Annotated in this window: 52 protein-coding genes, 1 rRNA gene, 2 riboswitches and 1 other annotated feature; of the genes, 31 read left to right on the forward strand and 22 right to left on the reverse strand. The window is 37.9% G+C overall.

Going from position 1 to position 55,917, the window contains the following annotated elements; all coding sequences use genetic code 11:
• Positions 1–154 precede the first annotated feature (154 nt).
• The gene (locus QBK89_RS12735) at positions 155–670 is read right to left on the reverse strand and encodes a phosphatidylglycerophosphatase A family protein (RefSeq protein WP_284141443.1); all 516 of its coding nucleotides are present in this window, start codon (positions 668–670) and stop codon (positions 155–157) included.
• Positions 671–758: 88 nt separating this feature from the next.
• Here QBK89_RS12735 and QBK89_RS12740 point away from each other — a divergent pair, with 88 nt between their 5' ends.
• Both QBK89_RS12740 and QBK89_RS12745 read left to right on the forward strand, forming a co-directional pair.
• The gene (locus QBK89_RS12740; protein WP_284141444.1) at positions 759–1,730 is read left to right on the forward strand and encodes a protein kinase family protein; all 972 of its coding nucleotides are present in this window, start codon (positions 759–761) and stop codon (positions 1,728–1,730) included.
• 18 nt (positions 1,731–1,748) lie between these two features.
• Positions 1,749–2,711, forward strand: coding sequence for a 2-hydroxyacid dehydrogenase (locus QBK89_RS12745; protein WP_284141445.1), 963 nt, complete (start codon positions 1,749–1,751; stop codon positions 2,709–2,711).
• 107 nt (positions 2,712–2,818) lie between these two features.
• Here the strand turns inward: QBK89_RS12745 and QBK89_RS12750 are convergent, their stop codons facing one another.
• Positions 2,819–3,043 (reverse strand): NifU family protein, encoded by a 225-nt coding sequence (locus QBK89_RS12750; protein ID WP_284141446.1) that lies wholly within the window; start codon positions 3,041–3,043, stop codon positions 2,819–2,821.
• Between the two features lie 185 nt (positions 3,044–3,228).
• Here QBK89_RS12750 and QBK89_RS12755 point away from each other — a divergent pair, with 185 nt between their 5' ends.
• The 3 genes from QBK89_RS12755 (at position 3,229) to QBK89_RS12765 (ending at position 4,875) form a co-directional block, all read left to right on the forward strand.
• Entirely contained in the window at positions 3,229–3,561 is a 333-nt protein-coding gene (locus tag QBK89_RS12755) for a YuzD family protein (protein ID WP_284141447.1), read from the forward strand.
• Positions 3,562–3,576: 15 nt separating this feature from the next.
• Positions 3,577–4,437 (forward strand): diaminopimelate epimerase, encoded by an 861-nt coding sequence (gene dapF / locus QBK89_RS12760; protein WP_284141448.1) that lies wholly within the window; start codon positions 3,577–3,579, stop codon positions 4,435–4,437.
• A gap of 81 nt (positions 4,438–4,518) precedes the next feature.
• Entirely contained in the window at positions 4,519–4,875 is a 357-nt protein-coding gene (locus QBK89_RS12765) for a HesB/IscA family protein (RefSeq protein ID WP_284141449.1), read from the forward strand.
• A 61-nt stretch (positions 4,876–4,936) separates the two neighbouring features.
• Here the strand turns inward: QBK89_RS12765 and QBK89_RS12770 are convergent, their stop codons facing one another.
• Positions 4,937–5,938 carry an NAD(P)/FAD-dependent oxidoreductase gene (locus tag QBK89_RS12770; protein ID WP_443089797.1) on the reverse strand — a complete coding sequence of 334 codons (1,002 nt, stop codon included), beginning with the start codon at positions 5,936–5,938 and terminating at the stop codon, positions 4,937–4,939.
• Positions 5,939–6,253: 315 nt separating this feature from the next.
• On the opposite strand from QBK89_RS12770, the gene QBK89_RS12775 reads away from it, so the two are divergent.
• The 3 genes from QBK89_RS12775 to QBK89_RS12785 all read left to right on the forward strand — a co-directional run bounded on the left by QBK89_RS12775 (position 6,254) and on the right by QBK89_RS12785 (position 8,691).
• Positions 6,254–7,474, forward strand: coding sequence for an NAD(P)/FAD-dependent oxidoreductase (locus tag QBK89_RS12775; RefSeq protein WP_284141451.1), 1,221 nt, complete (start codon positions 6,254–6,256; stop codon positions 7,472–7,474).
• Positions 7,475–7,575: 101 nt separating this feature from the next.
• Complete coding sequence (locus tag QBK89_RS12780) at positions 7,576–7,896, forward strand: YuiB family protein (protein WP_284141491.1); 321 nt, start codon at positions 7,576–7,578, stop codon at positions 7,894–7,896.
• Positions 7,897–8,007: 111 nt separating this feature from the next.
• The gene (locus QBK89_RS12785) at positions 8,008–8,691 is read left to right on the forward strand and encodes a 3D domain-containing protein (protein WP_284141492.1); all 684 of its coding nucleotides are present in this window, start codon (positions 8,008–8,010) and stop codon (positions 8,689–8,691) included.
• 29 nt (positions 8,692–8,720) lie between these two features.
• On the opposite strand, the gene QBK89_RS12790 is transcribed toward QBK89_RS12785, so the two are convergent.
• The 3 genes from QBK89_RS12790 to deoD form a co-directional block, all read right to left on the reverse strand.
• Complete coding sequence (locus tag QBK89_RS12790; RefSeq protein ID WP_284141452.1) at positions 8,721–9,194, reverse strand: divergent PAP2 family protein; 474 nt, start codon at positions 9,192–9,194, stop codon at positions 8,721–8,723.
• Positions 9,195–9,318: 124 nt separating this feature from the next.
• Positions 9,319–9,912, reverse strand: a complete 594-nt coding sequence (locus tag QBK89_RS12795; RefSeq protein ID WP_284141453.1) for a biotin transporter BioY — start codon at positions 9,910–9,912, stop codon at positions 9,319–9,321.
• Between the two features lie 147 nt (positions 9,913–10,059).
• Entirely contained in the window at positions 10,060–10,767 is a 708-nt protein-coding gene (gene deoD, locus QBK89_RS12800; protein WP_284141454.1) for a purine-nucleoside phosphorylase, read from the reverse strand.
• Positions 10,768–11,091: 324 nt separating this feature from the next.
• Here deoD and QBK89_RS12805 point away from each other — a divergent pair, with 324 nt between their 5' ends.
• From QBK89_RS12805 to QBK89_RS12815, 3 genes are all read left to right on the forward strand, one after another.
• On the forward strand, positions 11,092–11,355 hold the full coding sequence (locus tag QBK89_RS12805) for a phosphocarrier protein HPr (RefSeq protein WP_284141455.1): 264 nt from the start codon (positions 11,092–11,094) through the stop codon (positions 11,353–11,355).
• Positions 11,356–11,434: 79 nt separating this feature from the next.
• Positions 11,435–11,923, forward strand: a complete 489-nt coding sequence (locus QBK89_RS12810) for a cation:proton antiporter regulatory subunit (protein WP_284141456.1) — start codon at positions 11,435–11,437, stop codon at positions 11,921–11,923.
• 6 nt (positions 11,924–11,929) lie between these two features.
• Positions 11,930–13,108, forward strand: coding sequence for a cation:proton antiporter (locus QBK89_RS12815; protein ID WP_284141457.1), 1,179 nt, complete (start codon positions 11,930–11,932; stop codon positions 13,106–13,108).
• Between the two features lie 49 nt (positions 13,109–13,157).
• Here QBK89_RS12815 and kapB read toward each other — a convergent pair whose 3' ends face one another.
• Positions 13,158–13,550, reverse strand: coding sequence for a kinase-associated lipoprotein KapB (gene kapB / locus QBK89_RS12820; RefSeq protein WP_284141458.1), 393 nt, complete (start codon positions 13,548–13,550; stop codon positions 13,158–13,160).
• Between the two features lie 124 nt (positions 13,551–13,674).
• On the opposite strand from kapB, the gene QBK89_RS12825 reads away from it, so the two are divergent.
• Positions 13,675–13,872: a hypothetical protein gene (locus QBK89_RS12825; protein ID WP_284141459.1), complete on the forward strand. Its 198-nt coding sequence runs from the start codon at positions 13,675–13,677 to the stop codon at positions 13,870–13,872.
• A gap of 130 nt (positions 13,873–14,002) precedes the next feature.
• Positions 14,003–14,578 (forward strand): superoxide dismutase family protein, encoded by a 576-nt coding sequence (locus QBK89_RS12830; RefSeq protein WP_284141460.1) that lies wholly within the window; start codon positions 14,003–14,005, stop codon positions 14,576–14,578.
• Positions 14,579–14,809: 231 nt separating this feature from the next.
• Here the strand turns inward: QBK89_RS12830 and QBK89_RS12835 are convergent, their stop codons facing one another.
• Complete coding sequence (locus tag QBK89_RS12835; protein ID WP_284141461.1) at positions 14,810–15,982, reverse strand: MalY/PatB family protein; 1,173 nt, start codon at positions 15,980–15,982, stop codon at positions 14,810–14,812.
• Between the two features lie 260 nt (positions 15,983–16,242).
• On the opposite strand from QBK89_RS12835, the gene QBK89_RS12840 reads away from it, so the two are divergent.
• The gene (locus tag QBK89_RS12840; RefSeq protein WP_284141462.1) at positions 16,243–16,794 is read left to right on the forward strand and encodes an RNA polymerase sigma factor; all 552 of its coding nucleotides are present in this window, start codon (positions 16,243–16,245) and stop codon (positions 16,792–16,794) included.
• Complete coding sequence (locus QBK89_RS12845) at positions 16,787–18,319, forward strand: hypothetical protein (protein WP_284141463.1); 1,533 nt, start codon at positions 16,787–16,789, stop codon at positions 18,317–18,319. Before QBK89_RS12840 ends, QBK89_RS12845 begins: the two co-directional genes overlap by 8 nt.
• 95 nt (positions 18,320–18,414) lie before the next feature.
• Here QBK89_RS12845 and QBK89_RS12850 read toward each other — a convergent pair whose 3' ends face one another.
• From QBK89_RS12850 to QBK89_RS12865, 4 genes are all read right to left on the reverse strand, one after another.
• Positions 18,415–19,764 (reverse strand): glucose-6-phosphate isomerase, encoded by a 1,350-nt coding sequence (locus QBK89_RS12850; protein WP_284141464.1) that lies wholly within the window; start codon positions 19,762–19,764, stop codon positions 18,415–18,417.
• Between the two features lie 166 nt (positions 19,765–19,930).
• Positions 19,931–20,320, reverse strand: a complete 390-nt coding sequence (yugI, locus tag QBK89_RS12855; RefSeq protein ID WP_284141465.1) for a S1 domain-containing post-transcriptional regulator GSP13 — start codon at positions 20,318–20,320, stop codon at positions 19,931–19,933.
• Positions 20,321–20,419: 99 nt separating this feature from the next.
• Entirely contained in the window at positions 20,420–21,430 is a 1,011-nt protein-coding gene (locus QBK89_RS12860; RefSeq protein WP_284141466.1) for a potassium channel family protein, read from the reverse strand.
• Positions 21,431–21,538: 108 nt separating this feature from the next.
• Positions 21,539–22,090, reverse strand: a complete 552-nt coding sequence (locus tag QBK89_RS12865) for a thioredoxin family protein (RefSeq protein ID WP_284141467.1) — start codon at positions 22,088–22,090, stop codon at positions 21,539–21,541.
• A 197-nt stretch (positions 22,091–22,287) separates the two neighbouring features.
• Here QBK89_RS12865 and QBK89_RS12870 point away from each other — a divergent pair, with 197 nt between their 5' ends.
• The 3 genes from QBK89_RS12870 to QBK89_RS12880 all read left to right on the forward strand — a co-directional run bounded on the left by QBK89_RS12870 (position 22,288) and on the right by QBK89_RS12880 (position 29,357).
• Positions 22,288–23,346 carry a M20/M25/M40 family metallo-hydrolase gene (locus tag QBK89_RS12870; protein WP_284141468.1) on the forward strand — a complete coding sequence of 353 codons (1,059 nt, stop codon included), beginning with the start codon at positions 22,288–22,290 and terminating at the stop codon, positions 23,344–23,346.
• Between the two features lie 603 nt (positions 23,347–23,949).
• Entirely contained in the window at positions 23,950–28,305 is a 4,356-nt protein-coding gene (locus tag QBK89_RS12875; protein WP_481937834.1) for a S8 family serine peptidase, read from the forward strand.
• Positions 28,306–28,448: 143 nt separating this feature from the next.
• A riboswitch (FMN riboswitch) is annotated at positions 28,449–28,596 on the forward strand.
• A gap of 167 nt (positions 28,597–28,763) precedes the next feature.
• Positions 28,764–29,357 carry an ECF transporter S component gene (locus QBK89_RS12880; protein WP_443089795.1) on the forward strand — a complete coding sequence of 198 codons (594 nt, stop codon included), beginning with the start codon at positions 28,764–28,766 and terminating at the stop codon, positions 29,355–29,357.
• A gap of 69 nt (positions 29,358–29,426) precedes the next feature.
• Here the strand turns inward: QBK89_RS12880 and QBK89_RS12885 are convergent, their stop codons facing one another.
• Positions 29,427–29,816 carry a hotdog fold thioesterase gene (locus QBK89_RS12885; RefSeq protein WP_284141470.1) on the reverse strand — a complete coding sequence of 130 codons (390 nt, stop codon included), beginning with the start codon at positions 29,814–29,816 and terminating at the stop codon, positions 29,427–29,429.
• Positions 29,817–29,852: 36 nt separating this feature from the next.
• Positions 29,853–30,791, reverse strand: coding sequence for a 1,4-dihydroxy-2-naphthoate polyprenyltransferase (locus QBK89_RS12890; RefSeq protein WP_284141471.1), 939 nt, complete (start codon positions 30,789–30,791; stop codon positions 29,853–29,855).
• 362 nt (positions 30,792–31,153) lie between these two features.
• Between QBK89_RS12890 and QBK89_RS12895 the strand changes: the two genes are divergently transcribed.
• The 8 genes from QBK89_RS12895 to ytkD all read left to right on the forward strand — a co-directional run bounded on the left by QBK89_RS12895 (position 31,154) and on the right by ytkD (position 39,329).
• Positions 31,154–32,548 (forward strand): isochorismate synthase, encoded by a 1,395-nt coding sequence (locus QBK89_RS12895; RefSeq protein ID WP_284141472.1) that lies wholly within the window; start codon positions 31,154–31,156, stop codon positions 32,546–32,548.
• Entirely contained in the window at positions 32,545–34,278 is a 1,734-nt protein-coding gene (menD, locus tag QBK89_RS12900) for a 2-succinyl-5-enolpyruvyl-6-hydroxy-3-cyclohexene-1-carboxylic-acid synthase (protein WP_284141473.1), read from the forward strand. The genes QBK89_RS12895 and menD overlap by 4 nt, the downstream gene beginning before the upstream one ends.
• Before the next feature lie 4 nt (positions 34,279–34,282).
• Positions 34,283–35,137 (forward strand): 2-succinyl-6-hydroxy-2,4-cyclohexadiene-1-carboxylate synthase, encoded by an 855-nt coding sequence (gene menH, locus QBK89_RS12905; protein ID WP_284141474.1) that lies wholly within the window; start codon positions 34,283–34,285, stop codon positions 35,135–35,137.
• Positions 35,112–35,930, forward strand: coding sequence for a 1,4-dihydroxy-2-naphthoyl-CoA synthase (menB, locus tag QBK89_RS12910; RefSeq protein ID WP_284141475.1), 819 nt, complete (start codon positions 35,112–35,114; stop codon positions 35,928–35,930). Before menH ends, menB begins: the two co-directional genes overlap by 26 nt.
• A gap of 273 nt (positions 35,931–36,203) precedes the next feature.
• Positions 36,204–37,682: an o-succinylbenzoate--CoA ligase gene (locus tag QBK89_RS12915; protein ID WP_284141476.1), complete on the forward strand. Its 1,479-nt coding sequence runs from the start codon at positions 36,204–36,206 to the stop codon at positions 37,680–37,682.
• A gap of 118 nt (positions 37,683–37,800) precedes the next feature.
• Entirely contained in the window at positions 37,801–38,121 is a 321-nt protein-coding gene (locus QBK89_RS12920) for a hydrolase (protein WP_284141477.1), read from the forward strand.
• A gap of 140 nt (positions 38,122–38,261) precedes the next feature.
• On the forward strand, positions 38,262–38,813 hold the full coding sequence (locus tag QBK89_RS12925) for a hypothetical protein (RefSeq protein ID WP_284141478.1): 552 nt from the start codon (positions 38,262–38,264) through the stop codon (positions 38,811–38,813).
• Between the two features lie 45 nt (positions 38,814–38,858).
• Positions 38,859–39,329, forward strand: a complete 471-nt coding sequence (gene ytkD, locus QBK89_RS12930) for an RNA deprotection pyrophosphohydrolase (protein ID WP_284141479.1) — start codon at positions 38,859–38,861, stop codon at positions 39,327–39,329.
• Between the two features lie 412 nt (positions 39,330–39,741).
• Here ytkD and QBK89_RS12935 read toward each other — a convergent pair whose 3' ends face one another.
• The 4 genes from QBK89_RS12935 to pckA form a co-directional block, all read right to left on the reverse strand.
• Complete coding sequence (locus QBK89_RS12935) at positions 39,742–40,557, reverse strand: ABC transporter permease (RefSeq protein WP_284141480.1); 816 nt, start codon at positions 40,555–40,557, stop codon at positions 39,742–39,744.
• A gap of 55 nt (positions 40,558–40,612) precedes the next feature.
• A complete protein-coding gene (locus tag QBK89_RS12940) occupies positions 40,613–41,395 on the reverse strand; it encodes an ABC transporter ATP-binding protein (RefSeq protein WP_284141481.1) in 783 nt (260 codons plus the stop codon).
• A 13-nt stretch (positions 41,396–41,408) separates the two neighbouring features.
• The gene (locus tag QBK89_RS12945; protein WP_284141482.1) at positions 41,409–42,407 is read right to left on the reverse strand and encodes an ABC transporter substrate-binding protein; all 999 of its coding nucleotides are present in this window, start codon (positions 42,405–42,407) and stop codon (positions 41,409–41,411) included.
• Between the two features lie 293 nt (positions 42,408–42,700).
• The gene (pckA, locus tag QBK89_RS12950) at positions 42,701–44,290 is read right to left on the reverse strand and encodes a phosphoenolpyruvate carboxykinase (ATP) (protein ID WP_284141483.1); all 1,590 of its coding nucleotides are present in this window, start codon (positions 44,288–44,290) and stop codon (positions 42,701–42,703) included.
• Between the two features lie 210 nt (positions 44,291–44,500).
• A riboswitch (SAM riboswitch) is annotated at positions 44,501–44,607 on the forward strand.
• Between the two features lie 115 nt (positions 44,608–44,722).
• On the opposite strand from pckA, the gene metK reads away from it, so the two are divergent.
• The gene (gene metK / locus QBK89_RS12955) at positions 44,723–45,916 is read left to right on the forward strand and encodes a methionine adenosyltransferase (RefSeq protein WP_284141484.1); all 1,194 of its coding nucleotides are present in this window, start codon (positions 44,723–44,725) and stop codon (positions 45,914–45,916) included.
• Positions 45,917–46,130: 214 nt separating this feature from the next.
• On the opposite strand, the gene QBK89_RS12960 is transcribed toward metK, so the two are convergent.
• Positions 46,131–46,667 (reverse strand): gamma carbonic anhydrase, encoded by a 537-nt coding sequence (locus tag QBK89_RS12960; RefSeq protein ID WP_284141485.1) that lies wholly within the window; start codon positions 46,665–46,667, stop codon positions 46,131–46,133.
• A gap of 118 nt (positions 46,668–46,785) precedes the next feature.
• Here QBK89_RS12960 and QBK89_RS12965 point away from each other — a divergent pair, with 118 nt between their 5' ends.
• Positions 46,786–47,853 carry a tetraprenyl-beta-curcumene synthase family protein gene (locus QBK89_RS12965; protein ID WP_481937835.1) on the forward strand — a complete coding sequence of 356 codons (1,068 nt, stop codon included), beginning with the start codon at positions 46,786–46,788 and terminating at the stop codon, positions 47,851–47,853.
• Between the two features lie 231 nt (positions 47,854–48,084).
• A complete protein-coding gene (gene asnB, locus QBK89_RS12970; protein ID WP_284141486.1) occupies positions 48,085–49,983 on the forward strand; it encodes an asparagine synthase (glutamine-hydrolyzing) in 1,899 nt (632 codons plus the stop codon).
• Positions 49,984–50,027: 44 nt separating this feature from the next.
• Here the strand turns inward: asnB and QBK89_RS12975 are convergent, their stop codons facing one another.
• Together QBK89_RS12975 and mnmM are read right to left on the reverse strand one after the other, a co-directional pair.
• On the reverse strand, positions 50,028–50,885 hold the full coding sequence (locus tag QBK89_RS12975; protein WP_284141487.1) for a C39 family peptidase: 858 nt from the start codon (positions 50,883–50,885) through the stop codon (positions 50,028–50,030).
• Positions 50,886–51,121: 236 nt separating this feature from the next.
• A complete protein-coding gene (mnmM, locus tag QBK89_RS12980; RefSeq protein ID WP_284141488.1) occupies positions 51,122–51,685 on the reverse strand; it encodes a tRNA 5-(aminomethyl)-2-thiouridylate-methyltransferase MnmM in 564 nt (187 codons plus the stop codon).
• Between the two features lie 128 nt (positions 51,686–51,813).
• Positions 51,814–52,026: a binding site (T-box leader), on the forward strand.
• Between the two features lie 46 nt (positions 52,027–52,072).
• Here mnmM and leuS point away from each other — a divergent pair.
• On the forward strand, positions 52,073–54,484 hold the full coding sequence (leuS, locus tag QBK89_RS12985) for a leucine--tRNA ligase (protein ID WP_284141489.1): 2,412 nt from the start codon (positions 52,073–52,075) through the stop codon (positions 54,482–54,484).
• 61 nt (positions 54,485–54,545) lie between these two features.
• Here the strand turns inward: leuS and QBK89_RS12990 are convergent, their stop codons facing one another.
• Complete coding sequence (locus QBK89_RS12990; protein WP_284141490.1) at positions 54,546–55,319, reverse strand: hypothetical protein; 774 nt, start codon at positions 55,317–55,319, stop codon at positions 54,546–54,548.
• Between the two features lie 474 nt (positions 55,320–55,793).
• On the opposite strand from QBK89_RS12990, the gene QBK89_RS12995 reads away from it, so the two are divergent.
• Positions 55,794–55,917: ribosomal RNA gene (locus tag QBK89_RS12995) — 16S ribosomal RNA — on the forward strand; the annotation flags it as partial.

A 55,917-nucleotide genomic window follows, 5' to 3' on the forward strand; every position in this document is an offset into this window, starting at 1 on the left:
AATAACCTCCTTCTCCTGCTAAATAAGCTTGTACCACCGCTAGCTTAAAAGCCAAGTCATACTTTGCCATACTAAAACACCCCTAGAGTTAGATTTTTTGGTCTAACTCTAGGGGTTCACATCACTTGTTTGCCTCATCCTCTTTTTTGCATCCTTAATCATCTAAAAAAAGATCATTGTCTCCTGTAGCATGTGCAAGTCTACTTGAAGCAGCAGCTGCAATTGCTCCAACGATATCATCTAAAAACGTATGACATTCTCCAGTTGATTTATCATTCAGTCTTTCAAGAATACCAGGTTTTTCTTTATCAATGTAGCCATAGTTTGTAAAGCCAATGGAGCCATAGACATTTACGATAGAAAAGGCGATTACCTCATCGATTCCGTATAAGCTTTCATCTGTATCAATGGTCTTTTGTAAAGGCTGTTCGAGCATTTTTTTCTCTGCAAGCTTATCAAGCTGAATGCCAGTTAAAATAGCATTCTGTACTTCTCGTTTTGTCAGTACACGATCAACATTGTACAAGCAATCTTCCATTTTTAAATCATCATGGTATTTGGATTGTAAAAAATAAACAAGCTCTGCAATATCATGAAGTGTAACACCACGTTCTGTTAACCATTCTCTTGCTTTAATCTCTAATTCACTTTGATTTGTATTCTTATCCATACTTTCACCTGCTTTTTATTATTAGTTGAGTCAAATTAGACGTCATGTATACATATAATCATAAGAGTAGTAATCAGGAGGGATCGTGATGAAATATGTGTTAGAAAATGATTACCATATTAACATTATAGAAAAGATTGAATTATATGGCTATGAAGGATGGCGTGATGAAGAATACTATTATTTTATCATTTCTTCCAATAACAGGGAAGCTATACATATGGAACAGGCCGCACTTGCTTACTTTCTCGTTGAAAACGGATTCTCGCAAACAACTTATCCAATTACGACAAATGAAGGAAAATGGTTTGTCATTCACGATGAAAAACCATACATGGTTGTTAGGTTAGAAAAAGTTCAGGATCGTCCAATCGATAGCATTGGCAAACGGCTTGCACAATTTCATCAACTAGGCTTTTCATATCAATATGAACCTAAGCTTATATCGAGCTATGGACTTTGGAAGGAGCTATGGATTCAAAAAGTAACAGTATTTGAGCAAAAGCTGGTAGAGGAGGCGAACACTACAAAGAATGCCTATCATCGCCTGGCAATGGATGTTCTACCCTATATTATTGGTGTGAGTGAAAATGCCATTCAATATTTGCAAGAAAGTGATTCCGAGATGAGGTTTCACGAAGGAGATCAAGGCACCATTTCTTTTAACCGCTTTCGAGCCAATTTGCAAGCACCGATGATTTGGATGAATGATCTTGTATATGATCATCCTACTCGTGATATAGCAGAATATCTGCGTTTTTCATTTTTTCAACATGAGCAAGCACCAGAAAATGCGGTTGCATTTTTGCGGGATTACCAAACAATACAACCGCTCTCGATGTTTTCCTGGCGGTTATTATATGCGAGATTAATTTTCCCTATTCACATCTATGACTTTCTTGAAGAGGGCTTTAGGAGAAAGAACTATGATGAGCGCTATCCACTTTTTGTTCACTTAGTTGATAAGCAGTCTAAATATGAAAAACGGCTTGCACAATTTTTTGAAGCACTTGGAATCGATGCTAAAGCAATGCGTATCCCTGTGTTAAACTGGTTATAAATGGACAGGGGGGTAAAGATGAATAAACCTACTATTTATATAACGAGAAAAATACCAGCTGCATTGCTAAAGCCTTATGAGCAGTCGTTTCATTTTCGAATGTGGTCAGAGGAAGAAGTACCGATCTCGACAGAGAGGTTACGACAGGAAATACAACAAGTCGATGGGGTGGTTTGCTTACTTACCGAGCAGATTACAGAGGAAGTGCTTACGCAAGCTAACCGCTTAAAAATAATCGCCAATATGGCAGTAGGATACGATAATATTGATGTGGAAAAAGCAAAAGAAAGGAATATTATCGTTACCAATACACCAGATGTGCTAACAGAAACAACAGCTGATCTGGCTTTCGGGCTCTTAATTTCGACTGCAAGGCAAATCGTAATGGCAACGAAAGCTATTCAGGAGAATCAATGGGGCAAATGGTCACCCTTCCAGTTTGCAGGAGTGGATGTTCATGGAAAAACACTTGGAATTGTTGGCATGGGAAGGATTGGGGCAGCCGTTGCAAGGCGAGCCGCAGGGTTTAATATGAATGTATTGTACTATAATCGTTCGCGTGCATATGAGTTAGAGGAAGAAGTGAATGCTTCTTATGTAACATTTGATGGATTGTTAGCGAAAGCAGATTATGTTTTATCCGCAGTACCACTAACAGAAGAAACGAAGGATTTGTTTGATAAAGCTGCTTTCGCAAAGATGAAAAACAGCGCCATCTTTATTAATATATCTCGTGGAGGGGTAGTGGATGAAGCTGCTTTATATGAAGCATTACAAAATGGTACGATTCAAGCAGCTGGGTTGGATGTATATCAGAATGAGCCGATACATGCTTCCCACCCTTTAGTAGCACTCGATAACACCGTTTGTCTTCCCCATATTGGTTCAGCAACAGTAGAAACACGTGAGGCGATGATCAAGCTTTGCTTAGATAATATTGCTGCTTACTTTACAACTGGCTATCCGATTAGTTCCGTATGAAAAATATACCCAGTAAATGAAGAAAAGCCTCCCAAAAGCTAGCTTTGGGGGGCTTCCATACGATTTATTTCGAGCATTGACATATGAAATTCACATGTGAATACACATTAAAATACTTGTTCGATTTCTGTTACACCTGGTACTTCTGCCATTAACGCACGTTCAATACCAGCCTTCAAGGTTATAGTTGAACTTGGGCAGTTACCACATGCACCCATAAGACGAAGAAGTACAATGCCATTTTCATCTACATCAACCAATTCTACATCGCCACCGTCTCTTAGTAGAAATGGACGTAATTTATTTAAAACATCCTGTACTTGTTCACGCATTATCCATCTTCTCCTTTCCTAATGTCATTATAAAATGGATTATGAAAAAAATCTATCGGAAATGATTAAACATCGTTTATTAATCAATTATATTTTATCTTTTAATCGGGATTTTGTAAAATGAAAGTAACTCGCTTAGCGATTTGACATTTAGTAGAAATGTAAAGGGTAGAGGGGGAAAAACGATGATAAGCGAAAAAGTACGCATATCTGTATATGGAGCAGATCAAATTTGTGCAAGCTGTGTTGGAGCACCCGGTTCAAAGGATACGTTTGAATGGTTACAAGCAGCAATTGGAAGGAAGTATATGACTGAAGGAATAACCTATGAATATATCGACATTGATGAAACTCCGGCAACAGACATTCAAAAGCAGTTTATTGATCAAATTGAAGCAGATGAACTGTTTTATCCGTTAGTTTTAATAAATGATGAAATTGTGGCAGAAGGAATTCCACGTCTAAAGGATATTTATCGTGTTCTTGATACGTATAGAATAAAACAACAGAATGTATAAATTTGAGGTGTTAGCATGGAAATCCCTTTTGTAAAAATGCATGGGCTTGGTAATAATTATATTTATCTTGACTTCTTTCAGTTCCAGTTGGAAGAAAAATGGCTTTCTAAGCTAGCCCAGGATGTATCGAATGTTCATACTGGAATTGGCTCAGATGGATTGATTTTAATCCATCCAAGTGATGCCGCAGATCTTGGTATGCGTATCTTTAATAAGGATGGCTCAGAAGGGCAAAGCTGTGGAAATGGACTTCGTTGTACAGCTAAATATGCGTATGAGACAGGAATCGTAGCTGCTTCTTCTTTTACCATTGAGACGAAAGCAGGAATTGTGCATGCAACGGTTCAGGTGGAGGATGGGCGTGTTACATTGATAACAATAGATATGGGGAAGCCTGTTCTGAATCGAGCGAGCATACCAATGCTTGGCAAGGATATTCCGACAGTAATCGCTGAACCCTTTCAAATAGCAGGTCGTGAGCTTTTTGTAACGCCATTATTTATGGGGAATCCGAATGCGGTATTTTTTGTTGAGCGTATTGAAGAGGCGCCACTTCATGAGCTGGGCCCATTGATTGAAAAAGATTCCCGCTTTCCTGAAGGCGTAAATGTGGAATTTATCGAAATTGTTTCTGAAACAGAAATGAATTTTCGTGTGTGGGAAAGAGGTTCTGGAGCAACGCAGGCATGTGGAACGGGGGCATGTGCTGCAGTAGTTGCCGCTATATTGAACAAACGTGCGAATCGAAACACTACAATCCATGTTCATCTTGAGGGTGGCGATTTGAATATAAAATGGGACGAGCATGGCCATGTTTGGATGACAGGCGGAGCAGAGATTGTCGCAACAGGGAAATATCACTTTTCTGTAAAATAATATAAAACACTTCGGTTGAAGGCATCGGGTATGCTTTGTATACTTAGAGTAGGACATAAATGAATAAAAGGAGGCTTGAAGATGGTTATAACAATTACAGATAATGCAAGCCGTCAAATAAAGGAAATGATGAAAGAAGAAGAGGAGAACGTTCGTCTTCGCTTTGGAATCAAGGGCGGAGGCTGTAGTGGATTATCCTATTCACTTGGATTTGAATATGAAGTAAATGAAGCACTTGACATGGTTGATGAAATCAACGATATTCCTGTGGTGATTTTTAAACAGGATATTCCAATAATAGAAGGAACAACAATTGATTATAAGCAAAACATGATGGGTGGCGGCTTTAGCATTGATAATCCAAATGCCATTGTTTCTTGTGGGTGTGGATCATCATTCCGTGCAGCAGATCGCGAAGGAACACCAGAGAATTGCTAAAATAGAAAGATGCGTAAACATATCATTTGTTTACGCATCTTTTTTTAAAACATCTATCCTATTAAAACATGCTTGTTGAATGCTTTGGTTGTACACGTGCTTTTGGATCAATATATTGCTTTGCATTATTTATAGCGGTTGGTCCTTCACCAAATCCAGTAGCAATCAGCTTCACTTTGCCTGGATACGTACAAATGTCTCCAGCAGCATAGATGCCTGGAATATTTGTTTCCATTTTTGAATTAACGACAATACTGTTCTTCTCGATTTCTAAGCCCCAATCTTTTATCGGGCCAAGCGTAGAAACGAAGCCATAGTTACAAATGACCGCATCTACATCCATCTCTATTTTTTTATCTCCCTTTACTTCCTCTAATATTAGCTTGTCTATTTTATCAGAAGCAACGATATCGGTTGCAACATATGGGGTTAACATTTCAACTGAGCTGTTTTGCAACTGTTCTACGGTAGACTCATGGGCGCGGAAGCTATCTCGTCGATGAATGAGCGTTACCTTTTCTGCAATGGGTTCTAGCATTAATGCCCAGTCTACAGCGGAATCTCCTCCACCTAGTAATGCAACTCGCTTTCCAGCAAAATGCTTCATGTCCTTTACATAATAATGTAGGTTAACATCTTCAAATTGATCACAGGAAGGGATATTTAACCTTCGTGGTTGAAATGCACCGTTTCCGGCTGTAATGATAATTGTTTTTGTATAATGAATTTCACCTGTATGCGAGGTGAGCTTAAATGACTGATCCTCTAGTCTTTCTATCTTTTCAATCGATTGCCCAAGTATGATCGTTGGATCAAACATACTTACTTGTTTTTCCAAATTATCGACGAGCTCTTGCGCACGAATTTTTGGAAAGCCTGCAATATCATAAATATATTTTTCTGGATAAAGCGCCGTAAGCTGCCCTCCAGTGTGTGGTAAGCTTTCAATAATCTTTACACTTGCTTGGCGCATCCCACCATAAAAGGCAGTAAATAATCCTGCTGGTCCAGCACCAATAATTGTTACGTCATATAGCTTTTCGGACAATGTATTTTCCTCCATTTCCTAATACACATTACATGCCATTTACATCGTAACATAAATACGAAAAGAGTGTGAAATTGAAAGAATGATACATTTAAATGCGAGGTAAAAATTTAAAAATTTAAAAAAATAGTTTAGTAGTTGAAAAAGTGATGCAAAAGGTCTAATATAAAGAAGGATTATATGACAATTTTATTACAGTTATCATTTTGTTTTATCTTTTTGGAGTAAAAACTCAAAAGATCGGGTTTTGTTACACTCTTACGTGAAAAATATCACAAGGTAAAAAATGTCATATTGATAAAATACTACAGAGATGGAAGGGATCAGGAAATGAATAATCCACATATTGTAATACTGGGTGCAGGTTATGGGGGAATCATGACTACAGTTAACTTACAAAAGTCACTCGGTGTGAATGAAGCAAGAGTTACGCTTGTTAACAAACATGATTATCATTACCAGGCAACCTGGCTCCATGAGACAGCAGCTGGAACCATTCACCATGATCAAACTCGCATTCCGATCAAAGATGTTGTCAATATGAGCAAAATTAATTTTGTTCAGGATACCGTCGTAGCGATAAAACCAGATGAGAAAAAAGTACAACTCGAAAATGGGGAACTTGAATATGATATTCTTGTTATTGGTTTAGGCTTTGAAGCAGCTACCTTTGGTATTCCAGGTCTTGAAGAAAATGCATTTATGATTGGAAGCATCAATAGTGCAAGAATGCTTCGTGAGCATTTGGATTACAACTTTGCAATGTATCATAACGAAACGGAAAAGAATCCAGCGAGATTGAATATTGTTGTTGGTGGTGGAGGCTTCACTGGTATTGAGTTTATTGGTGAATTGGCTAACCGCGTTCCACAGCTTTGTGAAGAATATGATATTGACAGAGATCAGGTGCGTATTATAAACATTGAAGCAGCGCCATCTGTGCTTCCGGGGTTCGATCCAGATCTTGTTGAATATGCGATGAATTCTTTGGAATCACGTGGTATTGAATTTGTTACAGGTGCAATGTTAAAAGAATGTAAGCCAGATGGAATTGTGTATGAAAAAGACGGAAAGCAAGTCGAGATTCCAACCTTAACAACCGTTTGGGCAGCAGGAGTACGTGCTAATTCCATTGTGGAAGCTTCTGGTTTTACTACAAATCGTGGAAAAATAGAAGTACGCGGAGATATGCGTGCACCTGAATATGATGATGTATTCGTAATTGGTGATTGTGCATTGATTATGAATCCAGAAACAGGTCGTCCATATCCACCAACTGCACAAATTGCAATTCAAGAATCAAAAGTGGTGGCACACAATGTGAAAGCTATGGCACAAGGAAATACAGAGCTAGAAGATTTCACACCAAATATTTTAGGGACAGTAGCATCACTTGGCCACAATGATGCAATTGGTGTTGTGATGAATAATCGCAAAATATTCGGTTGGAAAGCTACGGTTATGAAAAAAATTATCGATAATCGCTATCTATTGAAGCTAGGTGGACTTCGATTATTGTTTAAAAAAGGTAAATTTAAAATCTTTTATTAAGATATATTAAAAAAAGCGAGGACAGTTAGATGTCTTTGCTTTTTTATTTATTTGTAATACAATGGACTGTGGTTGAATTAGAAACGAAGGGGAATGGAGACGTGGCACAGTTAATACAAATATTTGTTTCGACTATACTATTCTTTGTTATTTTTTTTGGAATCGCTTTTATTTTGAATATGCTGCTTCGAAGAACGTGGCTTATGACATTTTTATATCCAATTATTGTACTTATCATTGTGGATGATATGTCGACAACAGCCTATTTTAAAGCGCCTGGAGAAGCTTTTTCGACTGCTTTTTCAGCGTTAATGCGTATTACGCCAGTTGACATTATAATTTTATCAGCAGGATTAATTGGTACAATAGTTTCAGGCATTGTTATTAAAATACTTCGGAAAAACGGCTATCAAATGTTTTAATTGCAGTTTACATAAAAAAGATACATGCTTCTCAATCTAATTTTAAAAAGAAATGCATAAAATGATGCATTTTTGGCAATGATGACATCCAGAGAGGTGTTATTATTGAAAATGATAAAATTATTAAGAAGAGGAAGCATGTTTCTTTTGTTTGTGGCAGCTTGTTTGACTACCTTAATAAGTATTTCAAACATATCGTTTGCCGACATGCATGAATTGTTAGAAGAAAGTACCAGTGGTTCAAAGCTAGCTTCGTATGAATTACACACAGATAGAAATATAGCTTTACAAGAGAAGTCTTTAAACATTGCAAAAGAGCGCAAACGATATATTTCAAGTGAGCAAATTGAAGGACCAAAAACATTAGAAGAAGCAGTTAATACACAACAATATCCCAGCGCCAAAGTAGTTGCAACGGGATATACTGCTGGAGTAGAATCCACTGGAAAGACTCCAGATCATCCTCAATATGGGGTGACCTATTCTGGAGTTAAAGTGAAAAGAGATTTATATTCTACAATAGCAGCTGATTTATCGGTTTATCCGATTGGAACAGTTATGTTTATCCCAGACTATGGATATGGTGTTGTTGCCGATAAAGGTGGCGCTATTAAAGGAAATAAAATTGACTTGTTTTTTAACACTGTCGAGGATGTATATGCACAGTGGGGAAAAAAAGAAGTAGAAGTATTTATTATCGAGATGGGAAATGGAAAGCTCACGGAAGAACAATTGATACAATGGAACGAAAATGAAGCCTTGCAGGTGTTCCGGGAGAAATTAAACAAAAGCTAAACGGACAGTTCTACTGTCCGTTTAGTTTTTTAATATAGTGGAAAAAGGAAAAGGGCAATACAAATTCCGGCTAATCCTCCAAAAAATACTTCAATTGGTTGGTGTCCGAGTAGTTCTTTTAATTCTCGGCGTTTTTCGTATTCTTCTTTTTTATTCCAATCCTTTGCACCTTCGACAAAGTATTGAAAGTCTTTTACAAGTTGGTTTAATAAAATTGCATGTTCTCCAGCCTGTCTCCGTACTCCAGATGCGTCAAACATAGTGATAACACTAAAGACGAAGGCTATCGCAAACATACTTGAATTAATTCCTTCTGTCAGTCCAATTCCTGTTGTTAAAGCTGCAACGGCGGCTGAATGACTACTTGGCATCCCGCCAGTACTAAATGCAAGGCTGGGTTTAAATTCCCTAGTTACAATAAAACGAATTGGGATTTTAATGACTTGCGCAATCAGAATTGATGCCAGTGCTACCGTAAGCGGAAAATTCGTAAATATACTCATTTATAAAGGAGCATCCTTTCACAGATTAATTTCTACGCTTCCATATTTCTGTTATTGTACCATAGTATGTTTTAATCTGCATCGTTGATTGGTTACTCCTCTATTATTCCAAGATTTACATGTGTTACCCATTCATTGTTGTCCATGAGAATTTTATCCGTTTTGCTAAATTGACCATGAATATGGCAGCAAGGCATGCGAGCGCACCATCTTTAATCATAAATGGGATCATGCTAGTCCAAGTGGTGAGATAGGATATTTCTAAACCTAGCCACGTGTTCATAGCCAAATACATATAAGAAACACCAATAATGTAATTGACGATTAGTCCGATTAATGCGGCAACTGTGTATACTGGAACAGAAGGCTTTTTAGTATATTCAGCAATCCATCCAACAAAAAATGCTACAAAAATAAATGAAATTATAAATCCACCAGTAGGAGAAATTAATGCCATTGGCCCAGCAGACATGCTAGCAAAGACAGGGACACCTGCTATTCCTACGAGAACATAAGCAATAATGGAAAATCCACCAAGCCTTTTACCTAGCATTAAACCTGCAAGAATGGCAAAAAATGTTTGCAGCGATAATGGAACTGATGCGCCCCCGATAGGAATGGAAAGCATTGGAAACCAAACTGTTATATTGGCACCGATGGCCATTAAGCAGACGAAGACTGCTCCATAGGTCAAATCAATTGGTCGTATATGTTTCATTAAAAATTCTCTCCTCTCTTTTAAAATAATAAATGGGGAGAATATATAATGTCAACTATTTTTTAAATCGGTTAACAATTAAAATGTAGGTATTCTCTTTTAAATTAAAAAAGCACGCGCATAATATTACGCACGTGCTCATTCCTCTTATTTAATTGCTGCTTCTAATGCGATTTCCATCATTTCATTAAAGGTCGTTTGTCTTTCTTCAGCAGTGGTTTCTTCACCAGTTAAGATATGATCGGAAACAGTTAGCACGGATAGTGCTTGGCGACCATACTTAGCTGCGAGTGTATAAAGTGCAGTCGTTTCCATTTCCACAGCAAGCACTTTATATTTCGCTAATAGTTCATTTACTTCATTTGCATTATCACGATAGAATGTATCACTTGTAAATACATTCCCAACCTGTACTTGAAGTCCCTTCGCAATACCAGCTTCATAAGCATTTTTCAAAAGAGTAAAGTCTGCTAATGGTGCATAATCAATCCCTTGAAAAATAAGCTTGTTCATTTGTGAATCTGTTGTAGATCCTTGTGCCAAAATGACGTCACGTACTTTAACATCTTTCTGAATGGCACCACATGTCCCTACACGGATTAGTTTTTTCACGTCATAGCTTTGGATAAGCTCATTGACGTATATGGAGATGGATGGAACACCCATGCCTGTCCCTTGAACAGAGACACGTTCTCCTTTATATGTACCAGTGAATCCAAGCATTCCACGTACTTCATTATATTGTTGGACATCCTCTAAAAAAGTTTCAGCAATAAATTTTGCGCGTAGAGGATCACCAGGTAATAAAATTTTATCAGCGATTTCACCAGATTTTGCTCCTATATGAACACTCATATCTAATTCCTCCTAAAAAGAGATTCAATTCAAATAAAACGTTATCATATCCGTCTTTTAAAAACAAATATAAGCTCATACGAGCGGAGAATTATCGGGAACTTGTCACATTTAAAAATGGAATCCTAATCGTTTTCTTTTCCTAAAATCTCATTTCATTAAAAAAAGAATGAAAATTTACGGTTAGATAGTAATAATATTTTATTAAAATAACGATTTAGTATATAATATAAATTGGTTCAATGAATTAAAAATGCAATTTTTTGTTGCACCATTTACAACAAAGTACATAGTAAAAAATAACATATTGAAGGGATGATAACAATGAAGGAACAATCATTCAAAATCACTGCAGAAACAGGTGTCCATGCTCGCCCAGCAACATTGCTAGTAAACAAAGCAGGACAATATGAATCAGAAGTAGAAATTGCATACAATGGTAAAAAGGTAAATCTAAAGTCAATTATGGGTGTTATGTCACTTGGAATTCCAACAGGTGCAGAAATTTCCGTAATTGCAGACGGTAGTGATGAGGAAGAAGCAATTAAAGGAATTGAAGAAGTTATTAAAGAGCATCTTGGAGAATAAATAGATAAGGCTGGAGCAATTGTCTCTGGCCTTTTCTTTTTCAATAAAACTAGAAAGATTTTTTAAATGAGGTGAGAAGATGAAGATTTCTGTATCACAGCTTCCTGGAATAGGACAAAAAATATCAATGAAAACGTCAGAAGACAATATGCTTGTTATTATTGTCCATCATACCGGAAAAAGGGAGCTATACTTTTTCGATGATGCGGACAGTGATGAAGCAGATTTTGCAATGGATTTAACTCCTGATGAAACGAGAGAATTAGCTGCACAGCTGCTAGGAGCAACCTACCAGCCAGCAGATATTGAAAAAATTAGGATGTTCAAAAAGCAGATTATCGTTGATTACATTGAATTAAAAGCAAAGTCATTCTTAGTCGACAAAACGATCGAAGAATCCGATATTCGAAACAAGACTGGAGCGACGATTATTGGAATTGTGCAAGGAGAAGATGTTATTGCTATTCCAGAGCCGGATACCGTTTTAAAGCCTGGCAACATTCTAATGTCTGTTGGTAAGGATGAGCAGATCGCAGCACTCACGAAAATCTGCAATGGTGAGGATTGATGCAGCATGTTTTCTGAATTTCCGATTTTACTTGATACAGGCCTTATCTTACTAGGCATTTTTGTATTAGGATATTTTTCGTTGAAGACAAAATTCCCGAATGTTATTTTATATATTCTTTTCGGAATCGTTCTATCTCGATTTTTAATGGACAATTCGATTTTGCACTTGTCTAGTGAAGTAGCTATTGTTTTATTATTCTTTTTACTTGGATTGGAATTCAATGTAAAGCGCTTAGGTGGAATTGCAAGAAAAATATGGACGTCTGGTTTACTCGATATTTTTCTTAGTATGGTCGTGTCAATCCTTATTGCCGTTGGATTCGGATTAGATTGGCTGACCGCATTTTTAATTGGTGGCATTACGTATGCGACGAGCTCTTCTATTACTGCCAAGCTACTTAATGATAAAGGACGAATGGCAAATACAGAAACAGAGTTTATTTTAGGTGTCCTTATCTTTGAGGATTTAATAGCGCCGATCATTGTTGCGGTTCTTATTGCAACTCATAGTGGGGAAGCTTTTACAAGTATGGACCTTATCATATTAATGGGGAAAATATTAGGGCTAGCATTTACAGCTGTTCTGTTAGGGAAAACTGTCTTCAAGAAATTTGAAGATTTTCTTATAAAAATTGATGATGAAGATATTAAAATCGGACTATTAGTAGGAATTTCTACGGTGTTCGGTGGGGTGGCCTTGTACCTTGGCTTATCTGAAGTGCTTGGAGCGTTTCTCGCTGGTGTTATGCTTGCAGAAATCGGAAAGGTAGAGCGAATACAAACAGCAGTTACGCCAATTCAGGATTTACTGCTACCTACATTTTTTATTTACTTCGGCTCAACAGTCAATATACAAGAAGGAATTCCAATGATAACACTTCTTGTTGTGTTAATTAGTTGGTCGATTGTTGCGAAGGTGCTGGTCGGTGTAATTGGTGGTCGGTGGTATGGGCTGTCAAATCGAGTCGCATTACGAGCAGGGCTTTCGATTGTGGCACGTGGAGAATTTTCCGTTGTCATTGCAAGTATTGCCGCAGCATCTATAAAAGTATTTGCGGGTGTTTATGTAGTAATCGTTGCGTTTATCGGTATGCTTTTATTCAATTATGCTCCAAAGCTGACGAACTTAGTATATGGCAAACCCGTAAAGAAAAAAAGAAACCTTACACCACCAACAGCTTAATGTTTAAATGAAAGGACAGTTCCCGTATTTGGAGAACTGCCCATTTTGTTTAGTTGAAATAAGCTTGGTATTCCTTTTCCTCTAAGCTCGTTAATTTTTGTAATGCGAGCTGATTAAATGCCGTGTCTTTAGCTTTTAATTTATCTTTTGCAACAGATACTGCCTGTTTCAAGGAATCTCCATAATTAGGCACTTCTCCTTCGAACCGATGGACAGCAGGCTTTTTAACATTCATTTTTTCTTTAAAGGCAAGTGCTTTCCGCTCATGAAAGAATACACCCTTTGTTTCGTTTGGATGATGAATATCACCTTGAAGCGGATGCTTGTGCACAGCGAGTACTTCAATGAGAAAGCGATCTCCACGATCTTCGACTATCTTTCCTATGTATGTTCCAGATCTATAGTGGGCGCGCACAAGATCTCCAGGTAGAAATGTTTTCATATCATTCAGCCTCCTTTATTCTATTTTGCCAAATATTAGCTAGAATAGCGACAATTAAGATTTAAGTCGTTTTCATTTACCCGTTCCTTTGATATACTTGGGACAAGAAAGGACGTGTATTATTATGATGGAATTTCTTTATTTTCCAGATGATAAATCTGAATACATCCCAGCAGTTATCACGCTCATTATTTTTATGATTGGAGCAGCTGTCATGATGTATATTTTATACAAAAAATCAAAGAAGGAAGAAAAGCTTATCAACCAACAATATAAGCAAATCATTGAAAAAGACGATTCACCTTCACTAAATAAAAAGTAAGACTTTCCGTAAAAGGAGAGTCTTACTTTTTATTTTATACATATTCGAAGATTTTTTATTGAAAGATGGTTTAGTTTCTCCTTAAATACAAATACTAGCATGTGAATAAATAAGAGAAGGAGAAAGCGAAATGCGTTTTTTACTCGTTGTAGTTGTCTTATTACTCGCTGCCTGTCAGGATGATTCTCCAAATACAAAATCGATTAATATGTATAACGGTTCTGGTGATATGGTTGGAACGGCAACATTAACAGAGCAGCCTGATGGAGTGAAAATAAAACTGAAGTTAGAGGGACTTACCCCTGGATTTCACGGAATTCATGTTCATGAATACCCGAAATGTGAAGGTCCAGATTTTAAAACAGCTGGAAACCACTTGAATCCTGAGGGAAAGGAGCATGGTCTGATGCATCCGAAGGGACCTCACCTAGGTGATTTACCAAATATTGAGGTGGAGAGTGATGGAACGGTTGATGCAGAATTAATGCTGCAAGGAGCGACGCTTCACGATGGGAAAAAATCAATTCTAAAGGAAGATGGCACATCCTTAATTGTCGACGCTGGACAGGATGATGGAGTAAGTCAGCCAAGCGGAAATTCAGGGGAGCGACTCATTTGTGGAGAAATCCGAGTCGATAAAAAAGGGAGTAATACAGAAACACCTACAGATCCTACTGAATTAAACGAGAAGCAGAAACAGGAATAATATGTTTTATAAAAAAGAACCACATAGACGATTTTAACGGAATCTTTTCCTTGAAGGTGAAAGTTTCACTTCATGTCATGTGGTCTTTTTCTATAACATATGTTAGAAGTTTTAAATGAAGAATAATAGGATGCCGATAAAAATGATACCATTACTGATGGTATGAATGATAAAAGAAGACACAATTAAAGAAAGCATTGTCTCTAATCATGTCTCAAAAAAGATGCAAACTTAGCTCTTGCGTTTCTTTACTGCTTCAATTATTCGAATTACTCCTTCTTCAATGGTAGCCCTTGGGCAGGCGATATTCATGCGCATAAATTGTGCGGCTTCTTCTCCATATGCCACACCAGCATTCAATCCTACCTTTGCCTCATTGATCATAAATGCTTTTAGTTCTTCACTAGTAAGTCCGAGGCGACTACAATCAATCCAAAGCAGATATGTGCCTTCAGCAGATATAACCTTTAATTCCTCGGTTTCTTCTTCTAGCCTTTTGGTTACATAATTTTTATGACTCTCGATCACACGAAGTAATTCATTTAGCCATTCCTCACCATGACGATAGGCAGCTTCGATCGCTGTGTTTCCCATCGTATTTAACCCAGAAATGCCTTGCTTTTGAAAGTATGCTTCTAGTTTAGTTTGTTTTTCTTTGTTTTCCGTTACGATGTAAGATGCTTGTAGTCCAGCTAGGTTAAACGTTTTTGATGGTGCCATACATGTGATCGTTGCAGCGGAAATCTCCTTTGACAGTGAAGCAATAGGGGTATGCTGAAAGTTAGAAAAAACAAGATCGGAATGTATTTCATCAGAAATAATCGTTACCTTATGTTTTAAACAAAGCGCTGCCATTTTTTCTAGCTCTTCCTTTGTCCAAACTCTTCCAACAGGATTATGAGGAGAGCAGAGAATAAACGCACGCACATGTTGCAGCTTTTCTTCCATTGCAGCAAAGTCGATGGTATATGTATTATCTTTTTGAATTAAAGGACATTTCACTATTTCTCTACCATGGCTTTCAATCACTTTATAAAAAGGCGTATAAACAGGGGTTTGGATTAAAACGCGGTCACCAGGGTCTGTAAACGCTTGGATCGCCATATGTAAGCTTGTAACTACACCCGGACTAAAGGATAGCCAATCTGATTCGATCTTCCAGTTATGTCGTTTCTGTAACCATTGTACGATTGCAGATTTAATATCATCATCAATGATGGTGTAACCATAAATCCCGTGTTTGGCTCGATTAATGAGCGCTTCATTAACGGCTTCTGGAGCTTTAAAATCCATATCCGCAACCCACATTGGCAATACATCCTTAGCCTGAAAAACTTCATTTAGCGCATCCCACTTAACGGAACGTGTATTTCGACGATTATGAACTTCTAAAAATGAATACATCCTATATACCTCCAAAAAATTTTAACTATTGGTATTATTATAACGTATATTCATTTCTTTTAAATAGAAAGCAACAAAAAAAGCAAAGCGCTTTACGCCTTGCTAACAGGGGGAATACGAGAAAGTCTTACATAGCACATTATTCCCTTCTTTCTATTATTTAAACATTGAAAATAAATTAATTGCTGATGGAACATTTTAATGGAAAGGTTTCGTTACATATACAGGAAATGTACAGGAAGGTTGGAAGGGGGATAAAAGTGGATGAAATCGAATTAATAGCTCGAATAAAAGCTAATGATGAACAAGCGTTTACTAAACTTGTCCATATATACAAGCCAATAATTGAACGATTCGCGTTTCAATTTGGAATTAAAGACGATCAAATTTCTGACATTGTTCAAGAAACATTTTTACGTATTTATAGAAAGATCGACTTATTCCATGAAGGTAAGCTTTCTACATGGATTTATCAAATCACCTTAAATATTACGAGAGATTATTACCGAAAACAAAAACGGCAACGCCGAATTTTGGACAAGGTACAAAGGAAGCATAAAGAGGAACGAACAAACGGGTATTATTTTGAAAAGCATGAACACATGCTCATTCACGAGAGTCTTTCACAATTAGAACTAAACTATCGAATACCTATTATTTTATTTTACTTTCATGATAAGACATATGAAGATATCGCTATTATATTAAATATTCATCTTACAACAGTAAAATCTCGTATTCATCGTGGAAAGAAAAAATTGAAAAACGCTTTTGAGCATTTGAATAGAGATGAGGTGTTGGTCAATGGATAAGAACTTTGATACGCTACTTCGTGAAATGAAAGATAGTTATAAAAATATACCTAGCACAATAGAAACAGAACAAGTTATTGAAACTGTATTTCAACCAAGGAGAAGAAAGAGGAATTGGATCCGTTCGAGCATGCTGGCATTCGGAACCATTTGCTTATTTGTGCTTATCACATGGGCGGTTACCAATCAGCAAATGCATTCAGGTGATACCGAAAAACTACAATTAGAGCAATTTTTTATTGAGAAAAAAAGAGAGTTTCGGGACTCAATTGGCATTGAAAATGTGGATCAGCTTCCGAATGTAGTAGAAGCAAAAAAATGGCTGGAACGATACGATGACACGATATCGTTCGATTCGGAAATCATTAGAGAAAAAGTGAATCAGCTTCTTCAAACTCCACTTATGCAAGTAAATAGACTGAATGAAAAGGATAGCAGTGAAGGATTAATCGATTTGGTGACAGTTATGGAAAATTTGAAAGTTCCGTTACAGACATATTTGTCACAGCTTATTCGCAAGCATGACATAGACGCGAATGAATTGCATAAGATTTTTAAATTACAATATGTGCCTCAAAAGTATGATGGTCCAGCAGACATAAAGGATTTTCTGATTATACTTCGTCACCAAGGCTACCGATTGAACAAAGTAGGATCAGATATATTATCACTTCAAGTCGATTTCGTGTGGATAAAGGATAATGTGAAAATAACGGATAAAAACGAAAAAATAATAGCCTATTATGAATTACTAGGAACAATTATTGATCGTAATCAACCTGGTGTCAATAATGCCTATAATATTCCTTGGAATGAGTTTGATACGATATTATTGGAAATAGAAACGTATTTGGACAAATATGACCAAGAAGATGTTCCTTCAGTTGTCTGGACGTATCTAAATGATTATTTGTTAGGGGGTAGAGAAGTCGGAGAGGAATTGGATCAACAGGTAAGAAACGAGCTTGAAGGTTTTATCCGTATCCACAGCGATTCAATGTTTGCCGGATTTGCAAAAAATGCGCTTCACTATTATGAAACGAATGGGTGGATAAGCAAGGGAGAAATGGTCAGCTTAGCTGAATTAGATGCAATTTCCTACGTAAATCATATGCTTCCGAACGGTACGTTTGATTATGTGCAGGAGAAGATTTCCAAGGAGCAAGAAGAAAAGCTTCAAACATTTTATGAACAATATAAATTAAAGCGAGACAGCGCATTACTTCGTGGTTTAGAGCCGGAAGATGTGCTACACTTATTCCTGTTTGCCCATAAAGCAGAAGATGAAAAGAGCGTATTATCTCTTTATGCAAAAGACAATACGAAACAGGTAGCAAATGAAATCCAAAACCAACAAGTCTATAGTCGCATGGTACACAGTAGTCCATTTTATTTTGTTAATAAAGAAGAAAATCGAACTGTTTTTACTTTTAAAGTGGAGATGAATACACTAGGGCAGATTATCATGGATAAGGATAATCAAGGGATCTGGAAAATTAAGGCAAGTACTATTCTTTCTCAATAATAATAGTGTACCTTATAAACAAACGACACCCTAGCTTAAAAACTAGGGTGTCGTTTGTAGTTTCGCTTCCAACAGATATAATATTTTTACAATCTTTATTTGAGTCTTTGTTCTAGCGCTTCTCTTTCTTCTTCAAATCCAGGCTTTCCTAACAGCGCAAACATATTTCGTTTATATGCCTCTACACCAGGCTGGTCAAATGGATTAACCCCAAGTAAATAGCCGCTAATGGCACACGCTTTTTCAAAAAAGTAGACGAGATAGCCGAATGTATACGCATTAAGTTCGGGAATTTCGATGACTAAGTTTGGAACATTGCCATCTGTATGAGCGAGTAAGGTTCCTTGGAATGCTTTTTCATTAATATCATGAATGTTTTTTCCAGCTAAATAATTTAATCCGTCTGCATCGGCTGCTTCTGCTTCTAACAATAGCTCGGTATTAGAGCGTTGCACGTGAAGTACGGTTTCGAATAAATCTCTTCTGCCCTCCTGAATATATTGACCAAGCGAATGAAGATCTGTTGAGAAATTAGCAGATGTGGGAAAAATTCCTTTTTGGTCTTTTCCTTCACTTTCTCCAAATAGCTGCTTCCACCACTCTGCAAAGTATTGTAGCTTTGGTTCATAATTAACAAGCATTTCAATGGTCTTTCCCTTTTTATAAAACATGTTACGAATGGCAGCATATTGATAGGCTGGATTTGTTTTGATTGAAGGATCAGATAGTTCTTCCATTGCTTGCTTCGCACCGGCCATTATATCATCGATAGAAATGCCGCTAGTAGCGATTGGAAGTAATCCAACTGCTGTTAACACAGAGAAGCGACCGCCTACATCATCTGGAATGACAAAGGTCTCATAGCCTGCTTGATCAGCAGCGGTTTTTAATGCGCCTTTCGCTTTATCTGTCGTTGCATAGATGCGTTCTTTTGCTTTCTCAACGCCATATTTGTCTTCTAAGTACTTTTTAAAAATACGAAAAGCGATAGCTGGCTCTGTTGTTGTGCCACTTTTCGAAATAACATTAATAGAGACGTCCTTGTTCTCTAGTAAATCAAATAAATCATTCATATAATCTGTGCTCATGTGGTGCCCAACAAAAATAATTTGTGGTGCTTTCCTTTTTTCTGAAGGAAGGGCATTGTGAAACGAATGATTAAGCATCTCTAAAGCTGCTCGCGCTCCTAGATAAGAACCCCCAATTCCAATGACAAGTAATATATCTGAGTCTTTTTGAATTTTTTCAGCACACTTCTGTATTCGAATAAATTCTGCTCGGTCATATGATTCAGGAAGCTGAAGCCAACCTAAGAAATCATTACCAGCACCGGTTTTCTGGTGCAGTGATTGATGTGCAGCTTGGATAAAAGGTTGTAAATAGTCCAGTTCCTGATCATTTAAAAAAGGAGCTGCATTGCTGTAGGAAAATTGAATATGTGTCATTATGATCCTCCTTGGAAAAATACTCTCTGTAATTAAATAATTCACATTAACTTTATCGAAGGAGTGTTTGAAAAGCAAGTAGGAGCTAAAGGCATCATCTGTTGCCATAAAAAAAGAGCTTTCTCTGAATCTGCTATTTTTAGCAAGAAAGGAGAAAGCTTTTTTCTTAGTTTTTATATGTTTTTTCGCGGCTTTCGGATTGATCAATCCATTCCTGTAATTTATCCTTTAATGTGTTAAAACCTTCTGTATTATCACTAGTTTGTTGTATTACTGGATTTTTACGTTCGGATTTTGCACGTGTTTTTGGTGCCTCAACAGTAGCTCGAATGGAAAGGGAAATTTTGTTGCTTGCTTCATCTATACTTAAAACTTTTACATTAACAGTATCTCCAATTGATAAGTGTTCATTGATATCCTTAACAAAACCATGTGTTACTTCAGATATATGAACTAAGCCTTGCACCTCATCATCTAGTGCTACAAATGCACCATATGGTTGGATTCCTGCTACTTTTCCTTCAATGATTTGACCGACCTCAAACTTGTTTGTCATGCTGAACAACTCCTATATTCATTTCAATTATTTATGCACATTTAATTATTTTAACATAGTTTTTTCTGGGCGGCAAAAAAGAATTTGAGAAAGATGCTTTCATTTATTTCTTTTCCACGGTTCTAATAGGATGAGGTTGTCCGTTTGCTTTAACAGTAAATCGGCAGGGGGATTTAATTTCATTTCTTTCTCTCTCCTAATCCCAACTACTATTTTATTATCCTTCATTAAAAGTTGTTGAGCATCCAACACCGATTTGTGTACAAGCTGTTTGGGAAGACGAACAATACAAATGTTTTGCGTCAATAAAAGTTGTAGTAGTGTATCAAAAGGTTTTCCAGCGTGGTCGCGAAATAAGGCATGAAATAACAGTGTCCCTAGAAAATCATTGGGGCGAATTATTGTAGTTGTTCCTGCACGTACAGCATTAGAAAATTGTTTCTTTGTTAATATCTCCGCGATTATTGGAATGTGGGCGTTATTTCCCCGAATGGCTACGGTTGTTAAAATGGTATAATTGTCTGCCTGACGTTCACCGGCTGCTACATTAGCAGTAATGATTACTTTACTTGCTTCAGCTACATTCGCTTTCATTAATGTATGGTCTTCAGCGGCATCGCCATGAATAAAATGAACTGGATAAGCTTGGTAGGCGAGATGGTTTAATGTACGGTCGATTAGAACGATGCGGAAATGCGGATCGACATGGAGTGCCATATCGATCATTTGTTTGGTACGCTCGTTCCACCCTATAAAAATAAGGTGATCTTTCCCCTTAAAGGCAAGCTTTCCTTTTGAACGGTTTTGTTCATATTTTACTGTAGAACTTGCAAATTGAGATATATAAAAGGTTAACAGGCCAGCACCGGTTAGCATTAATAAAATACCAATCATGCGACCAGCTGTGCTTAAAGGAGCGTAATCACCATAGCCGACTGTTGCTGCTGTGACAAATGCCCACCAAATTCCATCAAAAAAACTTGGAAATTCATTTGGTTCTACTAGATGAATCGTAATTCCAAATAATACCATAACTATAATCGTTGTTAATAAGAGGCGAATAAGAATTGGTAATTGGTAATAAGCTTGTTTAATCCTTTCAGCGTGCATTTTTCCACCTAATTTCTTTTACACATCAATAAATAGTATGAGCAATTCGTTTGTTATTTTATGCATAAAAAAACTGTCCAACTTTTAAACTGGACAGTCAGCTTAGATTTATAAACAATTATCGAGTCGATCAATGATACTCTGATGAACTGCATCCCAAAAATCTGTGTTTTCCTGATAGGATTTGTTCATGAACATATACATTTCCTTCGCTTTTTGTTCATAATCAGCTGTATCCTTTGGGGGGAGAGAGGAAAGTGATTCATCAACAAAATTTTGTATGCTTTCTGCACGTGGTCCCCATCTAGCAACTTCTCTTCCGGCTTCATCAATGAAAATAAAGATAGGGATAGAACGAGCTGTTCCGTTCGTTAAATAGTTATCCATCAGTTCTAAGTTTTCATCACGAAAAAGAAAGCGCACATCCATCGCTGTTTGTTCTGCAATTCGGAGTAAGATGGGGATATTTAACATTGCATCTCCACACCAATCTTCTGTTAAAACGATGACGCGTAGTTTTCGCTTTTTTAGTTGGTCGTAATTTCTATCGTGTGCTTGAAAGTGATCGTAAATATATAATAGGCTTTCTTTATTTTTTTCCATTGCTTCGATATAGTCATCTGGAAAAAGCCCCTTTTCAAACCATGCTTCTAATTCCACTTTACCCACTCCTTGTATTTAAATTTACGAATTAGTTTAATTATATATTCTTTTTTCATAAATGAAAGTAAATCAATTATGTTAGGGAATAGAGTAGAGTAGATTTGCGCTTTCTATTTTTTTCTTTTTTTTGCTATGATAAGACTATTGAAGAAAATAGAAAAGCGTTTTACATACTTAAAGGAGGGCTTAAATAAATGAATCAATTGAACAAAGATTTTTTATTGGAATTGTTAAAGACACCATCTCCATCAAGCTGTGAGATGGAAATTCAGAAAAAATGGATGCATTATGTAGATGCGTTTGCCGATGAAATTATTACTGATAATGCAGGAAATGCGATAGGGGTATTAAATCCGCAAGCTTCTTTTAAGGTCCTTTTGGCTGGTCATTGCGATGAAATCGGACTTGTCGTAAATCGAATTGATGAAAACGGATTTTTGCATTTTGATAAAATCGGTGGTATCAATCCGAAGGCAGCGGTTGGAATGAAGGTTACCGTATTAGGATATAATGCGCACGTAACCGGAGTTATTGGCGTGAATGCACAGCATCATGGTGGCTTAAAGAATGATTTTGACTTAGAAGATTTATTTATCGATTGTGGTTATTCTTCCAAAGAAGAAGCGGAAGAATATGTGCAAATTGGTGATCTAGCAGTTTATAAAACGGACCCTGAAATATTACAAGATCGTTATGTCGCAGGACGAGGACTGGATAATCGAACAGGGGCTTTTATTGTGGCAGAAGTATTACGTCGATTAAAAGAGAAGGGCTGCCGTGTTGGAGTTTATGCTGCTAGTACGGTGAATGAGGAAACGAATATGGGCGGTGCGTATTTTGCGGCAGCTGGAATTGAACCAACCATGGCAATTGCCTGTGATGTTACTTTTGCAACAGACTACCCGGGTGTCAATAAAAACAAGCATGGAGATGTGAAGTTAGAAAAAGGACCAGTGTTAGCGAAGGGTGCGCCGATTAATGTTAAAATTAATCGTTTACTTGAAAAAGCGGCACAAAAATTACAATTAAATGTGCAATACGAGCTTACACCTCGAATGACTGGGACAGATGCTGATAAAATGCGATTAACCGGAAGGGGCGTTCCTGTCTCACTTGTTTCATTACCGTTACGATATATGCATTCTCCAGTCGAAACAGCTAGCTTTAAGGATATAGAAGAAGAAATAGAATTACTTGTTACGATGATTGCTGACCTTACTGGGAAAGAAAGCTTAAACCCGTTAGAAGACTAACTTTAATTTGAGAGAAAAAGCGTTAAAACCTATTTGGTTTAGCGCTTTTTCTTTATTTTAATGGAATCTTCTTTTTGATTTTGTTTTTTTTGTAAAAATATCTCTCTAGTAAATGAAACCATGGTAGGAGAAAAGTACCGTGTTGTTACAAGCGGTTTTCATGAAAACTAGATTATCATACCTAATTATCCTTGTAGAACCATCCCATGATGAATTGTTCAGATGGCTAAATACGTGTTATTTCATGGTTGAGTGGGAAAATGGATTCATTTTTCTTTCTTTTACAAGAAAGTTTCCTGCTAGTTTCATAACCATAGTTATACTAGAATCTTTTCATAGAAGGGTTGAAACCATATTCATGTGAATGCAAAAACAGGGATTACTAGACTATATTCCTAAGTAAACAAACGATTAAAATGGTACTTTTAAATCAATTAAGAATATTCTGATTTTTATTGACATGTTTCGACACCTTTTTTAATTTTTATCGATTATAGTTGCATTAACAGCAAGAGCCAACAAAATGCCGCATCTACACCTAGACCTTGCATAAACAAGATGAGGGAAAGGAGGATAGGGGGCATTTTTTCATGGTTTTAAAAAATGAGGGGAGGAATTTGCGTGCGATTAAAGAAGAAACGTCAGAGAAGAGCCTTTAGTATTGCAGCATCGGTTTTAATGACATTTTCATTATTAACACCGACAGTCAGTGCACAATCCGTCGATAAAGGTGCTGCAACAAATGGAAAAATCCATCAGTCTTTGTTTTCTAAAAATAAGGCGGAAGAAAAAGTAAGTAAACGGTTGATGGATGTTTTTAAAGAAAAAAATGAAGCTACTTTTCTAGTAAAATTTAAGGAAAAGGCGGATGTTGAAAAGGTTGCAAAGGCAGCGCGAAATAGTTCTGCTAAAGCAAATTTATCCGCAGAAAAAACAAAGCATATCCAACGCTCAGCTGTTGTATCTGAGTTAAAAGCTACTTCGCTTGAATCACAGCAAAATGTAAAAGCTTTTTTAGAAGAAGCGAAGAAGAAAGGAACAGTGAAGGATTATCATTCCTATCATATTGTAAATGGAATGGCGGTTACAGCATCTAAAGAAATAGCTGAGAAAATCGCTTCCTTTGCAGAGGTAGAAAAAATATTACCGAACGAAAAGCGTCAGTTACATGAAACAATTGTAAAAGACGAAAAAGCACCAGCATCCGAGCTTGCTAATGTAGAGTGGAATGTTGAAAGAGTTGGTGCTCCACAGGCTTGGGAAATGGGTATTGATGGAAGTGGAACCGTTGTAGCAAGTCTCGATAGTGGTGTTCAATGGGACCATCCAGCTTTAAAAGAAAAGTATCGTGGCTATGATGCTGCAACAGGAAATGTAGAGCATCCATTTAGCTTTTACAATGCGACAAATCCAAGCTCTGAAGTGCCACTTGATGACCACGGGCATGGTACACATGTTACTGGAACAATGGTAGGAAGTGAACCGGATGGTTCAAACCAAATTGGCGTTGCTCCAGGTGCGAAATGGATAGCAGTAAAAGTGTTTGATAGCGCTGGAAGCACCTCTGATGCGATTTTACTAGATGGAGCAGAGTGGATTCTAGCACCAGGTGGACGTGTAGATTTAGCTCCAGATGTTGTGAACAATTCATGGGGTGGAGGTCCAGGTCTTGATGAATGGTATCGTGATGCAGTACGTGCATGGCGTGCAGCTGAGATTTTCCCAGAGTTTTCAGCAGGGAACACGACAATATTTAATCCAGGTGGTCCTGGCTCGGTTGCCGTACCAGCGAATTATCCGGAATCATTTGCAACGGGTGCTACCGATATTAATGATATGATTGCTGGATTTTCTTTACGTGGTCCATCTCCATACGATGAGGTCAAGCCAGACATTTCAGCACCAGGTGTGAATATCCGTTCTTCTGTTCCTGGCGGTGGCTATGAAGGTGGCTGGAATGGCACATCGATGTCCGGTCCAGCAGTAACAGCTGCAGCAGCTTTATTAAGACAAGTGAATGCATCAATTTCGGTTGATGAGATGGAACAAATTTTGATGAATACTGCTACACCAAGGACAGATGAGGAATATACAGAGTCACCAAACAATGGGTATGGCTACGGGATTTTAGATGCTTATAATGCTGTATCCTCCATCATGGACGGACTTGGAACAATTGAAGGAACAGTTACAAAAGAAGGAGTAGATAACGAAGCTCCAACATATTCACACACTGCTCCTGCAGAATCATTTTCTGGCATGGATCTTCCTTTAACAGTTCAAGTTTCTGACAATATTAGTGTTGCTTCAGTTGAGCTATCGTATCAAGCACAGGACGGAAGCTGGAAGACGATTGCAGCAACAAGAAAGAGTGGCGATTATAAGTCTGGTGATTATAGTGCAACGATTCCTGGAAATGAAATTGCTGAAGGTTCATTATCCTATAAATGGGTCATTAATGATTTCGGTAATAACGAAGTGACAAGTGAAACGTATGTCGTTTCTGTTCTAGCAGGAATTTCTACAGGCTATTTTACGGACTTTGAAGCAGAACCGATTGGTTGGTCATCATTTGGTGAAAACAATAGCTGGGAATGGGGGATTCCAACCTCTGGACCTGGTAATGCAGCATCAGGAGAAAAAGTATTTGCTACAAATCTTGCTGGTAACTATGACAGCAATATGAATGCAACGCTTGTTATGCCACCAATTGATTTGCCGGCTGGCAATGCATATCTACAATTCAAGCATTGGCACAATCTAGAAATGTATTCGTCTGGAAGTGCATACGATTTTGGACACGTATTTATTTCTACGGATCAAGTAGAATGGACGCAATTACTGCGTGTTCAAGGAGAAACTACGAGCTGGCTAAATGAAGAAGTAGATTTATCCGCTTATGCTGGTCAACGGGTATATATTGGCTTTAACGCTACTTCAGATACTAGTGTAACAAGAGATGGCTGGTATATTGATGATGTTGGTCTTTCAGATACTTCTATCAATCAAAAGGCTACATTACCAGGTAATAAAATGCTCGGATTTTCGAATGCAAGTAATGTAAAGACGATTGATAAGGCAGTAGATAAGCCAGCTGTTAATGCTGATAAGATTCAGCCAAAGCATGAAAAAGAAGCTCCTGCTTTAGCAAAGGATCCAATTAGTCCATCATTGCTTCCAATTGGGGCAACGGTGAATGTGCTTGAAAGCGGTCGCTCTGTCAAAACAAATCCAGCAGATGGATCCTATTCACTGATTCATTCAGCCGGTAGCTATACGGTACAGGCAGAAGCATATGGTTTCTTTTCCGATCAGCAGACTGTGAATGTTGAACGTGACGGTACGGCTACAGCTAACTTCACGTTAGAAGAAAAGCCGCAGGCAACAGCTAGCGGAAAAATTACAGACGCAGCTACAGGTGAACCAATTGAAGGTGCAACTATATTATTAAAAGAGGATGCAAACGTAGCCCCTGTAGAAACAGACGCTGATGGAAACTATTCGATTACTGCATATGAGGGTACGTATACGCTAAAAGTGTTGGCTCGAGGATATCATGGCCAAGAGGTAGAAGTTGTTTTAGATCAAAATGTTGATTTGGATCTTTCCTTAGAGCCTTTCTATACCGTTCCAGGTGGAGAAATAGGGTATGATGATGGAACAGCGGAAAATGCTCGTGCCTATTATGATGCAGGGAATGCATGGGGAGTGAAAATGTCGCTTCCTGAAGGAAAAGATACTGCTGTCGTAACAGACGGTGTATTTCGTTTCTGGGATACAGAATGGCCAGTTCCAGGTGGAACAGAGTTTGCAGTTGAGGTCTGGGATGCTACTGGAGCAGATGGAACACCTGGAAACAAATTAGCTGGTCCAATCGATGCGGAAGCATTGCGAAATGGTGAATGGACAGTAGTTGATCTGACTGAACATAATATCATCGTAGATGGAGATTTCTATATGGTATATGTTCAGACGAAAGCAAATCCGAATGTTCCTGGATTAGCAACAGATGAGAATGGACCGAATGCTGGCAGAAGCTATCAAAGAGTTGGTGGTGCATGGTCTGCTTCCCCTGCTGATGAAGGAAATTATATGGTTCGAGCGCGTGTTAGCTATGAAGTCGAAACACCAGTTATCACGTCTCCAGCAGCAGACTTGGTAACAAATGAACCGGCACTTACTGTCGAAGGTACGGCATCACATGGCACAACAATTCAATTGTTGAACAATGGTGCTGAAGCAGGAACAGTGGAAGTGAGCAATGATGGAACATTCAGTATTCCTACTGAACTTTCGGAAGGGAATAATGAATTAAAAGCTGTTTCATTATTAGATGGAACTCCTACTGGTGAATCACAGCCAGTGTCTGTAACGTTGGATACGCAGAAGCCTGACCTAACCATTGATAATCCAAAAGATGGAGAAAAATCAAATCGTGAAACGGTAACGGTTGAAGGAACTGTTTCTGATGCAAATCTCGATTGGGTAAAAGTAAATGGACAAAAGGCGACCGTAACTGATGGAAAGTATTCGAAGCGTATCTTGCTTGATAACGGTCAAAATGAAATTAAAGTAGTGGCACAGGATCTTGCTGGTAATAAGAAGGTAAAAAAGGTGACAATGGATGTTAAATTCAATGCACCAGTCATCGAAAACCTAACACCAGTGGAGGACGTTCATCTAAATACGGGGGAGAGTGTAAAGATCGAATTTGACAGTGAGCCTGGACTAAGAGCGACATATGTAATCCATATGCCACTTACAAACCTAGGGGCAAAGCTTTCAAATGCGACAGAGCTTCCGATGATGGAAACGTCTCCTGGGCATTACGTCGGCTACTATACGGTTACTGCAGATGCATATGCAGACGGAGCACGAATTGAAGTAAAGGTACGGGATAGCTATAAAAATGAAACCCGTAAGGTTGCAGACGGAAAACTATTTATTAATCTAGACTAAATCGTATATTAGTGACGATGGTGCAGCATTCCAATGGGATGCTGCACCATTTTAAGTATGAAAAAGTGAGAAATAATTTTTAAGCAAAAAGGTTTTCAAGGAATAGATATATATGTATAATGAAGGTGACAATAAAATATCGATTCCATCTTCGGGGCAGGGTGCAATTCCCGACCGACGGTAAGAAGCACTTGATGTTTCAAGTCCGTGACCCGCAGGAGTATGCTCCACGCGGTTGATCTGGTGTAAGTCCAGAACCGACAGTTATAGTCTGGATGGGAGAAGATGTCGAGCTGAAAAATGGTGTGTTTTTTGCGCCATGTTTTTCCTGTGGAATGATTACCCTAAGGCCCCGATTAGGCTTTAGGGTTTTTTGTATGCATCAAATGACAAGCAGGAAGATAGGCTCATCCTTCATCACCAGATGTGAATCGATAAAGAGATGAAGGAGGAGAACGATGATGCAAACTACGATGCAATCATCTAAATTGGTAAGACTTATTATTTTGGCATTGCTGGGAGCGATATCGCTTCTATTGTTTTTTCTCAATTTCCCATTGCCGTTTTTGCCACCTTATTTAAAGATTGATTTTAGTGAGGTACCGGCATTATTGGCAGCACTTATTTTTTCGCCGTTAGCAGGGATAGCGGTTGAAGCAATAAAAAACGTGTTATATTTGACAATTGGTGGTGGAGAGCCTGTAGGAGTGGCCGCGAACTTCTTAGCGGGGATCATGTTTATTCTGCCTGTGTCACTTGTATATCATAAATACAAAGGTGTTAAAAGCATTGTATCTGGGTTGATTACAGGAACCATTGTTATGGCAGTCGGAATGAGTGTGTTGAACTATTTGGTTGTCCTTCCTGTATATGCGTGGTTTATGGGGATGGAAGAAATGAAGATTGAAAGTGTAAAACGACTTGCTGTTTTATATGGAATTCTACCATTTAATTTAATTAAAGGAATTATTGTTGGTATGCTATTTGTTCCACTGTTTATTAAAATGCGCAGATGGATTGAGGAAAAGCAAGCCATCTTTAGTAAAATATAATAAAAAAACCTCGGTGCATCCTGTCAATGTAGACGGACGATAAATGCCGAGGTTTTTATTTTAAGATAATTATTGGCGTTTTTTGGGAACTATGCCAATCGTACAACGGGAAATACAAATAAGCTGATTATATTCATCTGTAATTTTAACATCCCACACCATCGTTGTTTTCCCTACATGTAAAGGAATTGCTTTGGCGGTTACAATCCCGTCCCTTTTACTTTTGATATGGTTCGCATTGATTTCAATCCCAAAAACATTCGTTGTCTGTAGGTCCACATGCAATATCGCACCTAAGCTAGCAGCGGTTTCTGCCAGAGCGGCACTTGCGCCTCCATGCAAATAGCCTAGTGGTTGATGGGTTCTGTGGTCGACTGGCATCGACATGACCACAAGATTTTTATCCATGGAAACAACTTCAATTCCTAATGCTTCAAGCATTGTATTATGAATGTCCATTCCCTATCCCCCTTTATTCATAGAAACAAGACTTAGTTAGCTAATAAAGTGACTAATTAAGATCGATATACCTAAAAGTAAGCCATATAATGTATTCGTTTTTCCAGTAGCAACCATGGCTGGCATCATTTCTAATGGTGCTGTTTTTCCACGAAATCCCTTTAACACGTCACTTGCTTTTTTTATCGTTAGTAATGTAATAAGTGACCAAATTGGAAGAATATCCGTCACAATATACATAATTGTAAGTCCGTATGCGATGAGAAAAAGAACCCCTAGAAAACGAACAGCATTTTTTCTGCCGAGTAAAATAGCAAGTGTTTTACGACCGTTTTCTTTATCGTTATCTAAATCTCGAATATTGTTTGCAAGAAGGAGAGATCCAATAAAAATTGCAGTTGGAATCGATATCGAAATAATATCTTGTGTTATTGTTCCTGTTTGAATAAAATAGCTAATTCCAATGATGACTGTACCCATTAAAAAACCAGAAAATAGTTCGCCAAATGGTGTGTATGCAATTGGGAGTGGTCCTCCGGTGTATAAATAGCCTATGAGCATTCCGGCTAACCCAATAACGGCAATCCACCAGCTTGATTGCATGCAAATATAAACACCTAATAAAATCGCTATTGCAAAAAAACCAAGCCCTAAGTTACGAACAGTTTTTGGTGCAATTCCATCGCGGACAATTGTTCCACCGATTCCTACTGATTGTTCATTGTCAAGGCCACGAACATAATCATAATACTCATTAAACATATTTGTAGCCGATTGGATGAGCATAGATGCTACAAGCATTGCTAAAAAAGCACCTAAATGGATAGGCCCATCTAATAAGGCTACCATAGTTCCTACGAAAACAGGAATAAAGGATGCTGTTAATGTATGAGGTCTTAACAATCGCCACCATACTTGAAATCCTTCCTTTTCATTTAATGCTTTTTTTATATCTGTATCATTACTCGAATTCATTGATGTATCCCCCTGATTTTATCCTTATAACATTCTAAATATCATACTAAGTTTATGGAAATTCGGACAACGTGTCAATTACACATCATTTCGGGAATGCTAAAATAATTCCCTTTTGAACGAGAACTATATGAAAAATGTCCCATTCCTTGAGAAACAAAGCAAAAGGGAATAAAATAGATATGGTACTTTTTAAAAGTTGAAGGAACATACAAACTAGCTCGTTTAAGAAATTGCATTGACATGCGTTTTCGATGCAATATGATCCTCACTTCTAGCCCATGTGGCGACGACAAGGAGGATAAGTTGGCGGATGAAATAGCCCCGCTGATTGAAGTTTCATTTTATGGAGGAAAATGTAGATGATCGAAATAAAAGCAAATCATATGGAAGCTTTGCTTCAGGAGGCAATCCAATCGTTGGAGTCGGATGAAGACGCACGTTTGGTTAGCATCACAAAAAAAATAGAACGGACAAATCCAACCCAGTTTTTTGAAGCTGCAACGTTAATGGAAAAAGATCGTGCTTTCTGGGCGAGTACTGCAGAAGATTTTTATCTTGTTGGAATAGGGAATGCAGCAGAAATTGTCGCGGAATCCGCGCGTTTTAAACAAACAGAGCAAATGTGGCAGCAGCTATTGAATGAAGCGATAATTCACAATCCATATATGAACGTACCTGGAACAGGTGCAGTTGCATTAGGCGGAATGGCTTTTGATCCAGACAAACCCAAAACAGATTTATGGAACAGCTTTCAGGCGAGTCAATTCCGGATTCCAGCAATTCTGTTAACGAAGGATAAGCAGGCTGATTATTTAACTTTTAATATATGTGTGCATAAAAACGATCATCCGGTACAGCTTGCCAAAGAACTCGAACGACAAGAGAGGAAATTATTTACAAATAACGAAGCTAACAAGGAAGCACCGCTTATCGCTTCTAAAGAAGAGATAGAGCCAGAACAATGGAAAAACTTAGTCCTTGATGCGACAAAGGCAATTAAAGCAGGAAAGGCCAAAAAAATCGTTTTAGCACGGGAACTAAAATTGACCTTTACTGCCGACGTTTCCATTCATATTATTTTAGAACGACTGCTTCGCACGCAAAATAATAGTTACGTTTTTGCTTTTGAGCATGGCGAAGATTGTTTTGTAGGGGCTACTCCTGAAAGGCTTGTAAGGTTGGAAAAAGAAAAACTTCTTTCCACCTGTTTAGCAGGAACTGCACCTCGAGGTTCAACAAGTACGGAGGATGAGAAAATTGCATATGAACTTTTACATGATTCTAAAAATAGGGAAGAGCATGATTTCGTCGTGCAAATGATCCGAGGTGCAATGGAGGCTTACTGCACGGATATTGATATTCCTACTGCGCCTGTTGTCTACCCGTTAAAAAATTTACAGCACTTATACACACCTGTTACAGCGCGGTTGAAAGAACAATTTAGTATTTTTAATGTGTTAGAACATTTACATCCAACACCAGCACTTGGCGGTTCTCCGAATAAAGAATCAATGGAATTTATTCGCGAGAACGAGTTGTTAGATCGTGGTTGGTATGGTGCGCCAGTGGGGTGGTTAGATAGTAACCAGCATGGTGAATTTGCTGTTGCGATTCGTTCTGGATTAATCCGTAGAGATAAAGCTTCTTTATTTGCAGGATGTGGTGTCGTAAAAGATTCTGACCCACAAGCAGAGTATGAGGAAACAAACGTGAAATTCCTGCCAATGCTGTCTGTGCTAGGGGGCCAATTATGAACCATACAGAAACACTTACACGATATACAGCAAGCTTTGTAGATGAGCTATCGAAAAGTGGTGTACAGCATGCGGTTATTTCACCGGGATCCAGATCAACGCCATTAGCAATGACGTTAGCAGAACATCCAAAAATAACAGAGTGGGTTATCATTGATGAGCGTTCTGCTGCCTTTTTTGCCTTAGGCCTAGCAAAACAAACGAAACGTCCTGTTGTAATTGTTTGTACATCAGGCACTGCAGCAGCCAATTACTTCCCGGCAATCGTAGAAGCATTTTATAGTAGGGTTCCTTTAGTTGTGCTTACTGCAGATCGTCCACACGAGCTTCGTGACGTTGGTGCTCCACAAGCCATCGAGCAAATTAAGCTTTATGGTGATTATGTGAAGTGGTTCCATGAAATGGCTTTACCTGAGGGAACACCAGAAATGTTGCGATACGCTAGAAGTAAGGCTTCACGCGCGGTTTATGTTGCCAGCGATGAAAATAGTGGGCCAGTACATTTGAATTTTCCATTTCGAGAGCCACTTGTACCAGATTTTACGTTGGATAACTTATGGGGAGCAGAAAGAGAAGCATGTTTTTCTTCTCACTCGACTGGACCTAAAATGCTTACAAATGTTCAGATTGGAGAATTAAAGGAACAGCTTCAGTACAAGAAGCGTGGCGTCATTGTTTGTGGACCATATGATGATCCGGCACTGGCGGATGTATTGGCAGAGCTTTCGTTAACATGGAATATCCCTGTGCTTGTTGATCCTTTATCGCAAATGCGGACAGGAAGCCACGACAAGAACAATTTTATTGAAGGTTATGATGCTTTTCTACGTAATGAGAAAATCAGAGCAATGGTCCAAGCAGATTTTATTATCCGGATTGGGGCAATGCCCATTTCAAAAGCATTTTTATTTTATATGAAGGAACATGTACAGGCTCCTCAGTATATTATTGAACGGCATTCTGGCTATCGTGAGCCTGTAGGAAATCCAGCACATTATATATATGCAGATCCAATTGCAGTTTGCAAGGCGATGCTTCAAATGTCAATCGAAATGGAAGCGGATTGGCTGCCAACGTGGAAAAAAATGAACGCCATCGCCAATAAGCATATATCTGTTTCTACAGAGGAAAAACTCACAGAAGGCGATGCAGTTCGCGTTACGATTGATGCACTCGATGAAAATGATACGCTTTATGTTGGAAACAGTATGGCAATCCGCGATGTGGATACATTCTTACGAGCAACCGATAAAAAGTTAACTGTTTTAGCAAACCGAGGCGCGAACGGGATTGATGGCATGGTGTCCAGTGCAGTAGGAGCTGCTGCAACTGGCACGCAGGTAACGTTATTGTTAGGTGATTTGTCATTTTATCATGATCTAAACGGGCTACTTGCTGCAAAGCAATATGACTTGAACTTAACAATCGTCTTGATTAATAATAATGGTGGAGGGATATTTTCCTTTTTGCCACAAGCAAAGGATAAAAAGCACTTTGATTTATTATTTGGAACACCTTTAGGAATTGATTTTACCCATGCTGTTCATTTGTATGGTGGAACACATCAGACGGTCGAAAAAGAAGATGAATTGTCTTCTGCGCTTTACCGAGCACAAAAGACAGAAGGATTTTCTGTTGTCGAGGTGAAAACCGAACGAGCACAAAATATGAAGTGGCATCGTCAAATGTGGTCAAAAATTGAGGAAGAAATTCTTGCCGTTTTAGGGTGATAAGATGCAATTTGCCGTGAACGATACAATTTATTGGTATGATGTAAAAGGGAAAGGGGTTCCCATTGTTTTACTGCATGGTTTTACGGGAAGTAATGGAACATGGGAATCTTTTAAAGCGACGTATGCAGCCCAATATATGGTGATAACGATTGATCTCCCAGGCCATGGGAAAACAATTTCGAATACACCTAAAACAATGGAGGCATGCTGTCATGATCTCAATGAACTATTTTGTCATCTAAAGCTTTCCAAGATTCACCTTGTAGGCTATTCAATGGGAGGCCGAGCTGCATTGTCCTTTGCAATGCTATATTCGGAGATGATCCAAACGCTTACTTTAGAAAGTGCTTCACCTGGTCTGCATACAGAAGAAGAAAGAAGCAAGCGAAAAGCACATGATGATCATCTTGCAGCACGAATACTCAAGGAAGGCTTAGAGAAATTTCTTCGATATTGGGAGCAGATCCCTTTATTTCATAGTCAAAGAAGACTGCCAGAACCGATTCAAGAGAAGCTGCATCAGGAACGTTTTGCTCAAGAAGAACGTGGTTTAGCAAACTCCTTGCGCTTTATGGGGACTGGCTGTCAGCCAAGCTGGTGGGAGGAATTAAAAGGCTTTACAAACGATGTCCTCCTGCTTGTAGGTGAACTTGATGAAAAGTTCATTGGTATTAATCAGGAAATGCATAAGTTGTTTCCAAATAGTAAGTTAACCATTGTTCCTGATGCTGGTCATGCGATTCATCTTGAACAACCTGATATTTTTGGTAAACTAGTAACAGACTTTATTTTGAAAAGTACATTACATAGGAATAATGAGGAGGAAAATGATGACTGTACAATGGGAGAAAGCTAGAGAATATGAAGAAATTATTTATGAAAAATATAATGGCGTTGCAAAAGTAACAATTAACCGTCCAGAAAAGCGCAATGCATTTACACCGTTAACCGTAAATGAAATGATTGATGCGTTTGCTGATGCGCGTGATGATTCATCTATTGGTGTTATTATATTAGCAGGTGCAGGAGATAAGGCATTTTGTTCTGGTGGCGACCAATCTGTTCGCGGTCATGGTGGCTATGTCGGTTCAGATCATATCCCACGATTAAACGTGCTTGATTTACAACGCCTCATTCGTACTATTCCAAAGCCAGTAATTGCAATGGTTTCAGGCTATGCTATTGGTGGTGGTCATGTGCTGCATGTTGTATGTGATTTAACGATTGCTGCAGATAATGCGATTTTCGGGCAAACAGGACCTAAGGTAGGTAGCTTTGATGCAGGGTATGGTGCAGGCTTATTGGCTGAAATGGTCGGTCAAAAAAGAGCACGTGAAATTTGGTTTTTATGCCGTCAATATAATGCAGAAGAAGCATATGAAATGGGGATGGTTAATAAAGTAGTCCCATTGGACAAGCTTGAGGAAGAAACATTGCAATGGTGTTCTGAAATTCTAGAAAAATCACCAACAGCTTTACGATTCTTAAAGGCTTCCTTTAATGCTGCTACAGATGGTTTAGCAGGCTTACAGCAAATGGGTGGCGATGCAACCTTGCTTTATTATACAACCGATGAAGCGAAGGAAGGCCGTGATTCATTTAAGGAAAAAAGAAAGCCTGACTTTGGTCAATTCCCACGGTTCCCGTGATCCATTTTCTGTGTGGAACGGACTAAGTCTATGTAAAATGACATAGTTAATAAGTGGGCTAAGGATTGCTTTAGCTGGTATGAAAATAGTCTGCGTTGATTTTTCGTAATCCAAGAATAGATATATCAAAGGCTGATCTCCTTTATGAAATACCCTCGATCGATAAATTGTCGACTTCGGGAGGTGTGCCATGAAATGGTAAGATCAGCCTTTGTCTTATTTTAACCATAAGATTTCTAATTCCGGAGATTGTGAAGGAAGGGAGTGATCTCGGTGGGTGAAAAAATTCCGCATTGGCTAACAAAACAAGCAGATCTTTCGCCAGACGAAGTTGCAATTGAGACGAAGGATGGGGATTCCTTAACTTTTTCTGAGTTAAAGATCAACAGTCAACGTTTTGCGCAACAGCTAGCTTCAATTGGTGTAGACAAAGGTACGCATGTTGGAATATTATCCTCTAATCACCAAACGATGATGATCGCGTTACATGCAATAAGTTATTTAGGAGCAGTTGCTGTACTGTTGAATACACGATTAACTAGGAGCGAATTACAGTATCAAGTAGACGACGGAGATGTGGCCATTGTGATTGCAGCCGATTCCTATTATGAGAAAGCATTGGAGCTTCAAGTGAAACGTGTGATTTCATATAGTGACATCGGACGTTTGTCGGAAAAGGTTGTTCATCTTCAAGAAGAGCTAGATTTAGATGATGTTTATACAATCATGTATACGTCGGGTACAACTGGTTTTCCGAAGGGAGTCCTACATACATATGGAAACCATTGGTGGAGTGCAATTGGCTCCGCATTAAACCTAGGAGTCGATAAACACGACAAGTGGCTTACCGTTCTTCCAATGTTTCATGTTGGCGGACTATCTATTTTAATTCGCAGTGTGATTTACGGTATTCCGGTATATTTACTAGATAAATTTGATGTGCAAGAAGTACTAGAAGCGATTATACATAAAAAGGTTAGCATTGTTTCTGTAGTTACAGTTATGCTGCAGCAAATAGTAGCTAATATTGGAGAATATCGTTTCCCCGATACTTTTCGCTGTATGCTCCTTGGTGGCGGACCTGCGCCAACGGCATTATTGGAAAAAGCAAAAGCGCATCATATTCCAGTTTTTCAATCTTATGGTATGACTGAAACCTCTTCCCAAATTGTGACACTTGCCCCAAAAGACGCATTAGCGAAAATTGGCTCAGCAGGAAAATCGCTATTTCCGGCACAGCTTAAGGTAGTACCAGAGAAACCTGGACAAATTGGCGATATCTTTGTAAAAGGGCCAATGGTGACGAGCGGTTATTATAAAAAACCTACTGCAACAGAGAAGACGATCAAAAACGGCTGGTTAGCAACAGGAGATTTAGGATACTTAGATAAAGATGGTTATCTTTACATTGCTGATCGACGGAAGGATTTAATTATTTCAGGTGGTGAAAACATTTATCCATCTGAGATTGAAAATATACTTTCTGAGCTAGCTGATATTCAGGAGGTTGGCGTTATTGGACAAGAGAACGAGCAATGGGGAGAAGTTCCTGTTGCATTTATTGTGCGGGAGAAAAAAGAAGTTACAAAGGAAAATATATATGCATTTGCTAATACACGACTTGCCCGCTATAAAGTCCCGAAAGAAATATTTTTCGTAGACGAATTACCTCGCAATGCATCGAATAAGTTGTTACGTTGGAAACTAAAGGAATTGCTAGAAGATCCAACAATTCATAATCACACAAAATAACCAGTGGTTTATTGAACCACTGGTTTTTTCGTATGAAAAATACTTTTTTAGATAATCCTTTTTAAATAGGATACATGCATCCTTGAAATTAAGCCACCTTAATAATAGGAGGTGCTGTATGGAGAAAAAGAAGTACTTTGTAAATGTTGGGAGCTATGAAATTTCACAAACGAAGTATCATAATAATCATGTGTTTGTTATATATGCGACAGATGAAGAAATTAAAGCGCTTCGAGGAAAAATGGATTCGATGGGAGAAGCGAACATGGGCACTTATTTTCGTGCCCATGTACCGATTATGGCTTACCATAACGACAAAGCGAACGATGTTTTTGATGAGGAGATAACGGAGGTTTACCGGATGCTTTATGCACTTGGAGATAAAACAACGAAAGAGCATGTAGAAAGTATGGGAATATTAGGGGATAAGCATATGTAAATCATTGATGGAATAAGATAGTGAATATCTTGTTCCTTTTTTCTTCTTATACAGGAGTCGATTACATTTTTTGAGTTTAAGGCGATTGCTATTAAGGGAATAGTAGAATTAACGAAGGGTAAAAGGGGTGAAAGGTGAAAATGAACAATAAAAAAGGGAAAATGCTTTTCATTGGATTAGGTGGTATGTTATTATTTTTACTTGTTATACAGCAACACGATGCAAATGCGACAGTTCACTCAGAAGCCGATAATACATTGGCTCTTGAACAAGAACAGCAATCAAAATCGAATGGACAAGCCGTTAAAAAATTAAGTGAAGAAGAGCTGTTTCAATTATCGGACCAGTTTATGAATACGCTTGTGCAGGAAAGCGATGACTATTACCGGGTGCTTGATGCACAAACGAAAGAAGACGTTATCCTCAAATTCGCAGGCATTGCAACAGCGGAGGTAGCTTCTATCTATGTCGATTATTATTATCGAGAAGAGAATGGAGAACTTTATATCGTGCCGACAGAATTACCTCCATGGTTTCAAAAAGCTAATAACTATCGTATGGTACAATTAAATAATCATTCCGTTAAAGTCATACAAGAAAATCAGTCCGATTTAGACGGAAATTATCATATTGAAATGGAATTTACGTATGATGAAAAAACTTGGAAAATAAGTAATGTTACGTACAAGTGACGCTAGAATAGACGGATAAATAAACGAAATAGAGGAAGTTGAAACATGCATATTTTTAAGGACTATTATCAGAATGAAGTAAAGCTCTCTTTTGACGATGAGCCTTTTTCAAAGGATCCAAGACACGTATGGAGTATTTGCCAATATCGCAATCAATGGTTGCTAACGAAGCATCAAGAACGGGGGCTTGAGTTTCCTGGTGGAAAGGTAGAGAAGGATGAAACTGCTATTGAAGCTGCGATACGTGAAATAAAAGAAGAGACGGGCGGTGTTGTTAAGGAAATTGCTTATATTGGGCAGTATTTTGTTGCTGGTAAAGCTGGAGATGTTATCAAAAATGTATATTTTGCCCAAATAAGCAATTTAGTAGCACAACCGACGTATTTTGAAACGGCGGGACCAGTATTGCTTGATTCGCTTCCAAATAACATAAAATCTAATAAAGCATATAGCTTTATTATGAAGGATGATGTGCTTTCCAATTGCCTGGATTACATAATGAATAGAGAAGGATGAAGTAGAAAAGGGCTGGGTCAAAAAATATATCATCCAAAATATCTGAACGAAATACAATAATTTAAAATCAATTAAATGAATTTATTGGTAGTTGAAAAGGGGGAGATTCCTTGAAAAAGAAATGTGCTTTTTTTGCGTGCGATGTGTCATTGCCGAGGCATTCCTTGTCCAGCGGGAGCAGCAACAGGGGAACGCAGACAAACCGCTACGTCCTGTACGTTGAAGAACCCACACGGAAAAGCAGGCTTTCTTTTCCGTGTTAGTTGAGGCCGTGCCGCGGCAAAGAAAACACTGCGAAAGTCATTTTGAGCAGATGTCGCGCTTGTGGCTGTGGTGAAAGCGAACCTATTTTCAAACTAAAATTGTTTTGTTCAGATTTTGATACAAATGTCCTTTTTTTGTCTCATTCTCTTTATTGTCCGTCAATGGTATGTTTCATAAGCCAGCCTTCTAGTTTTTCTACGACTTTATACATGATGGCAGCAAAAATCGCAATAAGAATTAAACTAGCCATCACTAAGGTGAAATCAAAAACCTGGAAGCCGTATACGATTAGATAGCCAAGTCCTTTTTGAGAAACGAGAAATTCCCCAACAATCACTCCTACCCAAGAAAGGCCAACATTTACCTTTAACGTAGATATCATCACTGGCATTGTTGCAGGAAAAATAGCCTCCTTAAAGCATTGCCAACGAGTAGCCCCAAAGCTTTTTAATACCTTTTCATAGTTCGGATCCACTTCTTTAAAAGCAGAATATACAACAAGCGTTGTTATAATTACAGAAATTATTGCTCCCATGGCAATTATGGAAATATAACCTGGTCCAAGTGCAACGATTAAAATCGGGCCGAGCGCGACCTTTGGCATTGCATTTAAGATGACAATGTAGGGGTCCATTATTTTTGAGAAGCGAGTAGATGCCCAGAGCACACTTGCAAAGATAATACCAAGTACAGTTCCGATTATAAAGCCAAGAATAGTTTCCAGTAAAGTTGCTTGCATGTGCGTCAATATCGTACCTTCCGAAAACCGGCTAATAAGTAATGTCGTGATACTGGATGGCGAACTGAATAGTAATGGATCAATCCAATAAAATCGACTTGCAACCTCCCATATGCCGAAGAAGCTGATTAAGAGGATTAATTGCCAGATAAGAACGAATCGCTTTTCACGCTTTAGTTTTTCGAGATATGCTTTATATAATTGTTGGTCCAATTTCGTCTGCATTTTTATTCAACCTCCTTTAGCCATGTATCCACTTTGTATTAGGGATAATATAAAACTAACTTTTAGACATCGCTCCTTCATGTTTATTTAATTCCTGCCATACTTTGTCAAAAATAAGCTGATATTTAGGATGTCGTCTAACCATAAATGGCATTTCATTTCGAAGCTCAACAGGAACATCAAACACTTTTGCAATAACTCCAGGATTCGCATCCATGACAAGAATTCGATCACTCATTGCGATTGCTTCTCCAATATCGTGGGTAACGAGTAGTGCTGTTTTATGGTAGGTTTGTAAAAGCTGGAAAACTAAATCCTCTAGCTTTAGTTTTGTTTGGTAGTCGAGGGCAGAGAATGGCTCATCTAAAAGAAGTATTTTAGGATTTGTAATTAACGTTCGAACTAAGGCAACTCGTTGGCGCATACCACCTGACAAGGAAGCGGGGTAAGCATCAGCAATATTAGACAATCCCACTTCATGTAATAAGGAAGTCGCTTTTTCTTTTGTCTCCTTCGTTGCAGTTGCTTGAATATTTGGTCCAATAAGTACATTTTCTATGATGGTTTTCCATGGGAATAAATAATCCTGCTGCAGCATGTATCCGATTTGTGTTTTCGACCTATCCATTGGCTTGTTATGGAGTAGTACTTCTCCTTTTGTTTGCTTCATGATTCCTGCAATTATAGATAAAATGGTTGATTTGCCGCACCCGCTTGGTCCAAGTATAGAAATGAATTCGCCCTCTGCAATGGAGAAAGATATGTTGCTAAGTGCTTTTGTAAATCCCGTCTTCGTAAAATAATGGTGAGAAACATTACTTAAGGTAAGAAAAGACACTATATTGTCCTCCTTATTGTTCGTTAATAATTTTTTTGGCAATATCGGTATCCACCAATTTATCGTATGGTGTATTGGTAGGTAGTTCGTCAGCTTCCTGCATAATATCCTCTAGGTTTTTCCATTCTTCTTTTCCAAGAATTGGATCTGTTGCAAAGGATTGTTGATTTTTGTAGCGATCAATGGATGTGACAAGAATATCCTGCGCTGTATCTTCAAAATAAGGTTGAATGACCTGGGCAATTTCTTCAGCGGAGTGTTCATTGACCCATTGTTGCGCTTTATATACGGCTCTAGTGAATTTTTCAATCGTTTCTGGATCTTTTTTTAAGAAACTTTGTTTTGTCATATAAACCGTATAGGGAACCTTTCCGGATTCTTCTCCAAACGATGCAATTACATGTCCTTTGCCTTCTTTTTCAAATACACTTGCAGTTGGTTCAAATAATTGTACATACTCTGCGTCGCCTGATACAAAAGCGCCTGGGATATTTGCAAACTCGATATTTTGTAACAATTCTAAGTCAACTTGTGGATCAATTTGATGCTTTTTTAGCACGTATTCACCAACCATTTGTGGCATCCCACCCTTTCGTTGACCGAGAAAGATACTATCCTTTACGTTTTCCCATTGGAAATTTGGCTTTGGCGATTTAGCTACAAGAAATGTTCCATCTGTTTGTGTTAGCTGGGCAAAGTTTACTGCGTAGTCTTTTGGATTTTGTGCGTAGACATACATCGAGGTTTCAGAGCCAACTAATGCAATGTCTGCACCATCTGAGAGGAGGGCTGTCATTGTTTTATCTCCACCCCATGTCGTTTTCAGGTCAACGGTTAATCCTTCATCAGCAAAATAATCCTTCTCTAATGCTACATATTGAGGAGCATAAAATAAGGAGCGTGTAACTTCAGCTAATTTTATCACGGTAGTTTCATTATTTTCGTTTCCGCATGCTGCAAGAATAAGTAAAAAGGTGCAGGACACTAACGCAATAAAGCTTGATAGTTTCATGCCTATCCGTCCTTTCGATTCATTTAATATGTGTTTCAAAACAGTTTATGCTATTGGGAAAAATGTGTGAATGCCTAGAAAGTGGCGGACTGCTTTATGAGTGAAGACAAAGAAAAAACCGATCTCATTCTGAAGATCGGTTAGGACTGGATTACCAGTCTGTTAGATAATGTCGTTAAACATTTTAGGCTTCATGCCTCATAGTATATAAAACCCTCTTGGGATGAGGTAACTTTTTTAAGCTGCATTCATGTCAGCTATTTGTACCACACAGCTGGCTCCCATTACGTATGTTACTGTGGCTTGAAAATCGGTCCAGCATTTCTAATTTGATCACTCGCATGGGTGAATTTTTCAAAGTTCTCATGGAACTTGAGCGCTAATTCCTGTGCTGCTTTATCGTAAGCATTTTTATCACTCCAGGTTAGCCTTGGAATGAGCACTTCATCTGGAACACCTGGTACATGCATCGGAATTTCTAAACCAAAAATACCATCTTGAACTGTTTCAACCGTATTTAGTTCTCCTTCTAATGCAGCGTGTACCATAGCGCGTGTGTATGATAGCTTCATTCGACTACCAACTCCATACGACCCTCCGGTCCACCCTGTATTTACTAAAAATACATTTGAGTTGTGCTGATCAATTTTTTCACCGAGCATTTCAGCATAGGTGGATGGTGCAAGTGGTAGGAATGGTGATCCAAAGCAAGCAGAGAATGTTGCTTCTGGATCAGTTACACCACGTTCTGTTCCAGCAAGCTTACTCGTATATCCACTTAAAAAGTGATACATTGCTTGTTCTTTCGTAAGCTTACTAATCGGAGGTAATGTTCCAGATGCATCAGCTGTCAGAAAGATAATTGTATTTGGATGCCCAGCTATACTTGGTGTTATGATATTACTGATGTTTTCTAATGGATATGCTGCACGCGTATTTTCCGTTAAAGAAGTATTATCATAGTCAGCAAAACGTGTTTCCTCGTCAATGAAAACATTCTCCAAAACGGACCCAAAACGGATTGCTTCGAAAATCTGTGGTTCCTTTTCAGCGGAAAGGTTGATACATTTCGCATAGCAACCACCTTCAATATTAAATACTCCATTCGGACTCCATGCATGCTCATCATCGCCAATTAAACGACGATAAGGATCAGCAGATAAAGTTGTTTTTCCAGTTCCTGATAATCCAAAAAATAAGGCAACATCACCTTCTTGACCGACATTTGCCGAGCAGTGCATGGATAAAATATCCCGCTGTGGTAATAAATAATTCATAACAGAAAAAATTGATTTTTTAATTTCACCAGCATATTCTGTTCCACCAATTAAAATAATTCGTTCCTTAAAGGAAACAAGGACAAATGCCTCAGAATTTGTGCCATCTATATTAGGATCTGCTTTAAAGGTTGGTGCAGAAATTACAGTGAATTGTGGATTATGAGTACGCAGTTCCTCTTCTGTTGGACGTATAAATAATTGCTTTGCAAAAAGGTTATGCCAGGCATATTCATTAATTACTTGAATTGGTAAACGATAGTTTATATCAGCACCTGCAAACCCGTTAAAACGAAATATTTCTTCTTTTTGTGAAAGGTAAGCAACTACTTTATCTAAAAGCTTATCAAAGACTTTTTGATCGATTCCTTTATTAACAAGTCCCCAATCAACTTGTTTCTCACTCACATCGTCGCGTACGATAAATTTATCTTTTGGTGATCTTCCAGTATATTTTCCAGTTGTTGCTCGAACTGCACCAGTTTCTGTTAAAATTCCTTCTTTACGACCTAGAATTTTTTCCACAAGCGTTGATACGGATAAGTTATCCTGTAGATTATCGTGTGCAAGCAATTTGTTCACAAAAGAATGTTCCACTATGTTCATAATTTTATTTACCTGCCTTTATCGATTTTGTGTAATATTATTTATCTTTTCTAATCTGCTATTAGTATAACACATTTAATCTATTAGTCCATACTAATAAAAAATAAAAATATTAGAAATAATAAATGCATATCGATTGAGACGTTCATTTAGGCTGAATAAGTTGACATGCTTAGCTAATTCCGTTAAGCTAAATTTCGAGCGGATACTCTCTTATTCAGAGTCGGTGGAGGGACAGACCCTATGAAGCCCGGCAACCAACACGTATGTGTAAAGGTGCTAACCTGATGCAAGGATTTTTCCTTGAACAATAAGAGCGAAAGGCCACACCCCTTTCCTCAATTAAGAAGGAAAGGCTTTTTTTGTTTTTCAGGATAGATATCAAACAAAATTGGAGTACCGTACCATATATTAAAGGGAGGATTTAGCCATATGGCTAAAAATCGTCGTTTATTTACTTCAGAATCGGTAACAGAAGGGCATCCAGACAAGATTTGTGATCAAATTTCCGATGCGATTTTAGATGAAATTGTAAGAAAGGATCCACATGCCCGTGTTGCTTGTGAAACAACTGTAACTACTGGTCTAGTGCTAGTTGCGGGAGAGATAACTACAAATACATATGTAGATATTCCTGCAATCGTTAGACGAACTATTAAAGAGATTGGCTATACGCGTGCTAAATTTGGTTTTGATGCAGAGACCTGTGCTGTATTGACAGCAATTGATGAACAATCTCCAGATATTGCTGGCGGAGTAAATATCGCGTTGGAAGCACGTCAAGGAAAAATGACGGAAGAAGACATTGACGCGATAGGTGCCGGTGATCAAGGGCTCATGTTTGGATTTGCATGTGATGAAACAGAGGAATTAATGCCTTTACCAATTGCGCTTGCACATAAACTGGCGAAACGTTTAGCGGATGTAAGGAAAGAAGAAATTGTCGATTATCTGCGACCTGATGGAAAAACACAGGTTACGATTGAGTATGATGAACATGATCAACCTGTTCGTGTAGATACCATTGTTATCTCCACACAGCATCACCAGGATGTATCATTAGAGAAAATTGAACATGATATAATTGAACAGGTTATTCGTCCAGTAGTGCCTGAAGAATTGTTAGATGCAGATACGAAATATTTTATTAATCCAACTGGTCGTTTCGTTATTGGAGGACCACAAGGTGATGCAGGTTTAACAGGTAGAAAGATTATCGTTGATACGTATGGTGGCTATGCACGTCATGGTGGTGGTGCATTTAGTGGAAAAGATGCAACAAAGGTCGATCGTTCTGCAGCATATGCTGCTCGTTATGTAGCAAAAAACATTGTTGCAGCAGGATTAGCTAAGTCCTGTGAGGTTCAGCTTGCTTATGCAATCGGTGTTGCAGAACCAGTATCGATTGCAATTAATACGTTTGATGCTGGGCTTGTAGACGAAGAAAAGCTGGTTAATGCGGTTCGTAATGTGTTCGACTTACGTCCAGCTGGCATTATCCGGATGCTTGATTTACAAAAGCCTATTTTTCAACAAACAGCAGCTTATGGGCATTTTGGTAGGACGGATGTTTTGTTCCCATGGGAGAAAACAGATAAAGTTGAAGCATTAAAAGCATTGGTTTAATCTCAATGGCTAGAGCAATCCTATTATATAGGAAAAGTCAGATTGTTCATCTTTCGATGGACTGTCTGACTTTTTTATTGAGATAAGATCATGCTGTTTTGGCTTGCTCTTTTGTTGACTTTCATTACTGGTGACTACTTTTATCACGTGCATAAGAGTGATAACTGTTCTAGCTTCTCTTTGTGTGCTTTCATACAGACTTCCGTAGAAGTTTCTAATCTTCAACTTGCTGTGCTAAATCAGTGTGATATAGATAGTAATTGCCTTTTTCAACGTAAGATTGCTTGACTCGCTCCATCTCTTTATAATCATCTTCTGTTAACGGACGAATAACCTTCGCAGGTCTTCCAAAGGCCATCGTATGCGGTGGGATTTTTTTACCTGGTGGGACAAGACTTCCAGCTCCGATAAAGGCATTTTCTCCAATCTCTGCTCCATCTAATATAATTGAACCCATCCCAATTAACGCGTTTTTACGAATAATTGCGGAATGAAGTGTTACTTGATGTCCAATTGTAACATCATCTTCAACGATAACAGGGAGGTTTGGACTTTGGTGTACCATGGATAGATCTTGAATGCTTACTCTTTTTCCAATCTGAGTAGGGGATACATCGCCTCGAATTACCGTATTAAACCATATACTTGTTTCCTCGTCTATGGTTACATCACCAATTATTGTTGCATTATGAGCAACGAACACGGATTGATGAATCCTTGGTTGTTTATTTTTGTATGGATGAATCATCATCTATTCCTCCTTCTTATCTAAAAGCTGATTAGGATTTTTTGATTTGGTAACGGTAATAATAACTATGGTATTATGTAGTATAGCAAAAATGATGGGTGAATGAACGGAGGAAGCTACATTGGTAGTAAAAACACCGACAAAGGCTTTAAAAATGATGAATCAAGTTTATAGAACGCTTTTCCCAGTCGTAAATCATGAACTAGCAATTTGGCGTAAGCGCGCACAACAAATCCCAAATAAAGAACTTCGTTTGCAAGCATTAGCAAGCTTGAATACGAAACGATTTCATTGTCAGGGGGGAGCAGTGTACGCATTATTAGCAGGTGAAAATTGGCGGCAAGCAATCCAGTTTATTGTAGCATACCAAACAATAAGTGATTACCTTGATAATTTATGTGATCGAAGTACTTCATTAGATCCACGCGATTTTCGTTTGTTACATGAAGCGTCAAAAGACGCATTAATGCCGGAGAATTCAGTGCGAAATTATTATGCATATAGAAAAGATCAAGATGATGGCGGATATCTAGCCTCCCTTGTACAAACTTGTCAACAAGTATTAGAAAATAAAGCACATTATTTATTCTGTCGAGATGAGCTTATCCAGCTGCAAGCATTATATGCTGATCTTCAAGTTTATAAGCATGTAAATATAGAAGAGCGGATACCGCTTCTCGTTATGTGGTATAAAAAACAACAAAATAAAATTAATGACTCATTAAGCTGGTATGAGTTTGCAGCTGCAACTGGTTCTACGCTGGGTATATTTTGTCTTGTAGCTTATTCATTAGGAATGCAACTAACACCGACATTAGCTAATCAAATTTATAGGAGCTATTTTCCTTTTGTGCAAGGCTTGCATATCTTGCTTGATTATTACATTGATCAACATGAGGATGAAGAAGAGGCTGATTTGAATTTTTGTAGCTTTTATGATGATATAGATCATTTGCATGAGAGACTAGTCTATTTTGTTGGACAGGCTAAAAAACATATCCAACAGCTACCAGATAACACCTTTCACTCGATGATAATCGATGGTTTAGTTGGTCTTTATTTAAGTGACCCCAAGGTGGAAGCTATTGAAGGGTCACCTAAAATGCGCAAATTATTAATTAAGAAAGCAGGACGAAGGGCGAGATTTTTCCATTGGAATACAAAAGCATACTATAAATGGATTGGATAAATATTCGACTAAGTCAGATGTTTGTAATAAACCTAATTGTAACTTTGAAAAGATGGTGGAATGCCTACTCGCAAATAAAGAGGTGTTTAATGGTTTCAATTAGGATATAAAGTAATAAAATTAAAAAGTTATTTTGAAGTTTTGTACAAGCTTCTAGTATGGTATGATAATATAGAGTTTTTAGCAGTATAAAACTTATGATACTTTATTTATGAGAGAAGGTAGACAACGATGTGTGGTTTCATTGGTATGATATTTAATAACCCAATCGAAAGAACAGAATCAGAAATGGAACTATTTAAAAAGCAAAATAATTTAATCACTCATAGAGGACCAGATGATGAGGGATATTACTTTGATCCATATATTTCGTTCGGATTTCGTCGGTTGAGTATTATTGATATAGAAAGTGGCTCACAACCTTTAAGCTATAATGATGGACAGATTCAGCTCGTTTTTAATGGTGAAATTTATAATTATCTAGAACTTAGAGAAGAATTGATGGAAGAAGGCTATGCATTTCAAACTGATTCAGATACAGAAGTTATTGCAGCGCTTTTTGCTAAACATAAAGAAGAGGCTTTTCAATATTTAAGAGGTATGTTCTCAATACTTATTTGGGACAAAGAGACAGAGCAATTATATGGAGCACGTGATTCATTTGGTATTAAACCATTGTTCTATTATGAAAATTCTTTTGGAACAGCTTTTGCATCTGAGAAGAAAAGCATTACCTTAATGATGGAGAATGAAGAAGTAGATAAAGATGCATTACATCATTATTTAAGCTTTCAATATGTACCAGAACCAATGACCATGACTACTGGTATCAAAAAAGTAGAACCAGGGCATTATTTTATAAAAAAACCTGGACAACCTATTCAATTCACACGTTATTGGCACGCTACTTTCCAACCGGTGATACGTGAAAAACAAGATTGGATTAAAAAAATACAAGATGTGATGTATGATTCAGTTAATGTGCATATGCGCAGTGATGTTCCAGTAGGTTCCTTTTTATCTGGAGGTATTGATTCTACATTAATCGTTTCGATTGCTAAACAATTTAATCCGTCTATTAAAACTTTTTCGGTTGGCTTTGAGCAGGATGGATTTTCTGAAATAGATGTGGCCAAACAGACAGCGGAGAAACTCGGGGTAGAAAATATTTCCTACTTAATTTCGCCTGAAGAATATATTGAAAATTTACCAAAAATTATGTGGCATATGGATGATCCATTAGCAGATCCATCTTGTGTACCGCTTTATTTTGTTTCTCGAGAAGCAAGAAAGCATGTGACTGTAGTGTTATCTGGAGAAGGCTCTGATGAATTATTTGGGGGCTATAATATTTATCGTGAGTCAGAATCCTTAAAGGTGTTCGAAAAAGTCCCTTCATCAGTGAAAGGCATGTTAGCTAAAGTAGCGGCAGTTATACCTGAAGGAGTAAAAGGGAAAAGCTTTTTAGAACGTGGTACAACACCGTTAAGCGAGCGCTATATTGGTAATGCAAAGATGTTTGAAGAGGCGGAAAAGCAGAAGCTACTCAAATCCTATAATCACCAATTATCGTATCAGCAAATTACACGCCCATTATTTGAACATGTGCAAGACTATCCGTATGTTAATCAAATGCAATATGTTGATATTCATACGTGGATGCGTGGCGATATCTTACTAAAGGCGGACCGAGTTACAATGGCAAATTCGTTGGAATTAAGAGTGCCTTTCTTGGATAAAGAAGTATTTCGAATCGCAAGCGAAATTCCAGTTGATATGAAAATTGCCAACGGTACAACAAAGCATATTTTACGCGAAGCATCCCGTGGTATAATACCAGACCATGTACTCGATCGTAAAAAGCTCGGTTTCCCTGTGCCAATTCGTCATTGGCTTAAAAATGAATTGAATGGTTGGGCAAAACAATTAATTCATGAAAGTGAAACCGATTATGTATTGGATAAGAGCTATGTATTAAACCTGTTAGAATCCCACTGTCAAGGAAAGGGAGATTACAGCAGAAAAATCTGGACCGTTCTCATGTTTATGCTATGGCACCAGAATTTTGTCGAAAAGAAGTTTGATGTGTCAAAGGTAACTGAAAAGGAATCAGATTTAATATATAGTTAAGCAGTTGAATTATATAGTAAGCACAAAAAAACAGGCGACCACAGTTAATCGGTAATTGTGATCGCCTGTTTTCCCATTTGAACCCAAGCTGCTTTAAATTCTTCTATTGGAGCTTTGTCAACATAATTTAATGGATCATTAAAATAAATGTATTTTTCATCATAGCCAGTAATTAGGACGGAATGTTGCTTCATTGTAATATTAATTTTTCCATCCTTCGTATTCCAAGTAGTAAACTGGCTTTTAGGAAGTTTATCGTAGGTTGCATTAATAATTACCCATACAGGTCGTTGGTAATTTAATTGATCAATTACTTCGTTAAAATCCTTCCCGGTAAAGTCTAGTACACGGTTTCCTACATATTGTTTAGCTAAATCGGCAATCGGTTTATGATAAACACCCATCCCTGGTTTGCTAAATGAATACATATCTCCTACAAACCCATTATAAGGATTACCGAAATAAATTTCTCCATTCTTGGTCGTATATGGTGTCGGATCTTTCGTTACTTTTTCAGCTAATTCGAGTTTGTCTACCTGAATGTTATGATGCTTTAATAGCATAGATAAGCTTGTAACTTCGCAACCTCTAGGTAATTCAGGAAGCTGTTGATCCTTTGGAGCGTCTATTTTTATCCCATTTTGAATCGTATGTTTTGATATTTTCATTTCTTCTGGAGTATATTGATTATTTTTAGTAACGGCAATCGATTCTTCAATAATCTGTTTGATGGCAGCTTTATGTTCAACGAGAAAAAGGGACGGAATAGCAAGTGCAGTCAATAAAAATATCGATCCGTATATTACAAAAGAATTTCTAACCCATGCTACTTTTGGTTTGGAACTGATATAAAAGAATAGAATGGCGAGTATAATACAAATACTAAGTAAAATAAAATTCATTATTTCCCTTCTCCTTAATTACTGTGATGCTAACCAATTGTTATTATCAACCCTAGCAACACATACACATAGTAAATCAGTGGCTAAGATTGCAATCGTGTTATAAGTTTTGAGGTGTCTATATTATATATCGGCTATTTCTCATAAAAATTCAATCCTTTATTAGGATATGTTACATTTTTTTGTTTTGTACTTCTTTTCTATATTTATTACATCGTATGTATTTCATCCTATAATTAAGGTCTTTTTTCAATTGCAATAATAAAAGGTGGATTATTGCTTTGATTAATATATCCATATTGCAAAACATGGAACGACTTTTGACTTAATTGTGTTACATATTTTAATAATGCATCCTTTTCTTCTTTTCCGCCTACGTGCCCATGGTAGACGACTAAAACAATTAAACCATTTATTTTCAGATGCTGTAAGATGGCATTAACAGCGGAAATGGTTGAGGTAGCGTTCGTTATAATCGTTTTATCACTTTTAGGTAAATATCCGAGGTTAAAGATAGCACCGCCTATTACGTCATGTGAAGATAGATGTAAACCAATATTCTCATGGCTATCATGAATAAGCATTACATTGTTTTTTCTGTTTTCTTCTATTAATTTTCTAGTTGCTTGTATTGCTTGTTCCTGAATATCAAACGCTAACACCTTTCCATTTTCTCCTACGGTATTACTTAAAAAGAGTGTATCATTACCATTGCCACAAGTAGCATCGACTACGAGCTCTTCTTTTTTTACGCTTTCTTTGATTAATTGATGCGAAAAATCTAATATTGTCTTTAGCATTTGTAGGCTCCTTACATATTAATGAGATAAGTGTAGCATAATTTAATGTATTACACGCTTTCTTTCCCTTCTTCCACTGATTCAACCTTGACAAAACAGTATGCTTTCATTACAATTCAATATAATAATTAAAAACGAAGCGAAGGAATAGTAGTAAATGGATATAGGTTAAGAGAGGCAGTGGCTGGTGAAAACTGTCCCATATCGTTTATGAACTCGCCTTCAAGTTGCTATAGTGAACTAGAGTAGCTTTAGCCGTTTGTCCGCGTTAAGGATATACAAGCGAACGCTTTTGCGTTAATTTGGGTGGTACCGCGGGAATTACAGCTCTCGTCCCTTCTATGGGATGAGGGCTTTTTATATTTTAACTAATAGGAGGATGCAGTAATGAGCTTTGATCATAAGCAAATTGAAAAAAAGTGGCAACAATACTGGGATGAAAATAAAACGTTTAAAACAGATACGTATTCAACGAAGGATAAGTTTTATGCGCTTGATATGTTTCCGTACCCTTCTGGTGCAGGATTACACGTGGGACATCCGGTAAGCTATACAGCTACGGATATTCTTTCTCGTATGAAGCGAATGCAAGGCTATGAAGTGCTACACCCGATGGGATGGGATTCCTTTGGTTTACCAGCAGAGCAATATGCGATTGATACCGGTAATAGCCCTGCAGAATTTACGCTCAGTAACATCGCAACCTTTAAACGACAATTAAAGGAAATTGGATTTTCGTATGACTGGGATCGCGAATTAAGTACAATGGATCCACAGTATTATAAGTGGACACAATGGATCTTCACGAAGCTTTATGAAAAAGGGCTTGCCTATATTGACGAAGTTCCTGTTAATTGGTGCCCAGCACTTGGTACAGTACTTGCAAACGAAGAAGTAATTGATGGAAAAAGTGAACGGGGCGGTCACCCTGTAATTCGTAAGCCGATGAAGCAGTGGATTCTTAAAATTACAGAATATGCAGATCGGTTATTAGAGGATCTTGATGAGCTTGACTGGCCAGAAAATTTAAAGGATATGCAAAGGAATTGGATTGGTCGTTCAGAAGGAGCAGATGTAACATTTCAGGTTGATGGAATAAATGAAGCATTTACTGTTTTCACAACCAGACCTGACACATTATTCGGAGCAACCTATGCAGTTTTAGCTCCTGAGCATCCGTTAGTGAAAAAAATCGTGTCAAACGAACAACAAGAAGCGGTTGAGCAGTATATACAAGACATTCAATCGAAATCTGATTTAGAACGAACAGAGCTTTCCAAGGAAAAAACCGGGGTGTTCACTGGTGCGTATGCAATTAATCCGGCTAGCTTAGAAAAGATGCCGATTTGGGTTGCGGATTATGTCCTTATGTCATACGGATCAGGGGCAATTATGGCTGTGCCAGCACATGATGAACGAGATTACGAGTTTGCAGTGAAATTTGAGCTGCCAATTGTTGAAGTTGTAGCTGGTGGTGATGTTCTGAAGGAAGCGTATACTGGTGATGGTGAACATGTTAATTCAGACTTTTTAAATGGTCTACCTCAGACAGAAGCTATTACTAAAATGATTGATTGGCTTGAAGATAAAGGCATAGGAACGAAAAAGGTTAGCTACCGTCTACGTGATTGGTTGTTTTCTAGGCAGCGCTATTGGGGTGAGCCGATTCCAGTTATTCATTGGGAGGATGGCTCCATGACCACGGTTCCAGAAGAACAGTTACCATTAGAACTGCCTGTGATGACAGAAATCAAGCCATCTGGTACGGGAGAATCGCCACTTGCAAATAGCGATTGGGTAAATGTTGTCGATCCTAAGACTGGAATGAAGGGTCGAAGAGAAACAAACACGATGCCACAATGGGCAGGAAGCTGCTGGTACTTTTTGCGTTTTATTGATCCAGATAACAAGGAACAATTAGCTGATCCAGAAGCTTTAAAAGAATGGTTGCCAATTGATATATATATTGGCGGAGCAGAGCATGCGGTTCTTCACCTTCTATATGCACGCTTTTGGCATAAGTTTTTATATGATATCGGTGTTGTTCCTACGAAGGAACCATTCATGAAATTGTTTAATCAAGGGATGATTTTAGGAGAAGGCAACGAAAAAATGAGTAAATCAAAGGGCAACGTTGTTAATCCAGATGATATCATTGAATCACATGGCGCAGATACACTACGCTTATATGAAATGTTTATGGGACCACTTGACGCATCAGTTGCTTGGTCAACAAACGGCTTAGATGGAGCAAGACGATTTTTAGATCGTATTTGGCGTCTTTTCGCTAATGAAGATGGATCTCTTTCTGAAAAAATAGTTGATGCGCAAGATAGCACGATGGAAAAGGTTTATCACGAAACAGTAAAAAAGGTAACGGAAGATTATCAAAATCTACACTTCAATACAGGTATATCGCAGTTAATGGTCTTCATTAATGAAGGTTATAAGTCGAGTAAGCTACCAAAGTATTTTGTTGAAGGATTTGTAAAGCTATTGTCGCCAATAGCACCACATATTGCGGAGGAGCTATGGAGCCGTTTAGGTCATACTAGTTCGATAACCTATGAACAATGGCCAACATATGATTCTTCAAAGTTAGTTGAGGATGAAGTAGAAGTAGTCATTCAGGTTATGGGAAAGGTACGCTCGAAGATGCACGTTGCGAAAGATATTTCAAAGGAAGCATTAGAGAAGAAAGCGCTCGAAGATGAAACAATTCAAGAGTGGTTAGATGGCAAGACAATTCGTAAAGTGATTGTTGTGCCTGGAAAACTTGTTAATATTGTAGCGAATTAATTGAGAACGAGCCTCTAGTTTGGGGGCTCGTTTTTATATTGTATCGTAATAGTGATGTAAACTATTTGGAGGGAAGCCACTCTGTTTTGAGGTTTATCCATTTATTATTGTCATAGTACCAAATTGTTTCGATGGTACCTAATTGATCTGCATGGTAAGCACCACTTACTTGTTGATAGCTTTTTAGTCCATATCCTTTTTCTTTATTAATGAAAATCGGCTCGTAAAAGGCAATTGGATCAAACATTAAATTTTGTTTTTTTAATAGCTTTCCTTTCTTATTATATAGGCCAAGGCGAATGTATTCATCCGCGCGATTTTTAGCGTTAATTAAGAATGGCTCTTTTTGAGGAAATAAAGATAACTTCAATGAAAAATTATCTTGAAATTCGCCTGATACATATGCGAGCTTTGGTAAAGGGATTTCGGTTAAAGTATTTGCGGCCAATGTATGCAGCTTTGATTGGTATATACCACCACTTCCACCGGTGGCACTTTGAAAAAAAATATCCGCAATTCGATCATGATTAAGATCTATAAACGTTAAGGTTGGGTCATAGCCACCATCGTAAGTAATTGTCCAATGATTATTGTCTTTAGTCTGAATAGTTGTGTTTATAGTTTGATAATATTTACTTTCAGGAGAAAATAAACTTCCTTTTAATTGAATTCTTTCTTTTAATCCGTTTCCTGTCACATCTTCCTGATACGTTTGTAAAATCTGCATGTTGTTCTTTTCTCTTTTTTGTGCGTTAGAAATTGCTGCAGAATGAATAAAAACCCATGAAAGTATAAGGATAGAAAAGAAAATGACGATTGTTAATCTTCTATGCATAAACTACCTCCCCCTTCTTATAAAATGTATTCTGTACTAATTTTGAAATACTATTCGGTGAAAGAAGGAACAAAGGGAGTTTTGATGGAATAAATTGCTAAGTATACGTTGTTGACTTTTATCTAATAGGGGAGTAATATAAATTTTGTTGCAAAAATGTAGCCGATAAAAAAACTACTTTAAACCATCTTTTGGAAATGTGTCTTATATTGACAAAGACATTATGAAAATGCTATAATTTTCTTTATTAAGACAATAATCTTTGTAAATATTTTTTAAAAAGATGTTGACTTACTCAAGATGAAGTAGTAACATATAAGAGTTGCTAAAAAACAACTTTTTGCTCTTTGAAAACTGAACAAAACGACCAGTATGTCAAGAAAAACGGACCTCGTTTTTCAAAATGAAATCAGAAGCAAAGACTTCTGAACAAGCTAAGAAATTGAGATTGATTGGTGTCAATCTTACAAACTTTTTTTGGAGAGTTTGATCTTGGCTCAGGACGAACGCTGGCGGCGTGCCTAATACATGCAAGTCGAGCGCGGGAAGCAAGCAGATCCCTTCGGGGTGACGCTTGTGGAACGAGCGGCGGACGGGT

The sequence above is a fragment of the Virgibacillus sp. LDC-1 genome, from assembly GCF_030137545.1.
In the GTDB taxonomy this organism is placed as follows: Bacteria; Bacillota; Bacilli; order Bacillales; family Amphibacillaceae; genus LDC-1.

Excerpts from the sequence above, each read along its gene's own strand:
- QBK89_RS12990 (WP_284141490.1), bottom strand. The coding sequence starts at position 55,319 with ATGCATAGAAGATTAACAATCGTCATTTTCTTTTCTATCCTTATACTT.
- ytkD (WP_284141479.1), top strand. The coding sequence starts at position 38,859 with ATGCATATTTTTAAGGACTATTATCAGAATGAAGTAAAGCTCTCTTTT.
- menB (WP_284141475.1), top strand. The coding sequence starts at position 35,112 with ATGACTGTACAATGGGAGAAAGCTAGAGAATATGAAGAAATTATTTAT.
- leuS (WP_284141489.1), top strand. The coding sequence starts at position 52,073 with ATGAGCTTTGATCATAAGCAAATTGAAAAAAAGTGGCAACAATACTGG.
- QBK89_RS12860 (WP_284141466.1), bottom strand. The coding sequence starts at position 21,430 with ATGCACGCTGAAAGGATTAAACAAGCTTATTACCAATTACCAATTCTT.
- QBK89_RS12755 (WP_284141447.1), top strand. The coding sequence starts at position 3,229 with ATGATAAGCGAAAAAGTACGCATATCTGTATATGGAGCAGATCAAATT.
- QBK89_RS12920 (WP_284141477.1), top strand. The coding sequence starts at position 37,801 with ATGGAGAAAAAGAAGTACTTTGTAAATGTTGGGAGCTATGAAATTTCA.
- QBK89_RS12825 (WP_284141459.1), top strand. The coding sequence starts at position 13,675 with ATGATGGAATTTCTTTATTTTCCAGATGATAAATCTGAATACATCCCA.
- dapF (WP_284141448.1), top strand. The coding sequence starts at position 3,577 with ATGGAAATCCCTTTTGTAAAAATGCATGGGCTTGGTAATAATTATATT.
- QBK89_RS12815 (WP_284141457.1), top strand. The coding sequence starts at position 11,930 with ATGTTTTCTGAATTTCCGATTTTACTTGATACAGGCCTTATCTTACTA.
- QBK89_RS12805 (WP_284141455.1), top strand. The coding sequence starts at position 11,092 with ATGAAGGAACAATCATTCAAAATCACTGCAGAAACAGGTGTCCATGCT.
- QBK89_RS12795 (WP_284141453.1), bottom strand. The coding sequence starts at position 9,912 with ATGAAACATATACGACCAATTGATTTGACCTATGGAGCAGTCTTCGTC.
- QBK89_RS12835 (WP_284141461.1), bottom strand. The coding sequence starts at position 15,982 with ATGTATTCATTTTTAGAAGTTCATAATCGTCGAAATACACGTTCCGTT.
- QBK89_RS12745 (WP_284141445.1), top strand. The coding sequence starts at position 1,749 with ATGAATAAACCTACTATTTATATAACGAGAAAAATACCAGCTGCATTG.
- QBK89_RS12975 (WP_284141487.1), bottom strand. The coding sequence starts at position 50,885 with ATGAATTTTATTTTACTTAGTATTTGTATTATACTCGCCATTCTATTC.
- QBK89_RS12770 (WP_443089797.1), bottom strand. The coding sequence starts at position 5,938 with ATGGAGGAAAATACATTGTCCGAAAAGCTATATGACGTAACAATTATT.
- QBK89_RS12890 (WP_284141471.1), bottom strand. The coding sequence starts at position 30,791 with ATGAATTCGAGTAATGATACAGATATAAAAAAAGCATTAAATGAAAAG.
- metK (WP_284141484.1), top strand. The coding sequence starts at position 44,723 with ATGGCTAAAAATCGTCGTTTATTTACTTCAGAATCGGTAACAGAAGGG.
- menH (WP_284141474.1), top strand. The coding sequence starts at position 34,283 with ATGCAATTTGCCGTGAACGATACAATTTATTGGTATGATGTAAAAGGG.
- QBK89_RS12885 (WP_284141470.1), bottom strand. The coding sequence starts at position 29,816 with ATGGACATTCATAATACAATGCTTGAAGCATTAGGAATTGAAGTTGTT.
- QBK89_RS12740 (WP_284141444.1), top strand. The coding sequence starts at position 759 with ATGAAATATGTGTTAGAAAATGATTACCATATTAACATTATAGAAAAG.
- QBK89_RS12870 (WP_284141468.1), top strand. The coding sequence starts at position 22,288 with ATGAATCAATTGAACAAAGATTTTTTATTGGAATTGTTAAAGACACCA.
- QBK89_RS12845 (WP_284141463.1), top strand. The coding sequence starts at position 16,787 with ATGGATAAGAACTTTGATACGCTACTTCGTGAAATGAAAGATAGTTAT.
- QBK89_RS12925 (WP_284141478.1), top strand. The coding sequence starts at position 38,262 with ATGAACAATAAAAAAGGGAAAATGCTTTTCATTGGATTAGGTGGTATG.
- asnB (WP_284141486.1), top strand. The coding sequence starts at position 48,085 with ATGTGTGGTTTCATTGGTATGATATTTAATAACCCAATCGAAAGAACA.
- menD (WP_284141473.1), top strand. The coding sequence starts at position 32,545 with ATGAACCATACAGAAACACTTACACGATATACAGCAAGCTTTGTAGAT.
- QBK89_RS12945 (WP_284141482.1), bottom strand. The coding sequence starts at position 42,407 with ATGAAACTATCAAGCTTTATTGCGTTAGTGTCCTGCACCTTTTTACTT.
- QBK89_RS12810 (WP_284141456.1), top strand. The coding sequence starts at position 11,435 with ATGAAGATTTCTGTATCACAGCTTCCTGGAATAGGACAAAAAATATCA.
- pckA (WP_284141483.1), bottom strand. The coding sequence starts at position 44,290 with ATGAACATAGTGGAACATTCTTTTGTGAACAAATTGCTTGCACACGAT.
- QBK89_RS12765 (WP_284141449.1), top strand. The coding sequence starts at position 4,519 with ATGGTTATAACAATTACAGATAATGCAAGCCGTCAAATAAAGGAAATG.
- QBK89_RS12895 (WP_284141472.1), top strand. The coding sequence starts at position 31,154 with ATGATCGAAATAAAAGCAAATCATATGGAAGCTTTGCTTCAGGAGGCA.
- QBK89_RS12790 (WP_284141452.1), bottom strand. The coding sequence starts at position 9,194 with ATGAGTATATTTACGAATTTTCCGCTTACGGTAGCACTGGCATCAATT.
- QBK89_RS12880 (WP_443089795.1), top strand. The coding sequence starts at position 28,764 with ATGATGCAAACTACGATGCAATCATCTAAATTGGTAAGACTTATTATT.
- QBK89_RS12875 (WP_481937834.1), top strand. The coding sequence starts at position 23,950 with ATGAGGGGAGGAATTTGCGTGCGATTAAAGAAGAAACGTCAGAGAAGA.
- QBK89_RS12775 (WP_284141451.1), top strand. The coding sequence starts at position 6,254 with ATGAATAATCCACATATTGTAATACTGGGTGCAGGTTATGGGGGAATC.
- QBK89_RS12750 (WP_284141446.1), bottom strand. The coding sequence starts at position 3,043 with ATGCGTGAACAAGTACAGGATGTTTTAAATAAATTACGTCCATTTCTA.
- QBK89_RS12735 (WP_284141443.1), bottom strand. The coding sequence starts at position 670 with ATGGATAAGAATACAAATCAAAGTGAATTAGAGATTAAAGCAAGAGAA.
- QBK89_RS12785 (WP_284141492.1), top strand. The coding sequence starts at position 8,008 with ATGATAAAATTATTAAGAAGAGGAAGCATGTTTCTTTTGTTTGTGGCA.
- mnmM (WP_284141488.1), bottom strand. The coding sequence starts at position 51,685 with ATGCTAAAGACAATATTAGATTTTTCGCATCAATTAATCAAAGAAAGC.
- QBK89_RS12850 (WP_284141464.1), bottom strand. The coding sequence starts at position 19,764 with ATGACACATATTCAATTTTCCTACAGCAATGCAGCTCCTTTTTTAAAT.
- QBK89_RS12960 (WP_284141485.1), bottom strand. The coding sequence starts at position 46,667 with ATGATGATTCATCCATACAAAAATAAACAACCAAGGATTCATCAATCC.
- QBK89_RS12935 (WP_284141480.1), bottom strand. The coding sequence starts at position 40,557 with ATGCAGACGAAATTGGACCAACAATTATATAAAGCATATCTCGAAAAA.
- kapB (WP_284141458.1), bottom strand. The coding sequence starts at position 13,550 with ATGAAAACATTTCTACCTGGAGATCTTGTGCGCGCCCACTATAGATCT.
- QBK89_RS12830 (WP_284141460.1), top strand. The coding sequence starts at position 14,003 with ATGCGTTTTTTACTCGTTGTAGTTGTCTTATTACTCGCTGCCTGTCAG.
- yugI (WP_284141465.1), bottom strand. The coding sequence starts at position 20,320 with ATGACAAACAAGTTTGAGGTCGGTCAAATCATTGAAGGAAAAGTAGCA.
- deoD (WP_284141454.1), bottom strand. The coding sequence starts at position 10,767 with ATGAGTGTTCATATAGGAGCAAAATCTGGTGAAATCGCTGATAAAATT.